General features: G+C 45.9%; 49 protein-coding genes. 36 read left to right on the top strand and 13 right to left on the bottom strand.

The window, feature by feature from the left end:
- Positions 1-211: 211 nt before the first annotated feature.
- The 3 genes from M3212_RS15575 to M3212_RS15565 form a co-directional block, all read right to left on the bottom strand.
- A complete protein-coding gene (locus M3212_RS15575; RefSeq protein ID WP_251194898.1) occupies positions 212-1,729 on the bottom strand; it encodes an ATP-binding protein in 1,518 nt (505 codons plus the stop codon).
- Positions 1,726-3,126, bottom strand: a complete 1,401-nt coding sequence (locus M3212_RS15570; RefSeq protein WP_251194897.1) for a histidine kinase dimerization/phospho-acceptor domain-containing protein — start codon at positions 3,124-3,126, stop codon at positions 1,726-1,728. The genes M3212_RS15575 and M3212_RS15570 overlap by 4 nt, the downstream gene beginning before the upstream one ends.
- Before the next feature lie 369 nt (positions 3,127-3,495).
- Positions 3,496-4,974, bottom strand: coding sequence for a protein adenylyltransferase SelO (locus tag M3212_RS15565; protein WP_251194896.1), 1,479 nt, complete (start codon positions 4,972-4,974; stop codon positions 3,496-3,498).
- Between the two features lie 509 nt (positions 4,975-5,483).
- Here M3212_RS15565 and M3212_RS15560 point away from each other — a divergent pair.
- The 8 genes from M3212_RS15560 (at position 5,484) to M3212_RS15525 (ending at position 15,707) form a co-directional block, all read left to right on the top strand.
- Positions 5,484-6,521, top strand: a complete 1,038-nt coding sequence (locus tag M3212_RS15560; protein WP_251194895.1) for a LacI family DNA-binding transcriptional regulator — start codon at positions 5,484-5,486, stop codon at positions 6,519-6,521.
- A 111-nt stretch (positions 6,522-6,632) separates the two neighbouring features.
- Positions 6,633-8,138 (top strand): MFS transporter, encoded by a 1,506-nt coding sequence (locus M3212_RS15555; RefSeq protein WP_251194894.1) that lies wholly within the window; start codon positions 6,633-6,635, stop codon positions 8,136-8,138.
- 120 nt (positions 8,139-8,258) lie between these two features.
- Entirely contained in the window at positions 8,259-9,020 is a 762-nt protein-coding gene (locus M3212_RS15550) for an SDR family NAD(P)-dependent oxidoreductase (protein ID WP_251194893.1), read from the top strand.
- Between the two features lie 105 nt (positions 9,021-9,125).
- Entirely contained in the window at positions 9,126-11,357 is a 2,232-nt protein-coding gene (locus M3212_RS15545; RefSeq protein ID WP_251194892.1) for a YcdB/YcdC domain-containing protein, read from the top strand.
- A 482-nt stretch (positions 11,358-11,839) separates the two neighbouring features.
- A complete protein-coding gene (locus tag M3212_RS15540; protein ID WP_251194891.1) occupies positions 11,840-12,793 on the top strand; it encodes an ABC transporter permease in 954 nt (317 codons plus the stop codon).
- On the top strand, positions 12,783-13,733 hold the full coding sequence (locus M3212_RS15535; RefSeq protein ID WP_251194890.1) for an iron chelate uptake ABC transporter family permease subunit: 951 nt from the start codon (positions 12,783-12,785) through the stop codon (positions 13,731-13,733). The genes M3212_RS15540 and M3212_RS15535 overlap by 11 nt, the downstream gene beginning before the upstream one ends.
- Positions 13,727-14,485, top strand: a complete 759-nt coding sequence (locus M3212_RS15530; RefSeq protein ID WP_251194889.1) for an iron ABC transporter ATP-binding protein — start codon at positions 13,727-13,729, stop codon at positions 14,483-14,485. Before M3212_RS15535 ends, M3212_RS15530 begins: the two co-directional genes overlap by 7 nt.
- 217 nt (positions 14,486-14,702) lie before the next feature.
- Positions 14,703-15,707 (top strand): DUF3231 family protein, encoded by a 1,005-nt coding sequence (locus tag M3212_RS15525; RefSeq protein ID WP_251194888.1) that lies wholly within the window; start codon positions 14,703-14,705, stop codon positions 15,705-15,707.
- 12 nt (positions 15,708-15,719) lie between these two features.
- On the opposite strand, the gene M3212_RS15520 is transcribed toward M3212_RS15525, so the two are convergent.
- Together M3212_RS15520 and M3212_RS15515 are read right to left on the bottom strand one after the other, a co-directional pair.
- Positions 15,720-15,896: a hypothetical protein gene (locus M3212_RS15520; protein ID WP_251194887.1), complete on the bottom strand. Its 177-nt coding sequence runs from the start codon at positions 15,894-15,896 to the stop codon at positions 15,720-15,722.
- A 75-nt stretch (positions 15,897-15,971) separates the two neighbouring features.
- Positions 15,972-17,150 carry a DUF418 domain-containing protein gene (locus M3212_RS15515; RefSeq protein ID WP_251194886.1) on the bottom strand — a complete coding sequence of 393 codons (1,179 nt, stop codon included), beginning with the start codon at positions 17,148-17,150 and terminating at the stop codon, positions 15,972-15,974.
- 204 nt (positions 17,151-17,354) lie between these two features.
- On the opposite strand from M3212_RS15515, the gene nfsA reads away from it, so the two are divergent.
- A complete protein-coding gene (gene nfsA / locus M3212_RS15510) occupies positions 17,355-18,095 on the top strand; it encodes an oxygen-insensitive NADPH nitroreductase (protein WP_251194885.1) in 741 nt (246 codons plus the stop codon).
- Positions 18,096-18,513: 418 nt separating this feature from the next.
- Complete coding sequence (locus M3212_RS15505) at positions 18,514-19,701, top strand: pyridoxal phosphate-dependent aminotransferase (protein WP_251194884.1); 1,188 nt, start codon at positions 18,514-18,516, stop codon at positions 19,699-19,701.
- A gap of 178 nt (positions 19,702-19,879) precedes the next feature.
- Here M3212_RS15505 and M3212_RS15500 read toward each other — a convergent pair whose 3' ends face one another.
- Positions 19,880-20,974 (bottom strand): polysaccharide deacetylase family protein, encoded by a 1,095-nt coding sequence (locus M3212_RS15500; protein ID WP_251194883.1) that lies wholly within the window; start codon positions 20,972-20,974, stop codon positions 19,880-19,882.
- Positions 20,975-21,244: 270 nt separating this feature from the next.
- On the opposite strand from M3212_RS15500, the gene M3212_RS15495 reads away from it, so the two are divergent.
- The 15 genes from M3212_RS15495 (at position 21,245) to M3212_RS15425 (ending at position 35,396) form a co-directional block, all read left to right on the top strand.
- Entirely contained in the window at positions 21,245-22,456 is a 1,212-nt protein-coding gene (locus M3212_RS15495; RefSeq protein ID WP_251194882.1) for a CaiB/BaiF CoA transferase family protein, read from the top strand.
- Positions 22,457-23,242 carry an enoyl-CoA hydratase-related protein gene (locus tag M3212_RS15490; protein WP_251194881.1) on the top strand — a complete coding sequence of 262 codons (786 nt, stop codon included), beginning with the start codon at positions 22,457-22,459 and terminating at the stop codon, positions 23,240-23,242.
- A gap of 11 nt (positions 23,243-23,253) precedes the next feature.
- A complete protein-coding gene (locus M3212_RS15485; protein WP_251194880.1) occupies positions 23,254-23,673 on the top strand; it encodes a PaaI family thioesterase in 420 nt (139 codons plus the stop codon).
- A gap of 163 nt (positions 23,674-23,836) precedes the next feature.
- A complete protein-coding gene (locus tag M3212_RS15480; protein WP_251194879.1) occupies positions 23,837-24,865 on the top strand; it encodes a tripartite tricarboxylate transporter substrate binding protein in 1,029 nt (342 codons plus the stop codon).
- Between the two features lie 80 nt (positions 24,866-24,945).
- Positions 24,946-25,392, top strand: coding sequence for a tripartite tricarboxylate transporter TctB family protein (locus tag M3212_RS15475; RefSeq protein ID WP_251194878.1), 447 nt, complete (start codon positions 24,946-24,948; stop codon positions 25,390-25,392).
- A 21-nt stretch (positions 25,393-25,413) separates the two neighbouring features.
- The gene (locus M3212_RS15470) at positions 25,414-26,928 is read left to right on the top strand and encodes a tripartite tricarboxylate transporter permease (RefSeq protein ID WP_251194877.1); all 1,515 of its coding nucleotides are present in this window, start codon (positions 25,414-25,416) and stop codon (positions 26,926-26,928) included.
- A gap of 111 nt (positions 26,929-27,039) precedes the next feature.
- Positions 27,040-27,723: a GntR family transcriptional regulator gene (locus M3212_RS15465; protein WP_251194876.1), complete on the top strand. Its 684-nt coding sequence runs from the start codon at positions 27,040-27,042 to the stop codon at positions 27,721-27,723.
- A gap of 242 nt (positions 27,724-27,965) precedes the next feature.
- Positions 27,966-28,427: an IS200/IS605 family transposase gene (gene tnpA, locus M3212_RS15460; RefSeq protein ID WP_134229596.1), complete on the top strand. Its 462-nt coding sequence runs from the start codon at positions 27,966-27,968 to the stop codon at positions 28,425-28,427.
- Between the two features lie 149 nt (positions 28,428-28,576).
- Positions 28,577-29,983, top strand: a complete 1,407-nt coding sequence (locus M3212_RS15455; protein ID WP_251194875.1) for an SLC13 family permease — start codon at positions 28,577-28,579, stop codon at positions 29,981-29,983.
- A 122-nt stretch (positions 29,984-30,105) separates the two neighbouring features.
- Positions 30,106-31,164: an Ldh family oxidoreductase gene (locus M3212_RS15450; protein WP_251194874.1), complete on the top strand. Its 1,059-nt coding sequence runs from the start codon at positions 30,106-30,108 to the stop codon at positions 31,162-31,164.
- A 5-nt stretch (positions 31,165-31,169) separates the two neighbouring features.
- Positions 31,170-32,126, top strand: coding sequence for an NAD(P)-dependent oxidoreductase (locus tag M3212_RS15445; protein WP_251194873.1), 957 nt, complete (start codon positions 31,170-31,172; stop codon positions 32,124-32,126).
- Positions 32,127-32,152: 26 nt separating this feature from the next.
- Positions 32,153-33,016 carry a fumarylacetoacetate hydrolase family protein gene (locus tag M3212_RS15440; RefSeq protein WP_251194872.1) on the top strand — a complete coding sequence of 288 codons (864 nt, stop codon included), beginning with the start codon at positions 32,153-32,155 and terminating at the stop codon, positions 33,014-33,016.
- Between the two features lie 15 nt (positions 33,017-33,031).
- Positions 33,032-33,823 carry an SDR family oxidoreductase gene (locus tag M3212_RS15435; protein WP_251194871.1) on the top strand — a complete coding sequence of 264 codons (792 nt, stop codon included), beginning with the start codon at positions 33,032-33,034 and terminating at the stop codon, positions 33,821-33,823.
- A 201-nt stretch (positions 33,824-34,024) separates the two neighbouring features.
- A complete protein-coding gene (locus M3212_RS15430; protein WP_251194870.1) occupies positions 34,025-34,642 on the top strand; it encodes a fumarylacetoacetate hydrolase family protein in 618 nt (205 codons plus the stop codon).
- A gap of 28 nt (positions 34,643-34,670) precedes the next feature.
- Positions 34,671-35,396: a glycerophosphodiester phosphodiesterase family protein gene (locus tag M3212_RS15425; RefSeq protein ID WP_251194869.1), complete on the top strand. Its 726-nt coding sequence runs from the start codon at positions 34,671-34,673 to the stop codon at positions 35,394-35,396.
- Positions 35,397-35,401: 5 nt separating this feature from the next.
- Here M3212_RS15425 and M3212_RS15420 read toward each other — a convergent pair whose 3' ends face one another.
- The 4 genes from M3212_RS15420 to M3212_RS15405 are packed head-to-tail and all read right to left on the bottom strand — an operon-like array spanning position 35,402 to position 41,577.
- Positions 35,402-37,831 carry a glycogen/starch/alpha-glucan phosphorylase gene (locus tag M3212_RS15420; protein ID WP_251194868.1) on the bottom strand — a complete coding sequence of 810 codons (2,430 nt, stop codon included), beginning with the start codon at positions 37,829-37,831 and terminating at the stop codon, positions 35,402-35,404.
- A 2-nt stretch (positions 37,832-37,833) separates the two neighbouring features.
- Entirely contained in the window at positions 37,834-39,261 is a 1,428-nt protein-coding gene (locus tag M3212_RS15415) for a glycogen synthase (protein WP_251194867.1), read from the bottom strand.
- A gap of 23 nt (positions 39,262-39,284) precedes the next feature.
- Complete coding sequence (gene glgD, locus M3212_RS15410; protein WP_251194866.1) at positions 39,285-40,394, bottom strand: glucose-1-phosphate adenylyltransferase subunit GlgD; 1,110 nt, start codon at positions 40,392-40,394, stop codon at positions 39,285-39,287.
- Between the two features lie 13 nt (positions 40,395-40,407).
- Complete coding sequence (locus M3212_RS15405; protein ID WP_285874508.1) at positions 40,408-41,577, bottom strand: glucose-1-phosphate adenylyltransferase; 1,170 nt, start codon at positions 41,575-41,577, stop codon at positions 40,408-40,410.
- A gap of 243 nt (positions 41,578-41,820) precedes the next feature.
- Between M3212_RS15405 and M3212_RS15400 the strand changes: the two genes are divergently transcribed.
- From M3212_RS15400 to M3212_RS15375, 6 genes are all read left to right on the top strand, one after another.
- Positions 41,821-42,519: a DUF2225 domain-containing protein gene (locus tag M3212_RS15400; protein ID WP_251194864.1), complete on the top strand. Its 699-nt coding sequence runs from the start codon at positions 41,821-41,823 to the stop codon at positions 42,517-42,519.
- 23 nt (positions 42,520-42,542) lie between these two features.
- Complete coding sequence (locus tag M3212_RS15395; RefSeq protein ID WP_251194863.1) at positions 42,543-43,001, top strand: chemotaxis protein CheX; 459 nt, start codon at positions 42,543-42,545, stop codon at positions 42,999-43,001.
- 288 nt (positions 43,002-43,289) lie between these two features.
- Entirely contained in the window at positions 43,290-44,834 is a 1,545-nt protein-coding gene (locus M3212_RS15390; RefSeq protein WP_251194862.1) for a bifunctional GNAT family N-acetyltransferase/carbon-nitrogen hydrolase family protein, read from the top strand.
- Between the two features lie 198 nt (positions 44,835-45,032).
- Positions 45,033-45,545 (top strand): FixH family protein, encoded by a 513-nt coding sequence (locus tag M3212_RS15385; protein WP_251194861.1) that lies wholly within the window; start codon positions 45,033-45,035, stop codon positions 45,543-45,545.
- A gap of 128 nt (positions 45,546-45,673) precedes the next feature.
- Complete coding sequence (locus M3212_RS15380; RefSeq protein ID WP_251194860.1) at positions 45,674-47,323, top strand: glycerol-3-phosphate dehydrogenase/oxidase; 1,650 nt, start codon at positions 45,674-45,676, stop codon at positions 47,321-47,323.
- Between the two features lie 232 nt (positions 47,324-47,555).
- Positions 47,556-49,307 (top strand): phospho-sugar mutase, encoded by a 1,752-nt coding sequence (locus M3212_RS15375; RefSeq protein WP_251194859.1) that lies wholly within the window; start codon positions 47,556-47,558, stop codon positions 49,305-49,307.
- Positions 49,308-49,798: 491 nt separating this feature from the next.
- Here M3212_RS15375 and M3212_RS15370 read toward each other — a convergent pair whose 3' ends face one another.
- From M3212_RS15370 to M3212_RS15360, 3 genes are read right to left on the bottom strand one after another with little or no spacing between them, the layout of a single operon-like run.
- On the bottom strand, positions 49,799-50,854 hold the full coding sequence (locus tag M3212_RS15370) for a TRAP transporter substrate-binding protein (protein ID WP_251194858.1): 1,056 nt from the start codon (positions 50,852-50,854) through the stop codon (positions 49,799-49,801).
- Between the two features lie 55 nt (positions 50,855-50,909).
- Complete coding sequence (locus tag M3212_RS15365) at positions 50,910-52,196, bottom strand: TRAP transporter large permease (protein WP_251194857.1); 1,287 nt, start codon at positions 52,194-52,196, stop codon at positions 50,910-50,912.
- Entirely contained in the window at positions 52,197-52,694 is a 498-nt protein-coding gene (locus M3212_RS15360; protein ID WP_251194856.1) for a TRAP transporter small permease, read from the bottom strand.
- Between the two features lie 213 nt (positions 52,695-52,907).
- On the opposite strand from M3212_RS15360, the gene M3212_RS15355 reads away from it, so the two are divergent.
- The 5 genes from M3212_RS15355 to M3212_RS15335 all read left to right on the top strand — a co-directional run bounded on the left by M3212_RS15355 (position 52,908) and on the right by M3212_RS15335 (position 57,547).
- Positions 52,908-53,915 carry a LacI family DNA-binding transcriptional regulator gene (locus tag M3212_RS15355; protein WP_251194855.1) on the top strand — a complete coding sequence of 336 codons (1,008 nt, stop codon included), beginning with the start codon at positions 52,908-52,910 and terminating at the stop codon, positions 53,913-53,915.
- A 183-nt stretch (positions 53,916-54,098) separates the two neighbouring features.
- Positions 54,099-54,998, top strand: coding sequence for a CoA transferase subunit A (locus M3212_RS15350; RefSeq protein WP_251194854.1), 900 nt, complete (start codon positions 54,099-54,101; stop codon positions 54,996-54,998).
- Positions 54,995-55,807 carry a CoA-transferase subunit beta gene (locus M3212_RS15345; RefSeq protein ID WP_251194853.1) on the top strand — a complete coding sequence of 271 codons (813 nt, stop codon included), beginning with the start codon at positions 54,995-54,997 and terminating at the stop codon, positions 55,805-55,807. Before M3212_RS15350 ends, M3212_RS15345 begins: the two co-directional genes overlap by 4 nt.
- A 37-nt stretch (positions 55,808-55,844) precedes the next feature.
- Positions 55,845-56,771, top strand: a complete 927-nt coding sequence (locus M3212_RS15340; protein ID WP_251194852.1) for a CoA transferase subunit A — start codon at positions 55,845-55,847, stop codon at positions 56,769-56,771.
- Positions 56,768-57,547, top strand: a complete 780-nt coding sequence (locus M3212_RS15335) for a CoA-transferase subunit beta (RefSeq protein WP_251194851.1) — start codon at positions 56,768-56,770, stop codon at positions 57,545-57,547. Before M3212_RS15340 ends, M3212_RS15335 begins: the two co-directional genes overlap by 4 nt.
- Positions 57,548-57,671 lie beyond the last annotated feature (124 nt).

The raw sequence follows: 57,671 nt of genomic DNA, 5'->3' as shown, positions 1-57,671 counted from the left end.
AGGAGCGAGGAAAGTAGCTTTTGCAATTAAACAAGCAGCTGTTGATTGCTCCCGAAGAACGAAAAGAAATGATTGGAGTATTGAAGGTGCTGTCCAAAGACTTGCAAACTGAGAAATGTCTCCGTTCTACAATGCTTTCGGGGGTGAACCAAAAGGCGGATTTACCTTTTGTCCAACCCCCTTAGCTTTGTCTCATTCTCATTCTAGCTTTTCAACGATCAAGCTGCTTTTTTTTCAAGGGAATGCGGAAGGAGACCGTTGTCCCTTCGTTTGGGGTGCTTTGGATCGACAATCCGTGACCGTATAGTTGCTTCAGGCGCCGGTCGGTATTGTACAGCCCAACGCCCTTTGTCGGTTTTGCTTGCATAAACGCACCCTGACTTATGTCAGCAGGCATGCCCACGCCATCATCGGCAATCGATATTGTCACTTCCTGCCCGTCGCTGGTGATTGCAAGGCGGACGGTTCCCCCTTCAACCCGCTTTAAAATTCCGTGATTTAACGCATTTTCGACCAATGTCTGGATCGAGAGAGGAGGGACGTCCACGTCGATATCGTCTTCTCCTTCCCAAATTACTGTTAAGCGTTGCCCGAACCTTTCCTGTTCAATAAATAAATAGGATCGAACAACCGCCAATTCCTGCTGGAGCGGGATCGCCTGCTTTGAATTTTCGAAATCAAAGCCTGATTGTAAATAGTCGATAAAGGCTTCAAAAACTTTTCTCATTTTTTCCTGATCATATTCCATTAAAGCAAGTATCGTGTTCAATGTATTAAACAGAAAGTGCGGCTGGATTTGCGCCTGTAGCCATGCGGCTTCCATTCGCAGGTGCTCGGACGTCGTTTGCTTAATGCGAACCAATGTGAGGACGCGTGCCCTAAGCTCTAAAGAATTAACAGGCTTTGTAATATAGTCGTTCGCACCGGATTGGAAGCCGGTGTAAATGTCTTCCGGACGATTGCGCGCTGTCAGCAATAAAACCGGAAGTTCAGAAATGGTGAAGCGTTTCCGGATGATTTCGGTCAGCTCGTAGCCGGACATTTGTGGCATCATCACATCACTGATGACCAAGTCCCAGTTCCGGTCTGTCAGTTTTTCTAATGCTTCCTGCCCGCTTAACGCAGTCGTAATCGCATAATTTTCTGCTGAAATTGTTTTTCCCATAATGTGCAGATTGACAGGATCATCGTCGACCATCAATATATTTGCCACAGATGAAGCTTCCTCTTCAGTTAGTAGCTCTGAAGCTTGAAGAGCGGCTCCAGATTGTTCATGTTCAATAAACTGCTCATTATGCTCAAGACCTTCAGCAATTTCTTCCGTTACAGGCAGGAAAAAAGTAAAGGTAGTGCCGCTTCCTTTCGTTGAACTGACAGTCAACTCACCGCCATGAAGCTCGACAAGCTCCCGGCATATTGCCAGCCCGAGCCCGATGCCTCCAGCTGAAGCTGCCTTTCCTGGGTCGCCCTGTTCATAAGGCTCAAACATCCTTTTTTGCACATCTTCGTCAATTCCCGGACCGGTATCGATCACACTAATATAAGCGTTCGAGCCAACTACCGAAGCGCGAATCGTAATCGAACCTTTTTCCGTATATTTCATTGCATTATGAACAAGGTTAAACAGAATTTGAAGTAAACGATTCTCATCGGCCTTCACGGCAGGGAAATCGTCGCTTACTTCCGATATCAGGCGAACGGGCTTTCCTGCGCTTAAAAAGCAAATCATATCGAGAGCCCCATTGACCGTTGCTGATAAATCGACTGGCTTTGGGTGAGCCGGATCTGATTTTCCTTTAATTGTGTCATGTCGAGAAGGTCGTTAATAAGGAGCTCCATTCTGCGACTGACTGTGAGCAGCAGCTCCAGGTCATGCCTGCTTTTGGCGCTTATCACTGCTTGTTCGGTTTTTAAGACATGTTCGGCGATACTGACAATTCCATGAAGCGGATTGCGCAATTCATGGGATGTATTCGCAAGGAACTCATCTTTTTTCTTATTGGCCCGTTTCAGCCGTTCAGATAACAGCTTTGTCCGCTCGCCATTACGGAAGTAGCGTTTGAACCAAAAGATACAGAAAATTATGATCGCAAACAGGAAGTCAAACGGGTAAAACACATACACAGGAGTAATTCTCGGACTTAACACAAGCCAAACTACATTGCTCGTTACGGCTGTTACACCTAACATAATATAAACGCTGTCCGCCATTCCGTGGAACGTAATACGGATCAGCTGAATCGTAATAATCAGCGAAGGAATCAGCATGACAAACAGCAACAGTGATTTGACGCTCAATATCGTCGAAACGGGTGCCAGGATAATAAAAGTGAGGTAGACCAGACAGCCCAGACGCACGAGCCGGAAAAGCCGGTTGTTCATATAGTCTGGCATTAAATGCTTAAAATAGACCAGCAAAAACAGCATAACCGCTGAATATATGTAATAAGTAACCTTCACTTGCCAGTCGTATGGGACGTTCAAAAATAGCGTATAGAGAAGCTTGCTGTCAGATGCCATAATCATTAATGTGGCATGAAGCGTAAGCAGCATAAAATAGATTAATTCTTTTTGCCTGATCCCTAACAGATAAATGATTCCAGCATAAAGAGAATGGATCAGGAAAACGATTGCCACCGTAATCTCGCTGATAAGCGCGATCAGCTCTTCTCGTTTAAGAACGTCCATATGTCCAAGTGTGACGTGCTGGTCCACACTGCCGGGACCGGTATCAGGCAAATTAGCGACTTGAATGAACAAGTCGATTTCCTCTGTATCCGCATAGAAATATACATAATACGGAACATTGCGAGAAATAAAATCCGACTGATCAGCAGCTGGAACCCCGGCCTGTCCAAGTGATTTCCCATTCAGGTAAACTTGGGAGGCGGAACGGATGGACGGAATTCTGATCCCGTATGGCTTTGCCATATCTGCTTCATTTATGAGCAGCCGCAAATGATAGGTGCCGTATTGAAGGGAAGCTTGTTCATTTCCCTTATCCCATTCGCCTTGAACAGGTTGATAACGCTTTTCGGACGATTCAAGATCCTCTGTTTGATGAAGCAGCTGGTTCGGGTAAAAAGACCAGTCACCGCTTAATGTAATAACGTCATCAATTGGCATGTTCTCGTTGCTCAGATCAAGGACGCCATCGATAGCATATCGCTCATAAGGAATAACATGGAAGTTTAGCCACAATAGCCGAATACAGGCTAATAGAATGAAAAAATTGTAAGATAGAGAAACAGCTTTGTTTTTTTCATGAAATCCCCATTTCATAGTCTGGTAGGATGGTAGCGAAAGACTATAAGGTTTTTTACTCGTATTATGATACATATAGGGCCGAGAGCGCAAGAAGATCTCGCCAGTCAAGCAGGGGAGTTCAACTTATAATGACTGAGACCGCAGGTGAAATGGAGCTTGAGACAATGATCGGCTTTTTCTTTATCCTTTGTCTCAAGCTTGTCTTACTCAAAAAAGAACCCCTCACTTTTATGTGCCGCAATATGTCTGATAAGGCTGAGAGGAAGGGACAGGCGATGCGGCGTAGGCCGTCTGCTCCGCTGAATAGGCGTATGGATCGGCCAGGACAGCGAGAAGGCGCTGCAGGACGGTATCGTCACCGTGCTCGACTGCGGCGGTTAATGCTTCTTCTACCAAATGATTGCGTGGAATAATTGCCGGATTATGGCGCTTCATCAGCTGCTTAATCTCCGTTTTCGGGTAATTCTGGCGGCTGAGCCTCGCCTGCCATCGTTCTTCCCATTCTTTAAACAGAGTACTGGCAAACAGACTGCTATCAGCGGGATATTCTCCAAGCGTAAGAGCGCGGAATGTATTGGTGTAGTCCGCTTTATCCTGCTGCATCATCCCGAGGAGGTCTTCAACCAGAGAAATATCCTGTTTTTCTTCGTTGGTAATGCCGAGCTTGGCGCGCATCCCGTCGAGCCAGTCCTGCCGGAATTGTGCGGCGAAATTGGAAATGACGTCCTGAGCCTGATCGACTGCTTCTTTTTCATCGTCAGCAAGCAGCGGCAAAAGAGCCTCCGCAAAGCGGGCAAGATTCCATTCACCAATTCGCGGCTGATTGCCGTAAGCATAACGGCCCTGTGTATCAATGGAGCTGAATACGGTTTTGGGATCAAAGATATCCATGAAGGCGCATGGACCGTAATCGATCGTCTCCCCGCTGATTGTCATGTTGTCCGTATTCATCACGCCATGAATAAAGCCGACCAGCTGCCATTTGGCGATTAGTTTGGCCTGGCGCTCAGCAACATGCCGCAGCAAAGACAAATAACGGTTCTGACCGGCAGGGAGATCAGAAAAATGGCGCTCCCAGGCGTAGTCAGCGAGCATTTGCAGGTCCTTTTTCGAACCCCATCTGGCGGCATATTGAAATGTCCCGACGCGCAAATGGCTGGCAGCGACACGAGTCAGGACTGCACCCGGCAGCTCGGTTTCCCGGTATACGGGGTCCCCGGTTGTGACGACCGCGAGGCTGCGCGTCGTCGGAATGCCAAGCGCGTGCATCGCTTCACTGATCAAATACTCGCGCAGCATCGGACCGAGAGCGGCGCGCCCGTCGCCACCGCGTGAAAATGGCGTCCGTCCGGAGCCTTTGAGCTGAATATCAACTCGCTCACCAGATGGGGCGAGCTGTTCCCCGATCAGCAGAGCCCGTCCATCCCCGAGCATCGTAAAATGACCAAATTGATGACCGGCATAAGCTTGGGCAAGCGGCGAAGCCCCCTCGGGCACTCGGTTACCTGCAAAAATTTCAGTGCCTTCTTTGCTTCGCAGCTCTTCACTTTGAAATCCTAAAGCAGAAGCTAAGGAATCGTTGAAAATCACAAGCTCCGGTGAGGAGACAGGAGATGGAGTCAAATGAGTAAAAAAGATCTCCGGCAGGCGCTCATAGCTATTGTCAAGCTTCCATCCTTGATGTGGACGTTCATTGCTTTTCTTCATCATTATTATCACCTTTCCGGCTTCGTTTTCAAAAGGACCTTTAGCATATTATACCATGGTGGCAAAGCAGGCTAGAAAGATAAAAGGAAACGCAGATCGACGCTGAACAAGGCAGACAGGGAAAAACGAAGACGGGGCAGTTTGGATTGCCTCCTTCCAATCGTTTTTCTTCTTCATTATCCCTCTTTCCTGTTGGTGTTATGAGTAGTTTACCTGGTAAATATCCAGAGCTGAGTCAGGAGGCATTCGATGTGCATGAAGAAGCGGAGAGATAAACGGATTGTTAAAAGGCGCAAGGTGGCTTGGAAATCGGCTATAAAGGAACCAATCCAGCTAATAAGGAGGCAGTCAGGATCAATTATTCGTATTTTCAGAATTTTATTGACCATGCGGATTGGGGATGATAAACTATTCTCAAGTGTTTTTGACTATTTTGCATTCCTTGATATTGTAAACGTGTACAATGGGAAAAATAAACATGTAAAGATCAGTTGAGGCAGGCGATTTAAGTGCAGGTGACGATTAAAGATATAGCAGTAAAAGCAGGAGTTTCGACGGCGACAGTATCAAGAGTGGTAAACAACAATCCTTTTGTGAAAGAAAGTACGAAGAAAAAAGTATTGCAGGCGATTGAGGAGCTTGATTATCAGCCCGATTTGATCGCCCGAAGCATGGTGATGAAAAGAACGTTCACCGTCGGGTTAATTGTCGGCAATCTGGGCAACCCCTTTTTTGCGGAGACGGCTGAAGTCATTATTAAAATTGTCGAACGCTACAATTGTCATGTCAATGTGTATGTGACGGATGAAAAAAAAGAAAAAGTGACAGAGTATATTGACCTCCTCGTCAATCGAAGAGTGGATGGCGTCATTATTGGTGCTGCTTTTAAAGACACGTCATTTGAGAACCTTGAAAAAAACAACATCCCTTATATTCTGTATAATCGCAAAACGGATCAGGATGATACCGATTATGTGATTCATGACAGCTTTAAAGCGGCTTATACGGCCGTGAAGCATCTGATTCAATTAGGTCATAAGCGAATCGGGATCATTCATGGACCGAATAAATTCAATACGGTGCAGGACCGGATTTCCGGGTATTATGCTGCCTTACACGAATACGGCTTGAAAGCATATGATCATTTTATCCGTTCTGTTGATTTTACGAATACGAGGACTGAAGTGCCAAAGGTACTCGAGGAAATGCGCAGCAAAAAGGTGAAGCCGACGGCTGTTTTTACAACGGCTGACCATATTGCGCTTGATGCCCTTAATTATTTGACAAAGCAGCAGATCGCCGTACCGGATGAGATCGCTCTGATTGGGGTTGATAATATCAGCTTATCGGCGCATAGCTTAATCGAGTTAACGACCGTCGGGATACGCGCTGAAGAGATGGCTCAATTAGCGGCTGAAAAGCTGATGCAAAAAATCGAAGATAAAAATAGAGCTTCTTCACGTTCAGATTCACTACCGTTTCGCATTACATTAGAGCCGGAATTAGTGATCAGAAATTCATGCGGTTCGAAAAAAGCAAGAGGCTAGTCAAAATTAGTAAAAGGAAGGAGGCGATAAGGGGCTGAGCAAGGCACGCTACTTTTTGTAACCGTTTACAAACAAATCGCAATGAAGGGATAGAAAAGGAGGGGAGATGTCATGACAACAGGAAAGATGAGCCCGGAGCAAAAAAAGGGGTTAAATACCGTTATAGTAGGCTATTTTATGGTACAGTTTGCCCTCGTTCCGGTGGCGGCGATGCTGCCAAGCGTCAGCCGAGACCTTGGATTAACGATGACCGAAAGCGGCTGGATTATGGCGATCTATCTATTGTCATTAACTGGATTGTTGTTAATTTCGGGAAGAATTGGAGACCAGTTCGGCGATAAAAAAGTATTTACGACCGGGACGGTTATTTTTTTAGTGGCGTCAATTGCCTGCGGTTTCGCCGCCTCTTATATGCAGCTTTTTTTGTTTCGCGCTATGCAGGGGATTGGAACTGCGCTCATGTCAGGCAACGCGTTATCAATCATTTCAAAGCTGTTTCCGGAGGGTGGGCTGAGGGCGCGTGCTTTTGGCAAAGTGACGTCAGCCGCGGCATTCGGTTCACTGATCGGCATCTGCATTAGTACAATCTTTCTTCAATTTTTCAGCTGGCGCCTTATTTTCTGGATTACAATTCCGATGGCGATTCTGGTTCTATATCTCGTTTCCACCGTTAAGGAAAAGAAAGTGGCGTCAGCATCGACGAAAATTGATTTGCGTGGTGCTCTGCTGATTTATGTCATTATTGTTTCTACGGTGTTTTATGTGAGTGCGATTCCTGATTTCGGCAGCTGCAGTCCGGCTGCGGGAGGAATGCAGGCTCTCACCTGTCAGCCGCTCTTCCCGTTTGTCGTTCCTATATTAATAATCGGCTTAATGCTTCTGCTCGTCATGGTCGAAAGGAAGGCGGAGCAGCCGATCCTTATTCTTCATGAATTCAAAAATCAGTTATTTGTCTCTTCTTTAGGAGCGAATTTTATTCTTCATCTGGCGATGATCAATGTCACGTTCTTTGTCCCGTTCTTAGTAGAGGATGGGTTGGGGATGGCCCCGATTTATGCCGGGATTGTGTTAATTTCGGTCGAATTTATGAATGCGATCTTTCCACGGATCGGCGGGGCGATTTACGATCGTACAGGCTCAAACGCGATCCGGCCGGTCGGGATGGGAATCATTCTTTCTGGTTTTATCATTTATTGGTTTGTCCTCGGTTCGACCTCGCTTATTCCATATATTCTGGTCGGTGCCTGGATTGGCGCGGGGATGGGGATTTTCTGGTCGGTTAATAACAACGTCATCATGAATTCGATCAAGGGAAATTATCAAGGGTTCGCCTCCGGAATGCTGGAAACGACCCGGCAAATGGGCCATACATTTGCCTCGGCCATTTCTGCTGTCGCGATGACGCTGGGCGCCATCGGGAGTGATGTTTCCTTACAGATTCACGGACATGGAAGTGCCGGAGGGGGCAACCTTGATGCAGGTACTATTTTCGATGGCAGCAAAAATATTATCATGGTCAGCATTCTGTTGGCGTTAATCGGTTTCCGGCTCGCTTTTTATCAGGAGCGGAAAGCAAGCGTTCTTTCTGAAGAAGTGACAGCCAGGCAGCAGCAGTAAGCTGCTGCTCGTCTTCATGATGAGAGTGAAAACAAGGATCAGTTTTCAGAATATTCAATTGACTAATTTGGATATTGGTGGTAAAGTTCTTTTGATTTTACGAGAAAGCGAGGAGATAGAATGAGAGTAGCAGAACAGGTAGCGATCGTGACGGGAGCAACTTCCGGTCTTGGAGAGGCGATAGCGAAAAAAATGGCTGAGGAAGGGGCAAAGGTTGCTGTCATTGGGAGGAATCAGGAGCGCGGTGAAGGAGTAGTGGCCCACATTAAGCAGAAGGGAGGAGTGGCAGAGTTCTACCAGGCCGATGTCACGGTTGAAGCGGATGTAAAAGCGATGATTGAGGCAGTCAACCGGCAATTCGGCAAGCTCGATATCGTCGTCAATAACGCCGGTGTCGTCATTCCAGGCAGCGTGGCGACGGTGAAAAAGGAAGAGTGGGACGAGGTTTTTGCCGTCAATGTCACCTCTACTTATTTGGTCAGCCATTACAGCCTGCCGCATTTGATCAAGCAAAAGTCCGGCTCCATTATTAATATTGCATCAGAAGCAGGATTAAAAGGGCTGGCCAACCGAGCGGCCTATTGCGCAGCGAAGGCCGCTGTCGTCGGATTGACAAAAGCGATGACAGTCGATCATTCGTCAGAAGGGGTGCGGATTAATTGCATTTGTCCCGGGACGATTGAAACCCCGATGATAAAAGAAATGCTCGCCAATCACCCGCAGCCGGAAGATTTGATGGAGCAGTTTTTAAGTCGCCGTGTCACGCCGCAATTAGGCACAGCTGAGGAAATTGCTGAAGCATGCGTTTATTTTGCCATGCCTGACAACAAGTATCTCACCGGAGCGGTATTATCGATTGATGGTGGAGCCCTCGCAAAATAAATAAACTAAATTATGAAGAATCTTGAAAACTATATACAAAATATTAGAAATTGTAATATATTTATACAGAAAGCTAAATATTGGATGATTTCTAGGAGGGATATTTTGAAAAGTAGCAAAAGATTAGGTATTTTATCATTGGCGGCTGCAGTGGGATTGGGGACTTTTGCCCCGATGGCCGGTGCGAGTGCGCTTCCGGTCCAAGAGGGAGCACAGCCAGTTGAGATTAAAATATCTTCAGTGGAAAATGTTGTGGAAAAACAACAACTGATCGATAAGCTGAAAGAGTTATTCCCAGGCACGTTTGATTTCCTAAGTGCCAGTGATTTTGAAATGGGAAGCGGCTTTCGCTATGGTGGCGAGGATGAAGATGTCGTTCGTTATATGTTGGATTTTTATAAAGAGATGGGCAACGGCAAGTTTGTTTATGGAAATGCGCTGTTTGTCGGTGAAGATTTACATATTGAACAATTTAATTACCAGCCGGCAGATGTGACTGATGCTCTGTTTCCCGGTCAGGTAACAAAAGAAGATGCCGAAGAAATTGCGTTGGATCTTATGAAGCGTATTCCAGATGGTAGCTCCTATCAACTGTCTGATGAGTGGTTCCCTTATTATGGGAATCAGACATTAACGGAACCGATTCGTTATCATTTCACATTTAACCGGCTGCATAACGGGATACCGGTGTCTGATCAATCTTTTCAGGTCACTGTGCTGGCCAACGGCGTCGTAACTGATTTTTATAAGATGGAGAATGACAGCGAGGGCTACAGCTATGATGCTACGGATGCTGTCATTGATGAAGCAAGTGTAGTGGAGAAAATTAAAGAAAACATCAACCTGCAGTTACACTATCAAATTAATTTCAATGAGCCGAATAGTAAAAAAGTCGAGCTCGTTTATTCTCCTCTGCCACTCGTAACAGGTGTTCATGCTTTATCCGGTGACTGGAAGACAGCAGTCGACTTTAGCGAAGAAGTGCCTACTCTTGGTGAATTCATGATGCTTGCTGATGAGCCGCTGAAAGCGGGCGGGAACGAAATAACGCTGGAGGAAGCGCGCCGTTTTGCTGAAGAACTGTTGGCGATTGATTTAGATGAAGTGAAACTCCGGATCGAATCAGTCGAGAAGACGGACCAAAGCTATAGTGGCCGTGAAGTCATTAGTGTCAACTATATGTATGAGTACCGCAATGGCGGTTATGGAACGAATCTTGAGCTTGATGCGCAAACAGGTGAAATTGTGAATTATTACAATATTAAGCCGGATGTCCTGAACGAAATCGGGCAGGAGCCAAAGCCTGGTCGTACTTTATCTGAGGAAGAAGCATTGACGAAGGCAGTCGATTATTTAGAGGAATATGCACCATCTTATTTACATCACTATGCTTACCCGGTGAGAGAGAATGTTAATTCCTATAATGGTGAATTTAACTTCGCTTTTCCACGGGTTGAAAACGGACTTGAAGTCTTAGGGAATCAGCTGTTTGTAACCGTCTCGCCGGACGGAGAATTGATTAATCTTAATGCTGAGTTCCAGGAAATTGACCAATGGCCTGCGGTCGAGGAAGCAATCACTGAAGAGGAAGCGATTGAACGATTTAATGAAGCGCTTCAAGTTTCGCTTAGTTATGTAAGAGATTACAATGCCGACCAGGCTCAGCATTATCATTTGCTCTATGTTCCGGGATTCTCTGACAAAGGCTATGCGTATCTGGATGCCTTAACCGGCCAATGGGCCGTCGGTGAAGATCGTGTGCTTCCAGAAGTCTCTCACCCTTGGGCGGAGAAGGAACTGAATCATTTGCTTGAAGCAGGGATTTTAGTTGTTGATGATCCAGAAAACTTCAATGCTGATGAGAAGATTACGAAAGGGAAGGCGTTAGAAGTCACAATGAAGTCGCTAACGTATATTTATCCACCATTCCCGGGAGAGAACGAACGCGCTCAGTCCTTTGACAATATCGGTCCGGATCATCCACTCTTTCACGTCGTAGAAATGGCTGTGAATTACGGGGTGCTTGATACCGATAAAAGCGAGTTTGCTCTTGATGAGCCGCTTACACGTGAAGAGTTAGCGGTCTGGTACATTAGAGCACTTGGACTGGAAGCAGCCGGCAAGCATGATGCAATCTATCAATTAGGCTTTACCGATGCCAATCTCGTGACGGAGAAGTATCGCGGTTATGTGGCCCTGGCAAATGCGTTGGACCTGCTGACGGCCAGCCAGAACCAGTTCCGTCCAAAGGAAGAAACGACGTATGCTCAGTTAGCTGTTTCAAGCTTCCGTCTGGCGAGAGAAGCTGCCGAACAAAATCATAGATTCTATTATTAACGGGTACAAACATAGGTAGGGGCTGGGAGAAAGGTAGTTTTTTACCTTTCTCCCGGCCCTTAAGCATTGAGTGAAGGTGTATCCATCCGTTTTTGAAAGTGGCGTCTCAGCTGCTGACACGAGCATGCTTGTCCGCACGACTTGACTAATGTGTTTGCTAAACTCTTGAACAAAACTCCAAAATAGCGAAGTCTATTTCAGGTGCGGTGATGTCCACTCATGTAGGTGAAAATGCGTGATCTCCCTATGGTTGCCACTCTTTCGCAGCACTGAATAAGAGACAGGCGTCGGCGATTAAACATTGACAATCGGCGGTCAAGAAAGGTAAAATGGGGCTGGAACGATAATCATTATCAATATAGTAACTCTCGCTATCAGGCTTTCTTTTATCGGATGTTGATAATCATTATCATCGTCGATTTGACGACTGGCGACTGTACGTATTGAAAAACCCTTAGCTATAGAAAGAGCGGGAATTTTTGATGAAGAAAAGATATTTAGTGATTCTGTTAATTGTGTTATCCATTGTTTCTTTATTCATTGGCGTCCGTGATATTTCGCCACTCGACATATTCTCAATGAGTGAGGAACAGGCTCAGACGATGTGGCTCGTGCGGTTCCCGCGTCTGGTGAGTATTTTGATTGCCGGAGTCAGCATGAGTATATGCGGGATGATTATGCAGCAGCTTACGAGGAATAAATTCGTTTCCCCGACAACGGCCGGAACGATGGATTCTGCCAGGCTGGGGATTCTTGTCTCGTTAATTCTGTTCAGCTCGGCTACACCGTTGCAACAAATGCTCGTTGCCTTCGCTTTTGCGCTGGCGGGTACATTTATTTTTATGCAAATCTTAGAGCGGATCAAGTTTAAAAATACGATCTTTATTCCGCTGGTTGGATTAATGTTTGGAAATATTGTCAGCTCGATCACGACATTCTTTGCTTACCGTCATGATCTGATCCAAAATATGTCTGCCTGGTTACAAGGTAACTTCGCCACAATTATTAAAGGTAATTATGAGTTGCTTTACATAAGCATCCCTGGACTTATTCTTGCTTATTTATTCGCTAACCGCTTTACGGTGGCGGGAATGGGAGAGGAATTCTCCGTCAATCTCGGGTTGAATTACAGACGGGTTGTCAACTTAGGACTTATTATTGTTGCCCTGATTACATCCGTTGTTGTGTTAACGGTTGGAATGATCCCTTTTCTTGGCCTGATTATCCCTAATATTGTGACGATTTACCGCGGTGACAACCTGCGGGATAATCTTCCGTACACCGCTTTGTTGGGGGCTATCTTTGTCCTCGCTTGTGATATTTTGGGACGACTGATTATTTATCCTTATGAGATTGCCATCGGTTTGATGGTTGGTGTGATCGGAAGCGCGATTTTCCTCTACTTGTTACTAAGGAGGAAATCATATGGGTTATAAATCGAAAATTACTGCTCTCGCTGTCCTGTCGGTCATTTTGATCGCGGTGTTTATGACGATCAGCGCCAACGGAAATTGGGAATACATTTTGCCGAGAAGAGGATTCCGCGTTTTGGCGATTGTCATCACCGGAGCGGCGATTGCCTTTTCAACGGTCATTTTCCAGACGATTACGAACAACCGGATTTTGACGCCAAGTATCATCGGCCTGGATTCTCTTTATTTGCTGTTACAGACATTTATGATTTTTGCATTTGGTTCGATCGGTTTTACGCTGATTCATCCATATGTGAATTTTCTCTTATCTGTCACGTTGATGGTCGTGTTCGCTGCGATTCTTTATAAGCTTCTCTTTAAAAGAGAAGGGCAGAATATTTATTTGCTGCTCTTGATCGGGCTTGTTTTCGGGACTTTGTTTTCAAGCTTGTCGACCTTTATGCAGGTTCTGATCGATCCCAACGAATTCATGACCGTGCAGGACCGGATGTTTGCCAGCTTCAATAATGTTAATACCGATTTACTTGGTATTTCAATTATTCTCATTCTGTTATTGAGTCTCTATTTTTATCGTTTTATTAAATATTTGGATGTGATTTCACTCGGCCGGGAGCAAGCGATTAATTTAGGAGTCGATTATGATTATGTCGTCAAACGGCTGCTGTTCATCGTCGCGATTCTCGTTTCGATTGCAACGGCACTTGTCGGTCCGATTACATTCCTCGGGTTGCTCGTTGCCAATGTGGCGCACGAATTCATGAAAACATATCAGCATAAATATTTAATTACTGCAGCGATCTTTATCAGTATCATCGCCCTTGTCGGTGGCCAGTTAATCGTGGAACGGGTCTTTACGTTTTCGACGACACTTAGCGTCATTGTCAACTTCATCGGCGGAGTCTATTTCCTATACTTATTGTTAAAGGAGAGTAAAAAATGGTAGAAGTCATTGATGTAACGAAGCAATATGCAACGAAAAATGTCGTCGACCATGTCACAGTCAGTATTAAAAAACAGCAGATCACTTCGTTCATTGGTCCGAACGGCGCTGGAAAAAGTACGCTGCTTTCAATTGTAAGCCGTTTGATAGCCAAGGATTCAGGAGATGTGCGAATTGATGATGTTGATATAACGAAAACAAAAAGCCGCGACCTGGCGAAGAAAATCTCGATCTTGAAGCAGTCCAATAATATTTCTTTGCGGTTAACGATAAGAGAGCTTGTTTCGTTCGGGCGCTTTCCTTATTCACAGGGGAACTTGACAAAAGAGGATAAGAAGCATATTGATGAAGCGATTGCCTATATGGAGCTGGAGGATATTCAGGATAAGTTTCTTGACCAGCTAAGTGGTGGGCAGCGCCAGCGGGCTTATATCGCGATGGTCATTGCCCAGGATACCGAATATATTCTCCTCGATGAGCCGCTCAACAATTTAGATATGAAGCACTCTGTGCAAATTATGAAGGTGCTTAGACGGATGGTCGATGAGCTGGGCAAAACGATCGTAATCGTGCTCCATGATATTAACTTTGCATCCTGTTATTCCGATCATATTGTCGCCTTGAAGGACGGGAAGGTCGTCAAGCAGGGGACGACACCGGAGATTATTAACAGAGAAGTACTAAAAGAAATTTACGATATGGATATTCCGATTAACGATATAAATAACTGCAAGATTTGTGTCTATTTCACATAGCTGAATATGGAGTAAAAGAGGTCGTCGACAAAGGGGTTCACTGTCCCTTTGAGGCGGCCTTGTTAGTTATTTGGCAATTGAATTGAAGTATTTTGCAAATGAGTGAGCATGACACGTCAGCCTGTAAAGCTATGAGCCTATTCCACACTTTATCTCTCCTAATAATTTTGCGCTTTCCAGGTAATATTACATATATATAAAACTTGGAGGGATTGGCATGGCACTAGCCCACAATACACGATTAACATCTGCTGAAATGACAGCACTTTGGACCCAATACACCAATGATACAGCTTCTAAGCAGGTAGTGACTTATTTTTTACATAATGTTGAAGATAGTGAGATCATTCCCGTTTTGAAAAAGGCTTTAAAAGCGGCGGAGAAACATCTGGATTTTATCGCGAAAGTTTTTAAGGAAGCAGAATTTCCACCGCCTACAGGGTTTACAGAGAAAGATGTAAATTCGGGGGCACCGAGGTTATTTACGGATACATTTTACCTGCTTTATCTTAATCATATGGCGACATTAGGAATGGAATCAAGCTCACTTGCCATAGGAACAAATAGTCGAATGGATATTGTTGATTTTTTTCAGACGGTGGTGCAGGATGCAATGAGCTTGCATTGCCTAATTAAAAAAATAACTTTAGAAAAAGGAATTCATAATCGTTCCCCGTATATTCCCGTACCAAAAGAAGTGTCATTTGTCAGGGATCAGGATTATTTGGGGAATATGTTTGGAAAACAAAGATCGCTCAATTCAATAGAAATAACTCATCTTTTTATTAATGTCCAAACAAACACGATCGGGAAGAGTTTAATGACAGCCTTTGCGCAAACATGTGATGCGGAAGAGGTGCGCCACTATATTTTAAAGGGAAAAACAATAGCAGAGAAGCATATTTCTGTTTTTGGTAACATTCTCCAATTAAGTGATATTCCTGTACCCAGTCCTTGGGATACAGCAGTTACAGCTTCAACCGTAGCTCCTTTTTCGGATAAATTGATGCTGTTTCATGTCACGGCAATGACGGCAGCGGGGATCGGTAACTACGGGGTGGCGATGGCTGCGAGTTTAAGAAAAGATATAGTGATAAAATATGCCGGGATATTGAGGGAAATTGTCCTGTATGCTGAAGATGGAGCGAAATTAATGATAAAAAACGGCTGGTTTGAAGAACCGCCACAAGCTCCTGACCGTAATCAATTAACAAAAAAATAGAAAAAATAGGGGCTAGACTTTATAGGTTTCATCGGTAAGTACGTCGGTTTGAATCTCCATTGCATCCTCGTGCAGCTCGATCTCAATTCCGAAAGGTGAAATATTTACAAGTGGTGGAAGCGAGAGTAAGGCCATTGCTGACAGCGTAAAGACAAATAGAGAAGGCGTGTATGCTTTAAGTATGATCACCCTCCAATCCAATCCGGTTTTTCAGAAATAAAGCAGCAGGAGACCCAGTATGACTGGAGACTCCCGCTGCTTTATTCAGCGTTTCAGACGTGGGACGGTCAGGTAGGTTCCCATCCGCCAGAGCCATTCAAACGGCCCGATATAGAAGCGGCGAAGCCACCATTTGCTAACCAGAATTTGAAGCGCAAAGAAAGCGAAGGCGGCGACCATGCCGAAAAAGAAACCGATTTCTGCAAAAAGCCCTGCCCCATAGCCGTAAAAAAGTGTTGTAAACACGATTGACTGGGCGAGATAGTTCGTAAGTGATAACCGTCCGACATAGGCGAGCGGCATCAGCGCTTGACGCCCTTTTTCACCGGAAGCGATCAGAGCAATGCTTGATGCGTAAAACATCGCGACAAGTGGCCCTCCGACCGTCGTATGAAGCATTTCATACTGATACGAGTCATGAAGTACGAAAGCGAGCTTGCACGGAAAACCGACGAGCAATGTCGTCCACCAGACCCGCTTAATGAGCGGGCGGTATGGTGCGGGGTCTTCGAGCCACTTTTTACGGGCGACAAAGGAACCGAGCAAAAACATGCCGAGAACGCTGACCATCGCAGAAAGGTCCATGAGGATATCGCCAACGATACCCATTCCGAGTGGATCAGCATTGAGCCGGAAAGAGACGACCTCCGGGTAGCTTCCGGCGGAAAGAACCTCTTTTTCTTCCTCAGAATAGAGAGAGAGCTGCTGATTGAGAAGCAAGGTAGAGTCATCCTCCGGTGTGGCGATAGAACTTGCCATTAGCAGCAGCAAAATAATCGACCAAATAAAAAGCGTCTTCTCCTTCCATTTCAGGAAAAAGAATAGAACAAAGGACGTGAGCGCATAAACAAAAAGAATGTCTCCATCCCAAATGAAAACACCGTGTACATAGCCAACGCCAAGTAAAATCAACATTCTGCGCCAATAGACGACGCCGAAGCGCAGCTCCTGTTGTTCAAGCCTTTCTTTGAGCATCGCCATCCCATAACCAAATAAAAAGGAAAAGAGCGTATAAAAGCTTGCCTGGGCAAATAAGATGATAAACATTTCCGCAGCGCGGTCGAGTGTACCGAACGGGTAATAATTGTGAAGATCAGGTATTAAAAATAAGCCAAATTGAAAATGCATGCTATTTGCCAGTAAAATACCGAGTAAGGCCAGCCCTCTCATCATATCGAGCGAGAGAATGCGGTTTTTTTCCGGCAACGGTTGTCGCACTGTCATAAGGTTGTAAGAACCTCCTATTCTTTTTTTGCGTAATTGGATATGATTCATCATTCACATTATGAAGAATTTATCAGCTGCCGTCCAGTTCAGCGGAGGGAATTTTGTCCAATCGGCTAAATAGATAAGGAGACATTTCGCTTTTGAAGACAGGTGATCTTGTGTACACTTAAGAATACAAATGTTAATGTAGGGGGAACTACTATGGAGCATTCTGAAACGATTGACCTAATTCAAAGTCATCGCTCGATTCGGGCGTACACGGAGCAGGAAGTGAGCGAATCGGCGATTGAGACAATTGTCGCCTCGGGAAGATGGGCACCATCCTCGCATCATGTCCAGGCATACAGCATTATTGTTATTCGCGATCAAGAGATGAAAAAGCAGCTTGCAGCCTATGCCGGAAACCAGAAATACATCGAGACTTGTCCGGTCTTTTTCGTTATTTGTGCCGATTACTACCGACTGAAGTATACAAGCGAAAAGCTTGGCAGTCCGTTTGCAGCATCGGAGCTGGAGCAGGTGATTGTCGGGGTGGTCGATGCGGCTCTCGTGGCGGAGAATATGCTTTTGGCTGCCCGCTCACTTGGAATGGGCGGGGTGATGATTGGCGGAATTCGCAACGATCAGGAGGCGGTCGCCAAGCTGCTTGGCCTGCCTGACTATACGTTTCCGGTGATGGGACTTTGCGTCGGGTACCCAGCGCAGCAGCCGGAGCAGAAGCCGCGTCTGCCGAAGCAGGCCGTTGTTCATTATGAAAAGTATAATACGTCCGTGATTGAGGAGGCGCTGGCCGACTATGACGAGATAACAGAGCGCTATTACGAGTCACGATCGGAAGGGAAGCGTCAGGATAAGTGGTCGCGGCAAATGGCCAACTATTTCGCCAAACCGAATCGGCCGGAAGTGGAAGAATTCATTCGCAAACAAGGCTTCCTGAAATAGTCCGAAGCCTTGTATTGACAACATTCCCGCTTTCCACTAAGCTGGGCATAGTACTAATTTTATATGTAATCAAGAGTGACTGAGGGATCAGGTCGATTGACGTCCGGCAATGTCTTAGCGAGAGGACTGCGGCAAAATCATAAATGGTAAGCAACGGGATGGGATCAAGCGCATGTCGGTGCTTCATTCAGATCAAAGCTGTCAACGGCAATTTGCGTCGTGCTTGAGGTCGTCGCCAAAAGGGTTCATTTCCCTTTTGGGGCGGCCTCTTTTTGAAAGATTTGCAGATTGAACAGGGGAAGGGCGCCGGATGTGCGCGGTCATGCGCAAGGAGTGTAGCAGCTTGGCACGACGCTTCTGCGCAAGCGGTGATTCGGTTTTATAGGTGAAGTTATTTAGAGGATAGAGGGTGGAGAGAATGAAACAATTTTCAAAAGCGGAAGCATTGAACCGTTTACCAGAACAGTTTTTTTCTAAGCTGGTGCAAAAGGTAACAAAGCTAAAGGCTGAGTACGATGATGTGATCAACCTTGGTCAGGGGAACCCGGACCAGCCTACGCCGGCGCATATCGTTGAGAAGCTGAAAGAGGCGGCGGAAAATCCGCTCTATCATAAATATTCCCCGTTTGAAGGGTATTTCTTTTTGAAGGAAGCGGTTGCGGCCTATTATAAGCGGGAATATGGCGTTGAGATTGATCCGCACACCGAGGTTGCCGTATTGGCTGGAACGAAAACTGGACTCGTCGAAATCAGCCAGTGTCTGCTCAATCAAGGAGATGTCGCGTTGCTTCCGGACCCCGGCTACCCTGATTATTTGTCAGGAATCGCTTTAGCTGGCGCCGAGATTCATCCGATGCCGCTCGTTGCGGAGCATGACTTTCTGCCGGATTTTTCGGCGATTCCACTAGAGGTGATCGACAAAGCCTCGCTTATGTTTTTGAATTACCCGAATAATCCAACTGGAGCGGTCGCGACACCGGGCTTATTTGAGGAAGCGATTGAGCTGGCAAACAAGCATAATGTTTGCATCGTCCATGATTTTGCTTATGGGGCGATCGGCTTTGACGGAAAGGCGCCGTTAAGCTTCCTGCAAATGGAGGGCGCAAAGGAAGTAGGGATCGAAATGCTGACCCTGTCAAAAACGTATAATATGGCAGGATGGCGGGTCGGTTTCGCTGTCGGAAATCCAAGTATCATCGAAGCGATTGAGCTTCTGCAGGATCATTATTATTGCAGCATCTTCGGCGGAATCCAGGAAGCGGCCGCACATGCCTTGCGAAGTGATCAATCAAGCGTCGGCGAGCTTGTCGCAATGTATGAGCGGCGTCGGGATGTGTTGGTTAAGGCGGCGCATGACATGGGCTGGGAGGTCACAGCTCCGAAAGGCTCTTTCTTTGCCTGGTTCCCGGTGCCACACGGCTATACGTCGGAGGAGTTTGCCGATAAGGTTTTGGAAGAGGCACGGGTTGTAATCGCTCCGGGAAGAGGGTTCGGTGAGCATGGAGAAGGATATGTTAGAATCGGCCTCCTGTGCGAAGAAGACGTCCTTCAGGAAGCGATGGACCGTCTGAAAAAGCTGCAGCTGTTTCCTCAGCCTACTTCGTGATAGAGGAAAGCGACAGAGGAACAGGAAGCCCCAATGGCCGGATGGATGTCCGGTTATTGGGGCTTTTAATGCTCGATGAAACTCGGAAGTTGTTCAGCGCGGAGGGAAATAAACAGTACGTTCAGCTCCACTGCTAGTCTTTGCTCTACCGTTAGCTCTCTGCTGTCATCTTACTCCCTTACTGCCGGTTGTCCGCCTGAAGTAAAGTTTGGACCGTCACAAATGTATATCCTTCCTCTCTTAATTCGTCAATGATTTTAGGCAGCGCTTCGATCGTTCCATCGAGTACATGCTCGGTACTTCCGAAATTATGCTGCAGGATGATGCCGCCTTTCGAAATATTTTCGTGAACGGTCAGGAGAATCTCATCTGCAGATCGTCCGCTCCAATCAAGCGTATCGACAGACCACAATATATTTCGCAGGCCGATTTCATTTAATAAAGCCAGATCCGCTTTTGTTAACGAACCATAGGGCGGGCGGAATAAATCGGGCTGTCTCCCAACCACCTCCAGCATCGCTTGCTGGGTTTTTTTTATTTCTTCCCTTACTTTTTCAGTCCAGATCGTTGCCAGATTCGGATGCTGCCATGTATGGTTTCCAAGCCCGTGTCCCTCCTGAACAATCCGCCGGACCATATCCGGATAAGCCTGTATTTCCTCGCCTACGAGGAAGAAGGTGGCGACTGCATTTTTTTCCTTTAAAATATCGAGTATTTGCGGCGTGTAAATGTCGTCAGGACCATCATCAAATGTTAAAGCTACCAGTTTATCCTCCGTGTTCACCTGACCAATGGAAGGGGAGGGAACGTGAATATGGGTTGTGATAAATGTTTTTGCTTTGATCGGATCATAACGGACAGACATCTCCAGCCTATGGGCAATTTCCACCAAGGGAACAAAGATTTCTTCGTTGAAAAAGAAAGCTTGTTTCTGCTGATTGTTGGTGCTCCAAAACCCGAAAGCGCGCTCAAACACATTTGAATGGCGTTTGCTGACCGGGACTGTAATCATTTTTTCTTTCGCGTGAAAGAGAATCGCCTGTTCCTGTTCAAGCCAATCTACATAAGCACCCGTATGTTTGAAAAATAAGGCGGGGACATACATATCCCCATCGTGCATCATATAATTCGTCGTCACGGCATTATTGTCAACATACACAATTGTTTCTTGAATTGTGGAGGAGAAGTCGGATTGCTCCGCATGGACAGGAGCTGTAGGAACCAGCACGATAGCCAGGACAAAAACGAATCGAAAGAGCTTTTTGGACATCATTATCAAATCCTCCATTTCTGTACATGGTCATATCTTTTCCAACTCCCTGATTTTTACACTAGCGCCAGCCAGAGCCCGCTTCGATGGTGGACATCTCTTCGTCAGGTGTGGACAACCGCCAGGATGATCGAGGTTGCGACAAAGAAATGAAAATGAGTGCATTTTTTGACACAATTCTTTTATTTATGATTTTTCGGAATATTTGTTGACAATGCCTATTTTTATGAGTATATTGTATATTGTACACAATATACGAAAGGGAGGGGTATCATGCTACCTTTAGATGGTGTGAAAATCCTGGATTTAACTCAATTTCTCGCCGGGCCTTATTGTACGATGGTTCTTTCCGATATGGGAGCGGAAGTGACAAAAATTGAACGCTTTCCGGGAGGGGATGATTCGCGGAGATTGGGCCCGTTTATAAATGACGAAGGCTATTGCTTTGCAATGGCGAACCGCAATAAGAAAAGCCTCGCTCTTGATTTGAAGTCAGAAAAAGGAGTGGATATTTTTCATAAGCTTGCGGCTGAGGCTGATATTATTATCGAAAATTTCCGCCCGGGTGTCACAAAGAAGCTGAACATTGACTATGAAACGATTAAAGAAGTCAAGCCGGACATTATTTATTGCTCCATTTCAGGCTTCGGGCAAACTGGACCGTACAGTCAAAAGGGCGGCTTTGATATCATTGCCCAGGGTGTGACCGGCTTTATGAGAATGACTGGTGAACCTGGCGGGCGACCGGCAAAAGTCGGGATTGCTATTAATGACATCGCCGCGGGAGCGTCGGCCATTTACGGCATCCTTGGAGCATATATCCATTGGCAAAACACGGGAGAAGGACAGTATCTTGAGACTTCATTGGTCGATGCAGGCTTAGCATGGACGATTTGGGAGTCAGCCGCTTATTTCGATAAAGGGGAAGTACCGGAAGCGACAGGAACAAGACATAGACGGTCCACGCCGTACCAATCGTATCGCACTCAGGATGGCTATGTAACGGTCGGAGCCGGCAGCCAGCGTTTATGGGAAAAGTTTTGTCACCATGTCGTCGAAAGACCGGAGTGGATCACGACGGAAAAATACATTGATTTGCAGAAGCGGATGGATAACATTGATGATCTGGAACGGGACATTGAAGCTATCTTTCAGGAACAGCCAACGGCCTATTGGGTTGAAAAATTAGATGAGGCCGGGGTGCCGGCAGGTCCTGTGTACACGTATGATCAAACGCTCAATGATCCTCATATTAAGGCGAGAGAGATGATTGTCGAGATGGAGCATCCGAAGCTTGGTCAAATTAAAACAATCGGCGTTCCGGTTAAATATTCGAAAACGCCGCTGCAAATTCGTTCCGCTGCGCCATGGTTGGGTCAGAACACAGCAGAGAAGCTGCGGGAAATCGGACTGGGTGAAGACGAAATTGCCAAATTGTATGAAGAAGAAGTTATTTACAATAAGTATAGAGAGGAAGAGGGGTAAATGGAGAAAAAGGATCTTGTTTTAGAAAAGCATGGGGAAATCGCCACAATTATTTTCAATCGTCCCGAAAAAAGGAATGCGCTTACACATGAAATGTGGAAGGAAATCCCTTCTCTCGTCGAGGATGTTGAAAATGATAAGAACATTAAAGTCCTCATTTTGCGGGGGGCCGATGAAACGAGCTTTGCCGCCGGAGCTGACATAAGCGAATTTAAGACGTTGCGGGCTGACGCGGAAGGGGCGAAGATTTACAACGCCGCTACCCATAAAGCCGAGCGTGCCCTGGCAACGATGACGAAGCCGAGCATTGCGATGGTCCAATCATTCTGCATCGGAGGAGGACTGGAAATTGCCTTGGCCTGTGATTTCCGGTTCACGGACACAAATGGCAAGTTTGGCATTACTCCAGCAAAGCTTGGGCTGGTGTACGGTTTAACGGCGACAAAGCAACTCGTTGATCTCGTTGGCCCGTCCACGGCAAAATATATTTTATTCTCTGGTCAAATTCTTGATGTTGAGCATGCACTGCGCGTCGGGCTTGTCGATGTCGTCTATCAGCCGGAGGAAATCGTCGAGAAAACGTATGAATTTGCCCAAGGGCTTTGTGAAAAGGCGCAATTCACGGTTCGCAGCATGAAAGAGATTATTTCATTGATTACTTCCGGTCAAACCGAGGAAAGTGAAAGAACAGAATATTTACGGACAATCTCGTTTGATACGGAGGATTATAAAGAGGGGGTGCAGGCGTTCCTTGAGAAGAGAAAACCAAAATTCACTTACTCTTAAGGACTAAAAAGATGAATGAAGAAGCGGCAAGAGAAAGTTTTGAACAGGCGCTTAAGGAGCATAAGCCGGAATTTGAACAATTTTTCTTAGCAAAGCTGTTTGGATTATCGTTTTCATATGGGGAGGATACATGCACGGTCGAGCTGGAAAGCAAAGACTTTATGTTTAATCCCCAAGGTACGTTGCATGGTGGTGTCATTTCATTTATTCTGGATGTTTCGATGGGACATTTATGCAAGCGGTTTCTTGGGACGGCTATCACCCTGGAATTAAAGACACAATTTCTCCGTCCTGTTCGCACAGGAAAGATTTCGTGTACGTCTTCATTTTCGAAGAAGGGTAACAATGTTATTTTCTTAGAATCGAAGTTATACAATGAAGAAGGAAAGCCAGCTGCTGTTGCGACATCGACCTGGTATAACATCGACTAGATCCCGAAAGGCGAGGGCCTTTTGGGATCAACTGAAAAAGTAGTCAATCTCTGTCTAATTCTGAAACAAAGTAAGAACCTTGCCAATCTGTTAAGAAAAGCCGTTACACGGTTTTTCAAATAATAAAAGTAAATGAAAGCGTTTACTTAAGGGGGATTTAGTAATGAAGAGATTTTTATTACTTGTCATGATGTTAATCGTAATGGGAATGATCGCGGCGTGTGGTTCGGATGAAACGAGTCAAGAAGGAGAGGGCACTGCCGAAGGTGCCGGAGCGGAAGGAGAAGGTGAAACAGCTGAATTCGTGCCGTCCGGGCCTCTTGATTGGACGATTGCCTTTGGGCCGGGGGGCGGTAATGATGTCATGGCAAGAAGCATGATTAACATCATTGAGCAATATGAGCTTTATCCGGAATCGATTGTCCCTGAAAATCGAGAAGGGGGAAGCGGTGCAGTAGGCTGGGGCTATTTAATGGGGAAAGCAGGATCGGACAGCGATATTTCCACAACGAGCGGAAGCTTTATTACTACACCATTGCAATCGGATCCAGGCTGGACATATGAAGACTTCACCCATATTGCTTTAATGGCAACGGATGATATGTTCCTCGTCGTACCGGGAAATTCAGAGTTTGAGACATTGGAAGACTTTGTTGAACATGCAAAAGCCAACCGGTTGAACTTCGGCGGAATCGGCGTTGCCAACGTTGACAGAATGGTTGTTGCTACCCTTGCGAAGGAAGCGGGCATCGAGAATTATGAATATATTCCGTATGATGACACCGGTTTGCAGCTGGCTGATATGTTAGCAGGCACGTTGGACGCGGTTGTGTCGAATCCAGGAGACGTGCTCGGTCAGCTTGAAGCGGGAGAATTAAAAGCGCTTGCTTTTTCTGGGCAGGAAAGATTGCCAGGCCAGTTTGAAGACATTCCAACATTTATTGAATCAGGCTTAGATGTCAACATTTCGATGCCGCGCGGTGTCATTTTGCCGCCGGATGTCCCGGAAGAAGTCCGCCAGTACTGGATCGATACGATGAAACAGATTGCGGAAACGCCGGAATGGCAAGAGTATATCGAGAAAAACCACTTATCTGAATACATTTTGTATGGCGATGACTTTTCGAATTATCTGGAGGAAACAGTAAGCACATTTGAAGAGATTTTGATTGAACTGGGCGTCATTGGCTAGCTGGAATTTAACAGATAGGTAGACAAGAAAGGGTGACTCATGCACCTGAGAGTCCCCCTTTCACTTTAAGGAGGAGCGAAATGAGAGTTATATTCTCAGGAATATTGCTTGCCACATCTATTTTCTTCACCGTGTACGGCACAAGATATGAATACGTCACCAGCTCGGGACAGGTGGGGGCGGGGTTTTTCCCATTATGGCTTGGTGGTCTGTTAATTGTCTTTACAGCTATTACCTTTGCGAAAGATCTTAAGCTTCATCTGCAGAATAAGCCATCCTTTGCCATCACGGAAAATGTAAGAACGATGATCATTATGATTGTGTTAACGATTCTCTTTATTGGAACTTTGCAAATTATAGGGGCCGTAATCGGAATGATTCTTTATACGTTTGCCGTCTTGTTTGTCCTTAACCGTCAAAGAATGGTCGTAAATACGTTGATTTCCATCTTAGTGCCTTTAGGAACCTACTATTTGCTGGATGTCTGGCTGAATGCCGGCTTTCCAGAAGGAATATTCGGCTTCTAACGGAGAAGGGAGGAGAAAATAGTGGAAATACTTTCAGATCTTTGGTTAGGACTTTCGGTGGCAATCACCCCTATTAATATATTATTTTTAATGATCGGCGCTTTTGTTGGTATGGTCGTCGGCTTAATTCCCGGATTTGGCCCGACAGCGGGAATCGCAATTTTACTGTCGCTGACCTTCTCGCTTGAGCCGGTTACAGCCGTTATCATGCTCGCCGGAATTTATTACGGATCGATGTACGGGGGAACAATCACTTCGATCATGATTAACACTCCCGGTGAGTCGGCGACGGTTGCCAGTACATTTGACGGCTATCCGCTGGCGAGAAACGGCCGCGTCGGTCCGGCTCTGGTGATGCAGGCGGTCGCTTCCTTTGTAGGGGGAACGATCGGCGTTCTGCTTATCACTTTATTTGCTCCTTATTTTGCCATGGCCGCGGGAGCGTTCGGCTCACCTGAGTATTTTCTCGTGATGGTCGCCGGGCTGCTGACATTGGTCATGATTATGGGAGATAACAAAATTAACGGCGTGATCTCGGCACTGATTGGTCTGGCGATCTCTGTCGTCGGTGTCGACGTCATCTCAGGAGCACAGCGCTTCACCTTTGGAGAGGCCGAATTAATTAACGGCATTTACTTTCTACCTGTAGCGATCGGGTTGTTCGGGATCGGGGAACTTTTTTATTCGCTTTATTCCGGTCAGCATAAGAAAGAAAAAGAAGAAATCATCCGTCTGGACGACAAAAAAAGCTTTTGGCCGAATGCACACGACTTTGTCGAAAGCAAGTTCACCCTGCTGCGGGGCTCGTTTCTCGGGTTTGTCGTCGGAATCCTGCCAGGAGCTGGAGCGACGATTGCATCTTTAATGTCCTATTCACTTGAAAAGCAAGTATCAAAAACGCCTGAAAAGTTCGGGAAAGGTCATATGCCTGGTCTTGTCGCTCCTGAATCGGCGAATAACGCGGCTTCTTCCGGAGCGATGATTCCGCTGCTGACGCTCGGGATCCCGGGTTCGGGAGCGACGGCCGTTTTACTCGGAGCCTTTCTGATGTGGGGGCTGCAGCCGGGGCCGCTTTTAATGGAGCAGGAGCCTGAGTTTGCCTGGGGGCTAATTGCAAGTATGTATTTAGGAAATATCATCTTAATCGCGATTAATATTTTCGCGATTCCGGTCTTTGTGAAAATTATGGAGGTTCCTTATAAATTACTCGTGCCGGTGATTATGATTCTTTGTACGATTGGAACGTTCAGTTTACATGGCAGTATGATCGAAACATGGATTATGCTTGTCTTCGGATTGATTGGCTTCTTCATGAGACTGTATGGGTTTTCCCCTGCTGCCCTCGTTTTGGCGCTGGTACTGGGGCCGATGGCTGAGCGGTCGCTCAGACAATCATTACTTGTTTCTGAAGGCTCATTCAACATCTTTGCTTCACGGCCAATTTCCCTTGCCCTGGTCATTTTTATTGCTGTACTGATTGCTTATCCGGTTGCGAAATGGATTTACAGACGGATCAGGCGAAAAGGACTCAATTAGTTGCTAAGTAGGCTCTCTATATTTAAGGAAGTCGCTTAAACATGATATAATGAGACAATTAAAAAAGCTGTAGCGACAGGAATACAGAGAGGGACTGTGAGGTTGAAAGCGATGACGATAAAAGCGAAAACAATAACAGGTGCCGTGTATGAAAGAGTGAAGTCAGATATTTTATCAGGAAAGTATAAGCCGGGTCACCATCTATTGGAGAAAGAATTAAGCGAAGAGCTTGAAGTCAGCCGCACTCCGATTCGTGATGCCCTGATTCGCTTGCAGGAAGAAGGCTTGGTTGTTCTGAAACCTCATAAAGGGGTGTTTGTCCGGAAATTAACGCAGCGAAACATTCAGGATTATTACCAGACGAGAGCTGTTTTGGAAGGACTGGGGGCAGAGCTGGCCGCGGAGCATGTCACGGCGGATGCGGAAGAGCAGTTCCGGCAGTTGCTGAAAGAGATGAAGAAAACGCTTGCTGAGGAAGTCGGTCCGCAAAGCGATGAGAATATTATTAAACTCAATGATCAATTTCATAATTTTATTTTTCAATTAGCTGGAAATGAAGTGCTCGATAAGATGAGGAGAACGCTGGCTCATCCGATCGCCTTAATCCGCGCGACTTCTTGGATCAATCATGATCGAAAGCAGGAGGTGTTTCGCGAGCACGAACAAATCATTGAAGCGATTATTGCCAAGGATAAGAAACTGGCGAGAGAACGGGCGGAAATGCATATCCATAAAGCCTGGAAATCAGCAGAATATAATCTTCATCAGCTTCCAGGCGATGAGGAGGGGAATTAATGTTCAATCGGTTGAAGGAAAGCACACCGTTTGTGCATAACATGGCTTGGATCGTCCGAATGAAAACAGGCAAGCTGAGAAGCAGCTTGTGTGATTTTAGTGGTTTAGAAAACCCCTGGCTATGCCGGGGGTTCAAAAGAGCTTCTAGCGTGGTATTAAAAAAACCTCACTTCATGATAGGATAAAGTTGGTTTCCCGACCACTTCATCTCATCATCGAAGGAGGTATGCCCTGTGAAGGACATGAATAGTTTAGCACACACAACATGGAATTGTAAGTATCACATAGTATTTGCGCCAAAGTACAGAAGACAAATCATTTATGGAAAATACAAAAAAAGCATTGGACAAATTATAAGAGATTTATGTGAACGGAAAGGAGTCGTTATCCATGAAGCCAATGCTTGTCCGGATCACATTCATATGTTAGTCAGTATTCCACCAAAGTTAAGTGTATCTCAATTCATGGGTTACTTAAAAGGGAAAAGTAGTCTCATGATATTTGATCGACATGCCAATTTGAAGTATCGATATGGGAACCGGAAGTTCTGGTGCCGGGGATTCTATGTCGATACAGTAGGCAGAAATAAGAAACAAATACAAGAATATATTAAGAATCAGCTGAGAGAAGACTACATGGGTGATCAGTTAACATTATTCGAAGAACATGACCCTTTTACTGGTGAGAAAAATAAGAAGAAATAAGGAAATTCTTTAGAATTAGTGAGTGAATGTGGTGCAGACGGGAAACCCTTTCAGTGGGCCTTTAAGGCCAAGGCCGGTAAGAGAGGCTTTCAGCCGCAGAACAAACCACCAGTTCACACTGGTGGTTTTGATTTGAAACGAAGCAGCAAATGAAACATGCGTTGAAGTCGTTTCGTCCTGATCTCGTCTTTTATCTTAGTAACAGTGTAAGCTGGTTATTGCTCTTTTTTCTTCCGATCGAGCACGCGCTGATGTTTGTTGTGCTCGTCTTCGCCTTAAGTGGCTGGGCGCTCGGGACATGGCCGCAGCCCATTATTTCTCTCGGCATATTATTGTATTTGGAGCTTGTCGGCATTTCTGATTTTGCGCAAGGGCTGGAAGGGTACGCCCAGCCGTTTGTCTGGCTGCTCGTCTCGACCTTCATCATCGCATCGGCCTTTGAGTCGACAGGCTTGGGAAGACGGATTGCGCTTTCGATTTTTTCGATAGTCAAGGGAAACGCGACAGCGAGTATCGGACTTGTGATTTTGGCGTTGACGATTTTAAGCTTCCTCATCCCGACCGGGGCCGGGAGAATCGCGATGATTTTGCCGGTGTGTGTCGGACTGATTGAAGTCGTGCGGAAAAATGGTGACAATCCCGCTTATGCCAAAAGTGTGCTGCTCGGGGTGACATTCACCTCCTCTTTCATGTCGTTCGCTTTAATCACAGGCTCAAGTTCTTCTGTCTACGCCGCTTCCACGATTCAGCTGATGACGGGATTCGATTGGAACTATCTTTACTGGTTTATCGTCAATGTTCCACTGGCGCTGGCGATGCTGCTTGCTCTCTGGCTCGTCTTAATGTGGCGCTATCCCATCAAGCTCGATCATTGGAGTAAGGGCAGGGCGTATATTAAGGAAAAGCTGGCTGAAATGGGAGGCATTAATCGTAACGAGAAAAAGCTGCTGGCAATTAGCCTCTTTATGCTGGCCGGCTGGATGACCGAGCCGTTCCACGGCTATTCCGTCGCGATGGTGGCGATGTTTTGCGCGGTGCTGAGCTGTCTACCGGTTTGCGGGGTGCAGCAGTGGAAACAGGCAAGTTCGGCGATTAATTGGAATATTATTATTTTGTTCGGTGCGGCGTATGCCCTGGCTGACGCGATGCAGACGAATGGAACGGCAGATTGGATTGCCAACGGCTTAGTCGCGTATATCCCGCCGCAAAATCCTCTGTTCGCCGCGATTGTGATGCTGATCCTTGTAACCGTTTTCCGGCTTGGCTTTGCGAATATGCTCGGCGTAACGGCGGTTTTTCTTCCGCTGACGATCAGCCTCGCCGAGGCTTTAGCGATCAATCCGGTCTGGCTGGCGCAAATTGTTATTATTACTTGCTCGTTCGGTTATTTTCTTCCAACACAGAGTCCGGCCAATTTAATGACCTTCGCCTTGAACCGTTATACAAAGGCTGATCTATTTCAAGTCGGCATCGTCTTATTCATCGTGACGGTTCCGATCATGTTTCTGTTTGCGTTTTTCTATTGGCCGCTGATCGGCTTGAGTCCGTACCAGTAAAAAAGGGGAAAAGTGGCAGGGCTTTAGCGAAAAAGAGAGAAGAAGTAAAAAGAGTAGTCGGAATTTTTATAATTAAATATTGTATATAATGTTTTATGCACAAAAGGAGGGAGGACAGCTCAATGACCCGGATCAATGAAGCTGTACTGACAGAGTGGGTTCGTCAAATTTTAGCAGGTAGCGGTCTCGACGAGGAACAGGCGCAAATGATTTCCGAGCATCTTGTGCTGGCGAATTTACGCGGGGTCGACTCACATGGAATCAGTAAGATTGACGTCTATTGCAAACGGCTGGAAAAAGGAGTTGTCAACAAAAAGCTGAATTTCCGTATCACAAAGGAAACTCCCGTCAGCGCGTTGATCGATGGCGAAAACAGCATGGGGATTTCACTGGCAACGAAAGGAATTAGGCTCGCCGTTCGGAAGGCAAAAGAGGTCGGTGTTGGCATTGTCGGCATTTCGCATTCCAACCATGCTGGAATGCTGGCCGCTTATACGGATTATGCGGCGCAGCATGACTGCATTTCGATCGCGGTCACAAATGCGCCGTCGGTGATGGCGCCGTGGGGAGGAAGAACGCCCTTTTTCGGCACAAATCCGATTTCCTACAGCATTCCGACCGGCGGGGAGATGAACATCGTATTTGATATGGCAACGACCACTGTCGCAAAAGGGAAAATCGTGCTTGCTGAAAAGGAAAACAAGTCGATACCAGTCGGCTGGGCGATTTCCAAGGAGGGCAGGGAAACAACAGACCCGAAAGAAGCGCTTGACGGGCTGCTCCTTCCGGTCGGAGGTCCGAAAGGGTACGGCCTCTCCTTTTTAGTGGAAACGCTCTCCTCTTTATTTACAGGAGCAGCATATGGTCCATATATCGGAAGCCTTTTCGATGACTTTGAGATTGAGCAGAATGTCGGCCAGTTTTTCTTCGTCATGAGAGCGGATCTTTTTCAGGAGCTGGATGTTTTTAAAGCGAGAGTCGACCAAATGGCGAAGGAAATCAAAGGGATTGAGCTGATGCAGGGGGTTGACCGAATTTACTTGCCTGGGGAAATTGAATTTGAGCGGGCGCGCGAGCTGAGAAGAAACGGCATCCCGGTATCCGCGCAAATGCTGGCGACATTGCAGGAGATTAGTGAGCAGCTCGGAATTGAAACCGGGCAATTTAGTCCAGTGGGGTGAACGGAATGAATATCGTTTATGTCGATCCGGTATCGCCGGAGTTAAAGGAGCTTTTGCTTGAAATGAAACCGCCGGAGGCCGAGCTGTCGTTTAGCGCTGAGCTTGACCCTGCCCAGCAGGAAAATGCCCTTGCACAAGCCGAATACCTCGTTGTGGCGACAGCGGAGATAGCGGCGTCACTACTTGAGCGGACTCCCCGACTGATTCATATTCAAAAAACGGGTGTCGGAGTTGACAATATTGACCTGCGGGCGGCCAAGGAGCGCAATATAACGGTTGCCAATACTCCCGGGGCGAATGCCAACGGAGTGGCAGAGCTGTCAATGCTGATGATTCTGGCGTTGTATCGCAAGCTGCTTCTTTTGGACCGGGAAACGAAGCAAGGAGAGTGGCCGATGTGGAAGCATCGCCTTTCTTCTTATGAAGTAAGCGGGAAGGTCCATGGCTTGTTCGGCTTTGGCCGGATCGGTCAGGAGACAGCGCGGCGCTCAAAGGCCTTCGGAACGACGATTATCTATTATGACGTTCAGCGGGCGAGCCGTGAGCAGGAGGAAGCACTTGGCGCCATCTATGTCTCAAAAGAGGAGCTGCTCAGGCAGGCTGATATAGTCAGCCTCCATCTTCCGCTGTTGCCTGAAACGAGACATTTTATTGACAAGGCCGAATTTGAGCAGATGAAGCGCTCGGCTGTTCTCATCAATGTCTCGCGCGGCGGCACGGTGAATGAAGAAGCCTTGGCGGCTGCGCTGCGAGCCGGGCAAATAAGCGGAGCCGGGATTGATGTTTGGAGCAGTGAGCCGCCGCCTGGTGATCATCCTCTGTTTGCGTTGGAGCAGGTGATTGCCACGCCTCATATTGGAGCGGGCACGAAGGATACGCTAAAGCGGGTTTTGGAAATTGCCTTCTCTACTATTGAAAAAATTGAAGCAGGAAATCAAGCTAGTAACCTTGTATCTATATAAAGAGTCGAAAAAAGGAGATTGATATCATGCGTTTAGCGACAATTAAGCAGCACGGTGAAGAAAGAGCAGCAGTTGTACACGGGGGAAGAGTGTACGAACTAAAGGAGATTAACAGCGCTTTTCAACAAAATTGGGCGGAGGATCTGTTCGGTCTGATCACAACAGCTGATATTAGCCGGCTCCAAGAGTGGTATGACTCAGAGGGAGCGGAAGCGCTGGCCAAGCTGGATGGTACCTCCCGTGCGGAAGTGGAGTGTGGTCCGCTCTACCGCCACCCGCGTAAAATTTGGGGAATCGGACTGAACTATGTCGAGCATGCCGCTGATTTAAGTGAAAAGGCTCCTAATACCGAGCCGGCCAGTTTTATGAAGCCGGATACAACGATTATCGGGGAAAAGGATACAATCTTGCTGCCGCCGCAATCAAAGCGGACGACGGCCGAGGCGGAGCTTGGCGTGATTATCGGGAAAGAATGCAAGAATGTCGAGGAGGAGGACGCGATCAATTATGTCGCCGGCTACACGACAATTATTGATATGACAGCAGAAGACATTCTCGAGAAAAACCCACGCTACTTAACGCGCTCGAAAAGCTTCGACACCTTTTTCAGCTTCGGCCCGGAATTAGTGACGCCGGATGAGGTTGACGATGTGATGAAGCTTGAAGTCTCGACGATGATCAACGGCTCGCTTCACCGGAAAAATATCGTCTCGAATATGACGTTTACGCCGTGGAACCTGGTCTCCTTCCATTCGAAAGTGATGACGCTGTTGCCAGGCGACATCATTTCAACTGGTACGCCCGGTGCTGTCGTAATCCGTGACGGCGATATTGTCAGCTGCGAGATCAATGGCTTTACCCCGCTTGTCAATCAAGTAAAAAACGCATAAAGGAGTCCTGATAAGATGGATTTACAGCTAAACAATAAAACAGTTATTGTTACCGCTTCCAGTAAAGGGTTAGGGAAAGCGAGCGCGCTCGCTTTTGCGAACGAAGGGGCGAGTGTCCTTATCTCAAGCCGTAACGCGGAAGAGTTAGAGCAGACGGTTCAGGAAATAAAAGCAGCAACAGGAAATGAGTCGGTCCGTTATGCCGTGTGTGATATCACTGATGAATCATCGATTAAGAGTCTTGTCCAGGAAGCGGTCGATTGGACTGGACGGGTAGATGTGCTAATCAATAATGCCGGAGGTCCTCCGGCCGGCGGCTTTGAAAAATTTTCCGACGAGGACTGGTACAAGGCGTTTGAGCTGAATTTGCTCAGTTTTATTCGTTTGACGCGCGAGGTGCTGCCGCATATGAGAAAGGCCGGCGGCGGACGGATCATTAATTTCGCCTCCTCTTCGATCAAGCAAACGCTTGATAACCTGATTCTGTCAAATACATTCCGGGCCGGAATCGTCGGCTGGGCGAAAAGCCTCTCGCAGGAGCTGGCTGCCGACAACATTTTAATCAATACGGTCGGACCTGGAAGAATTGCGACAGACCGCGTAGCCGAGCTTGATCAGATCCGCGCCGACAAATTAGGAAAAAGCTATGAGGATTTGCGAAAGCAAACCGAGCAATCGATTCCAATCGGCCGTTATGGCAATCCCGATGAATTTGCCGGTATCGTTGTCTTTCTCGGCTCCGGTGTCAATACGTATATCACCGGACAATCCTTCCTTGTCGACGGCGGCTTAGTAAAAGCGTTGTAGGAGAGAAGGTGTCCCCGTCATGCGGGGCGCCTTCTCTTAAAGCATGGATGGAGCCTAAAGCGGAGTTCTTTCTCCCTAACAAATTGCTTTAATCGTTACATACAGGCGGGGTTCTTTAGCTTTCGTCGTTTACCGGCATTTAAGTATTGTGCTTTTTTAACATGATCATTTGACAAAGCTGACAACAAAGGAGAGGTTACGATGAACGTAGGAAATATTTATTGTATCGGACGAAATTATGTAAAGCATGCGGAGGAGCTCGGCAATGCCGTTCCGGAGGAGCCGCTGTTGTTTTCAAAGCCGACCCATGCCCTCGTGCAGGCGGACGGTCGTGAGATCATTCTTCCGCAGGATAAAGGGGAGATCCATCATGAGCTGGAAATTGTATTACAGATGAAGCGTGAAGTGAAAGCCGGCGATCGCGTTGCCGACGTCGTCGGGGCGATGGCTCTGGGCGTTGACTTGACGCTGCGTGATGTCCAATCAGCACTAAAGAAAAAAGGCCACCCGTGGCTGCGGGCGAAAGGGTTTAAGCAATCGGCCATCGTCGGACCCTTTTGGGAATTTACGAGCGTGGAAGACTGCAAGCAAGTGGATTTCTCGCTTGTCAAAAATGGAGAAGTCGTACAAAAAGGCAATATCAGTCATATGATTTTTGATTTTCAAACGATTATCGATGAATGTGCGGACTGCTTCGGACTAGGGGAGGGAGACTTGATTTATACAGGGACGCCTGAAGGAGTCGGTCCGCTGACCTCGGGAGATGCGTACCAGCTCTTCTGGGGAGAAGACGAAAAAGGCTCCTTCCGTGTACGGTAATCCGTTCACAAGGAAAGTGGTGAAAAAAATGGGAACAGCAGTATTTGCTCACCGGGGATTGTCCAGTCAGTATCCTGAAAATACGCTGGTCGCTTTTCAAGCCGCCGCCGCGGCCGGGGCGGATGGGATTGAGCTTGATGTACAGCTAAGCAAAGACCTCCAGGCTGTCGTCATTCATGATTACAGCCTGGAGCGGACGACGACGGGGACGGGCTTTGTGAAAGAGTATGAGTTGAATGAGCTGAAGGAATTCGATGCCGGCAGCTGGTTTGCTCCGCGCTTTGCCAATGAAACGATACCGGCTCTTGCTGACGTGCTCGCCTGGGCGAAGGGCAATCAGCTGCTGCTTAACATTGAGCTGAAAGGCCAGGTGTGGGAGCGGCGTCAGCTGAAGGAAGCCGTTCTTCCACTCATTTTCGAGCATGAGCTTCAGGAGCGGATCATCTTTTCTTCATTTGACCATCCGCTCATTTATGAGATGCAGAAGCAGGAGCCGCGGCTGGAAACGGCGATTCTCGTCGCCGCGGCGCTCCATGAACCAGAGCGCTATTTGCGGGACATCGGTGTGCGCGGATACCATTTTCGTGTGCCTTTTCTGCTGCAGGAGGAGGCGATCCGCTTACAGCAGCATGGCGTGCAACTGCGTCCTTACACGGTCAATGATCCTTATTGGCTCGAAATGGTTATGAAATGGGGCTGCGCCGGGCTGTTTACCGATGATCCGGTGATGGTCCTGCAGCTCAGAAAAAAATAGGAAGGCTAGCGGGAAGCAGGCGGGCGGATGTTCCAAATATCTGCGGCATATTCCCGGATCGTCCGGTCGCTTGCAAAGGTGCCGGAGCGGCCGATATTGATAATGCTTTTCCCGAGCCATTTCTCCTGATTACGGTATGTGGCTTCAGCGCGGCTCTGAGCTTGAACGTAGCTGTCGAAATCCTTCAGGACGAAAAATTCATCATTGTTGTAAAGCAATGAGTAAAAGATATCCTTAAATTCGACATCATCGCTCGTAAAATGCTCGTTCACAAACAGGTCGAGAATCTGTTGCAGACGCCGATCCTGATTATAATAATCACGCGCCCGGTAGCTTCCGTGCTGCTGCAGCGCAAAAACCTCATCGGAGGTCAGGCCAAAGGTGAAAATGTTCTCCTCGCCGACAAGCTGCTGAATCTCAACATTGGCGCCGTCCTCGGTGCCGATCGTCAACGCGCCGTTCATCATCAGCTTCATATTGCCGGTTCCCGACGCTTCCTTGCTCGCGGTGGAAATTTGTTCGCTGATGTCAGCGGCGGGAATAATCCGTTCTGCCAGGCTGACCTGATAATTTTCTAAAAAGATGACCTTGAGCTTTTCTTTGACGAGTGGATGATGATTCACTTTATCAGCAACCGCGTTAATCAATTTGATGACGTGCTTGGCGAACGTATAGCCAGGAGCGGCTTTTGCCCCGAAAATAAAGGTCCGCGGCGTAATGTCCACTGCCGGGTTCTCAAGGCAGCGTTGATAGAGGTGGATAATATGAAAGACGTTTAACAGCTGGCGCTTATAGCCGTGCAGCCGCTTGATCTGGACATCGAATATCGATTGTTCATTCACTGGAATGCGGGATTGCTGATAAATATAGGCGGCCAGCTTTTTCTTATTGGCATGCTTTACTTCGGCGATTGCATCACGGAAGCCTGGATCGGTCGAAAACGGAACGATGTCTGAGAGGCGATCAGGGTCCTTGATCCAGCCGTCACCAATCGCTTCCGTCAACAGCCGGGCGAGGCCGGGATTGCAATTCATCAGCCAGCGGCGATGGGTGATACCGTTTGTTTTGTTCGTAAAGCGTTCCGGGAAGATTGTATAGAACGACTTCATCACCCGTTCCTTTAAAATGCGCGTATGCAGTTCAGCGACCCCATTTACACTGAAGCTGCCGACAATCGCCAAGTGGGCCATATGAATGTGACCGTAGGAGATGATCGCCAATTCCGCTATTTTGTCCCGCAATTCAGGATAGTCATGCCAGAGCGATTGGCAGAAGCGCTCATTGATTTCCTCGATTATTAAATAAATGCGTGGAAACAGCATGTTAATCATCTCGATCGGCCATGTTTCAAGCGCTTCGTTCAATGTCGTATGATTCGTAAAGGCGACTGTTTTTGTCGTAATGGCCCAGGCCTCCTCCCAGCCTAACCCCTCCTCATCAAGCAAGTGCCGCATCAGTTCCGGGACGACGAGGCTTGGGTGGGTATCATTAATCTGGATCACGACATGCCGGGAAAGCTGGTCGATTGGCAGTGCTTTCTGTTTAAATTGCTGTAAGATGCTTTGCAGACCCGCTGACACGAGAAAATATTGCTGCTTTAGCCGCAAAACCTTTCCGGCATAAGTGGAATCGTCGGGATAAAGGAATTCGGATATTTTTTCGACGGAGCGTTTATAGTCAAGATAATGATAGTAGTCATGGCCCCTGCTTGAGTGGAAGTGGAAGTGATTGGCGGTCGATTCTGCGCTCCATAAGCGCAGCGTATTGACGGTTTCATTTTGAAAGCCGACAATCGGCACATCATATGGAATCGCTAGCACGCGCTCGTAATCATGATGATGAAACTGCAGTTTATTATGCTCAAAGGACGTTTCCACCGTCCCACCAAAGCGGACTTCCACTGTTCGGTCACTTCGTTTCGATTCCCACATATACTCATCCTTAAGCCAGTAGTCCGGCAATTCAACCTGATAGCCATCGACAACCTTTTGCTGAAACAGCCCATATTTGTAGCGGATCCCCATGCCATTTCCGGGAAGCTGAAGGGAGGCGAGGGAATCGAGAAAGCAGGCCGCGAGTCTGCCAAGCCCGCCATTTCCAAGCCCGGCATCATGCTCCTCCAAAAAGACGCGCTCAGGATCAAAGCCGAGAGAGCGGAGAGCATTTTGATAGTTGGCGAGCTGCCCCATATTTAATAAATTGCTTTCGACTAATCGGTCTAAGAGAAACTCCATTGAAAAATAATAAACCTGCTTGCTGTTTGTTTCGCGGTAAAGCTGCTTCGTCTTTTGCCAATTGGCGTGAATCGATTCTTTCATAACGAGGCAGACGACTTGAAATAGATCCTTCGTCGTTGCTTCTTTCAACTGCTTTCCAAAGGTGAGTGTCAGTTTTTCTGTTAGCTGCTGTTTAAGCTGTTCAACTGAATAAGTCATCGTTATATGTCCGCCTCCCCCGAAAGTAGTTGATGGTACAGTTGCTCATAGATGCGGGCCGACTGATCCCAGCCTAAATGACTGTTATACATTGTAAGCTGGAGCTGCCGCCATTTTTCCGGACGGGCGTACTGCTGAATGGCATAGCGAATCGTGTGAAGAAAATCATCGGCCCGGTAATGAGTAAAGGAGAAGCCATTTCCTTCCCCGCTACATTCATTAAAAGGACGAATCGTATCTTTAAGTCCGCCAGTTTCTCTGACAATCGGCACCGTTTCGTAGCGAAGGGCAATTAACTGACTCAATCCGCACGGCTCAAACCGGGATGGCATTAACAAGAAGTCGGAGGCGGCATACAGCTTGCGCGCCAATTGCTCGTTAAATTCACCGATAAAGCGGAAGGAATCAGGATAGCGTGCGGCAACATTTTGGAGGGCATCGGCCAATCGCCGATCTCCGTCTCCGAGGATGATGATCTGCATCGTTTCGCTGGAAAATAATTGATCGACGACCTCTAGCAAGAGTGGGATGCCTTTTTCCTCGACAAGCCGGCTGATCATCACGAAGAGAGGAGATTCGGTTAGAACCGGCAGCCCCAGCTCCTGCTGAAGCCGGACTTTGTTCAGTTGTTTGCGGGCGGGCTGATGGGTATACGTCTGGTACAGCGCCTGATCCCGGCCAGGGTGGTAGCTCTCATCGTCAATTCCATTAAGGATGCCGCTTAGCACATGCTGTCTCTGCCACAAAATTGGCTCCAAGCCTTCGCCGAACGGTTGTTGCATAATTTCCCGGGCATAGCTTGGACTGACGGTCGTAATCCAGTCAGCGTGGAGCAAAGCGGTTTTCATGAAATTAATCGCCCCATTCATTTCGAGCTGCGGGCGATCGTTCTCTTCAAAATGAAGCAGCTCGTCAAAAACAGTAAGCGGGAACACGCCTTGGTATTTCAGGTTATGAATCGTAAAGACGGTTTTCGGCAACTGTTCCGTCCGGCGCTGGTGAAGATAGGCAGGAAGCAGACCGGTTTGCCAATCGTGGCAGTGAAGGATGTCAATCTCAAGCTGGAGGCGCTCAAAGGCTTCCAGACAGGCGTGAGTAAAGAATGCATAGCGCTCGGCGTCATCGTTTTCTCCGTAAAGGGCCGGGCGTTTGAAGTAGTATTCATTATCAATGAAATAATAGCTGATCTCTTCCGTTTGATAGAGATAGAGCCCGCAATACTGCTTTCGCCACTTTACCCGGACATCAAAGGATTGCAGGAAGGTGGCTTGCTCGGCAATCTCAAGGGGAAGGGAGGTGTGCTTTGGCAAAAAGACGGAGAGTGTATGCCCACGCCCAGCCAAAGCGGACGGAAGAGAGCCGATGACATCGGCAAGTCCCCCTGTTTTAAAAAAGGGGGCACATTCTGACGCAACCATGACAATATTCATATGACGGACTCCTTCGTCGCAGTTTACATGACTTTGCGTTTGGCGATCAGGTAGGGACGCTGACTGGTGCCGCGGATGATGCGCTTCGGCGTAATATGTGCATCCTTGTCGGCGATAATCCGGCTGACATGGCTTCCTTCATGAATCGTGCTGCGCTGCATAATAATTGAATCGCGGACGCTAGCATGCGGCTTGATATGGACGCCGCAAAAGAGAATGCTGTTTTCCACCGTTCCTTCGATAATACAGCCGTTTGCAATCAGAGAGCCGCTTGCCTTTGCCCGCGTGCCAAAGCGCGTCGGCGGCTCATCCTTCACCTTCGTATAGACCGTTTGAAGCGCATGAAAGAGCTTTTTGTATGTCGCCGGTTCAAGCAGGGCCATACTGTGCTTATAATAGCTTTCTACCGAATTAATGACAGATAAATAGTCCGTGTAACGGTACGTCCCGACTGTAAGCCGGTTGAGGTGAGCGATAATACCGTCACGAAAGAAGTGGTGCTTATCGCGGGATAGGCAATCATCAACGAGCTCCAATAGAAGGGATTTCTTTAAAATTAGCATCCCCATATATAAATTACGATTTGCCGGATCGATAGCGGCGCCACTGACAAGCCCGTCGTCTGTCAGCAGAAGCTTCATTTCGTTATCGTGCTCGCTGCCTGGCGTAGTCAATGGCTGATAGACAACTGTCACATCATGCCCGGAATGGAGATGCTCGTAAAACAGGTCCTGATAATCAATCATACAAATATGCTGAGTACCTGTCAGCAGGACGTATTCCGCTCCGTCCCGTTCCAGAACATGGCGGTTGTGGCGGAAGTGCTGCAAATTGCTATCCGAATGTTCAGTATGGTCATGCCAATCCGGCGGCAGGATACATAAGCCGCCCTTTTTACGTTCCAAATCCCACGCCTTTCCTGTAGCTAAATGGTCCAAAAGGGAACGATATTTCTGTCGGGGGAAGACGACGATGTTTTCAATTTGGGCGTTGACCATATTGGACAAAACAAAATCAATAACGCGGTAGCGTGCGCCAAACGGGACGGCGGCCCCGCAGCGGTAAGAGGTTAATTCGTTTAAAACATTTGTTTCTTTATCATCCAAATGAATGATTCCGGTCAATTTTCTCATTTGCTCGCCCCAATCATAAAATTTTTTGTTGCAGCATCAGCGGAAATTGATTTTGTTTCGTGAGATCATCTTCTGAGTTGATGACGAGAATATCGTCGTTCGTCGATTCCAGTATTGTATGATCGGGAATGGTGACGCCTTCTGTGACGATCACCCGGTTGAGCGTGACATGCTTGCCGAGCGTCACGCCCGGCATCAGAATTGAATCAGTGACGCTGCTTCCTTCGTGAATTTCAACTTGATGAAACAGGATCGACCGTTTAACCCGTCCCTTTACAATGCAGCCTTCATTAATGAAGCTGTCTGTCACCTTCGCCGAAGGAGCAAGATAGTGCGGCGGCTGATTCGGGTTTACGGAGTAAATCGGCCAGTCCTTCTGATGAAGGGAAAACGGCGCATGATTGTCGAGCAAATCCATGCTTGCCTGCCAATAGCTTTCAATTGTCCCGACATCCTTCCAATAGCCTGAAAAGGGATAGGCAAACAATTTGCGCTGATCAGCCAGCAAGGCCGGAATCACATCCTTGCCGAAATCATGACTGGAGGTTGGGGTTGCGGCATCGCGGGCTAAATACGTGCGCAGCAGTGACCAGTTGAACAGATAAATTCCCATTGAGGCCAGATTGCTGCTCGAATGAAGCGGCTTCTCCTCAAATTGTGTTATCTCTCCCGTCGCTGATGTCCTCATAATGCCGAAGCGGTTCGTTTCCTCCCAGGGGACTTTAATGACAGATATCGTTACCTCGGCTTCATGTTCCTGATGAAAGGCGAGCATCCGGCGATAATCCATTTTATAAATATGATCGCCGGAAAGGATCAGAACATATTCAGGATTGAACTGCTCAAGGAAGTGCAAGTTTTGATAAATCGCATCCGCCGTCCCCTGATACCACGAAGCGCCACGTTTTTCAGTGAAGGGAGGGAGGCAGGTCAGGCCTCCTTGAGGGCGGTCCAGCTCCCATGGTGTGCCGATTCCTAAGTGGGAATTAAGCGTCAATGGTGCATATTGGGTTAACACACCGACTGTATCAATACCGGAATTCGCGCAATTGCTTAAAGGAAAGTCAATAATACGATATTTGCCACCAAAATATACCGCCGGTTTGGCTTGCTGATCGGTCAGCTTTCCTAAGCGCTTCCCCTCTCCGCCAGCCAATAACATTGCGACACACTCTTTTTCCATTGTCATCGTCCTCTCCTTCGCTTCCAGTCGTTACCGTATCGTGCTGTTCATGGTGCTAGTAGTCTATGAAATTGAAAGCGTTTACCATTCCTGGAATTGTCTTCTGGAGGTAAAATTTCCTGTTTTTATGAAAAAGTTATATGAAATTATTCCTTGTTTTTTCGTAATATATCAAAAAAACTCTAGTGTTACAGGTTCTTTTAGACTAAAATAAAACTAAACCAAAAGACTAGGGTGGTGCTCGTGACTGAAACGTTGACTCCATTTTATGAGAAAGAAGTCCGTTGTTTGAATTGTGAAAAGTCGTTTCACACGAGAAGAGTGCGTTCACGGTTTCTCAGAGTTCAAAAAGTACATCCGGATTTTTATGTGGAATATAAAGATCCGTCTTTAAATCCTTATTTTTATGAAATAGACGTTTGCCCTGCTTGCGGGTTTGCCTCGGCAGATACGTTTGAGCCCGGATTTCCACCCGGAACAAAGATGTTGATCGAGCAGCAGTTTCAACAATGGAATGCACAGGATTTTAATAAGGAACGGACAAGCGATGAGGCGATTCGTGCTTTAAAGTTAGGGATTCTCTCGGCCTCATTAAAAAAAGAAAAGCATGTTGTCATCGCCGGCCTGTGTCTCCGCCTCGCTTGGATTTATCGGCTTGAAGATCAGGCAGAAGAGGAAATCAGATTTCTTCGTCAGGCTCTGAATCACTATCAGCTTTCCTTTGAACAGGCAGATTTCGTCAGCACACAAATGTCAGAAATGAGAATGTTATATCTGATTGGTGAGTTGGCGAGGAGAGTGGGTCATATCGATGAAGCGATACGTTATTTTTCCCGGGTCATTCAACATAAGAACAAAGCATTTGAACAAAAGCTGGTCGAGATGGCAAGAGAACAGTGGTATATCATTCGGGGGCAAGAAGAAGCGGTTGCCAGCCAATAATGGAAAAGCTTGGAGGAATTAGATTGAACGTCAAACATGTAAATGCAATTTGTCGAGCTACAAAGGAAATATTAACAAACCACTTTGGATTGGCCGTTACTCCCATGGCCCCTACGGCAGGGTCCGGGACGGTGCCTTCCAATGAAATTGCCGTCGTATTGGGCGTTAAGGGGGAATTGACCGGCCAGATTGTCTGTTCCTTCTCATCCGGCACGGCAAAAAAAATTGTCAGTGTGATGATGGGCGGCATGGAAATTGAAAAGCTCGATGAAATGGGCTTAAGTGCTGTTCAGGAGTTTGGAAACTGGGTTGCCGGCACGACTGCGACCGAGCTATCCAAGGAATCATGTGTCATTGATGTCACACCGCCAATTATTAATGAAGGGGAGTCACGCTTCCATTCAGCGAATCCGTTCGTTACGGTTCCGCTTGAGAGCAATATCGGCTTAATTGATGTCCATATTGCCGTCAAGGAAGAATAGGACAGCCTGCTTTCTCCAATATCAAAGCATTCCGGCATTTTGCTAACATACAAATCTCCATTGAAACCATCTCAGGATGGTCTCGATGGAGATTTTGCTTATGTCGGCTTTCTCCGTTGGGTGGTGCGCATGTAAATTGACTCTTTCAGTATTGCTGCTCTCATAATGACTTCTTGCGATAACCGGAGAAAAATCGAAACAGAATTTTCATGATAAGCCAAGGAAAAATAGTGTTCATTTTTGCTGAAAAAGGTTACACTTCAAGGTGGTAGGAAAGGAGTTGGCATCATGTCGAAAAAGATTGATATGTCTAAATTTGAAAAGAAAATGATTATCCGCAACATCGAAGCGAAAGACTTCGATGCGATTATAAATATGCAAAAGCTGTGCTTCCCCAATATGGAGCCGTGGAAAAGGGAGCACTTGGAAAGCCATATTGAAATATTCCCTGAAGGTCAATTTTGCGTGGAATATGACGGGAAGGTGATCGGTTCCTGCTCGAGCTTAATCATTAACTTTGATGAGTACGATGATCAGCATACATGGGATGAGATCACTGATAATGGGTACATTACGAACCATGATTATGAAGGCTATAATCTTTATGGCATTGAGGTGATGGTTCACCCCGAATACCGTCGGATGAAAGTCGGGCGTCGCCTTTACGAAGCCCGGAAAGAATTGGCCCGCAACCTCAATTTGAAAAGCATCATCATCGGTGGCAGAATTCCGAACTATTACAAATATGCCAAGGAAATGACGCCGCGAAAGTATGTCGAAGAAGTGACGATGCACAATATTTACGACCCGGTTTTGACATTTCAGGTCATGAACGGTTTTTCATTGAAGCGGATCAACCATAATTATTTGGAAGATGATCGCGCCTCGATGCGCTACGCGACATTAATGGAGTGGAATAATATTGATTATCGTCCGACCTCGCCGAAGCGGCAATTTAAAACAGCTTTTCCGGTTCGGATCACGACGGTTCAATATGCGATGAAGAAAATTTCCTCATTCGAAGAGTTCGCCGTGCAATGTGAGTATTACACGGACGTGGCGGCAAGCTTTAATTCGGACTTTGCCGTTTTCCCGGAAATTTTCACGCTGCAGCTGCTGTCCTTCCTGCCAGAAAAAAGTCCGAGTCTGGCGATACGCCGCCTGACCGAATTTACTGAAGACTACATTGAGCTGTTTACGAATTTGGCGGTGAAGTACAATGTAAATATTATCGGCGGCTCGCACTTTGTCGAAGAGGAAGGAAAGATTTATAATATCGCCTACCTTTTCCGCCGGGACGGGACGATCGAGAAGCAATATAAGCTGCATATTACGCCGAATGAGCGCAAATTCTGGGGAATCAGTGGCGGGGATAATGTCAATGTTTTCGATACAGATTGTGGAAAAATCGCGATTCAGATCTGCTATGACATTGAATTTCCCGAGCTGGCGCGAATTGCAGTCAATAAAGGCGCCAATATTATTTTTACGCCATTTTGTACAGATGACCGCCAAGGCTATTTACGCGTGCGTTACTGCTCGCAGGCGCGGGCGATTGAGAACCAGGTCTATACCGTGCTGTCAGGGACGGTTGGAAATTTGACCGATGTTGAAAACATGGATATTCAATATGCGCAATCGGGGATTTTCAGCCCGTCTGATTTCACCTTTGCCCGTGATGGAATTGTCGGCGAATGCAACCCGAATATTGAAACCGTCGTGGTCGGTGATGTCGATCTGGAGATTCTCCGCCGCCACCGCCGCGCTGGCAGCGTCAACCAGCTGCGTGACCGCCGGCATGACATTTATGAGATCAACTATAAGCAGAAATAGGTTTCGAGGTGATTCGAAGAAGAGCGCCGGCTTCACTCGTTACGCGGATGGCTGAAAACGGACTTTTTTTCAGCCATCCTTAAAAGATTGTAACGGCTTCGCACGCTTCTGAGAAAAGCCGCGAACGGTTTTTCTCATGTTTATCTTCCCTTCTCGTTGGCAAAGCTTGAATAGACAACGAGAAGGAGGCTACATAGGGTGAAACTTGAACAACATGCATATCCGTCATACATGACGAATGCACTGCTGCTTGTGCTCTTTGTCGGAGCGATCGGCACAGTCGCCTACGTAAGCTCCGCCGTGCTGCAACCAAACTGGGGCGTGACCCTTGCCGTGAACGAGACATTCCAAACGGGCGAGGCGGTTGACTTCCAGCTGTTTGCCGAGGACGAGCAGCAGCAGCTGATCGAGGGAGCAAGTGTGAAGGCCGTCTTTGACCGGACTGAAACGGTTCATCAAATCGAGAAAACATTCCATCATCTCGGTGATGGCTTGTATGAAACAGAGGTTGTCTTTTCTGTGCCGGGGACATGGGTCGTGATGGTGGAAGTCAAAAAAGGGCGCGACTATTACCGCAATCAATATTTCGTTGAAGTGGAGGGACCGATCATCGGTGAACAAAACCGTGATCCCGACGATCATTTTTCGCTGGAGCAGCGTTTGCCGGAAGAGCTTGAGCAGCTGCTTGAGCTGCCTGTATTTAAATATTAAGGAAGGGAGTCGGCTTCTTAGGTTAAAAAAAGAAACCCTAAGAAAGCTGGCTCTTTCTTGTAGAAGGAAGAAAATTTTCGTAAGATGGAGAAAGTAGACAGAATCGGAGAGGCAAGGAGGAACCGGAGTTGGGACATACGTTTTCAAGTGAAAAAAGATGGAACTATATCGCACAGTTAAAACGGGAAGAGCTTGATGTCCTTATTATCGGCGGAGGTATTACAGGTGCAGGAATTGCGCTGGATGCCCAGGTTCGGGGGCTGAGAACAGGGCTCGTTGAGATGCAGGACTTTGCCGCGGGGACATCAAGCCGTTCGACAAAGCTGATTCATGGCGGGTTACGGTATTTAAAGCAGCTTGAAATGAAGCTCGTCGCCGAGGTCGGCCGGGAACGGGCGATTGTCTTTGAAAATGCTCCACATGTGACAACGCCGATTAAAATGCTGCTGCCAATCTACAAGGATGGCACATTCGGCAAGCTTTCCACTTCCGTCGGTTTAAAGCTGTATGACAAGTTAGCAGATGTCGCGAAGCATGAACGTCGCGATATGCTAACGAGACGGCAAACGCTGAAGCACGAACCGCTTTTGCGGACTGAAAAGTTAAAGGGTAGCGGGATGTATGTCGAATACCGGACAGACGACGCCAGATTAACGATTGAAGTGCTGAAGGAGGCAGTCAGACGGGGAGCCTGTGCCTTGAATTATCTGAAAGTTGAGTCATTGCTGTACGAAGGGGAAAAAGCGGTCGGTGCCCTCGTCGTTGATCAGCTTACCGGAGAGGCTCATAAGGTGCTGGCGAAGAAGATCGTCAACGCCTCCGGTCCGTGGGTTGATACGATCAGAGAGCAGGATCGTTCTAAACAAGGAAAAAACATTAAGCTCACCAAAGGTGTCCATCTTGTGATCGACGGGAAGCGTTTTCCTTTGCAGCAGGCGATTTATTTTGATACGGAAAAAGACGGGCGAATGATGTTTGCGATTCCCCGTGACGGCAAGACATACATCGGAACGACGGATACATTTTACGAAGGTGATTTGGCATCTCCGCGAATGACCAAAGAAGATCTCAATTATATTTTACGCGCCGCCAACTATATGTTTCCTTCGCTTAAGCTCTCACCGGAGGATGTGGAATCAAGCTGGAGCGGTTTGCGACCGCTTATTTATGAGGAAGGAAAGACCGCTTCTGAGCTGTCGCGTAAGGATGAAGTGTTAGTTTCGGATTCCGGTCTGATTTCGATCGCCGGCGGAAAGCTGACTGGGTACCGGAAAATGGCGGAGCGTGTAGTGGATGTCGTCTGTAAGGAGCTGGGGGTGCGTCATGACTGCGAAACAGAGGATATTACGCTCTCCGGCGGACATGTCGGCGGGTCGAGTGGCTTTGAAAGCTTTTTGAAAAAGAAAGTTGCGGACGGAGTCGCGTTAGGGCTGGCGGAAGACGAAGCGCGTCAGCTCGTGATGCGCTACGGGTCAAATGTTGAAAATATTTTTTCGCGGATGAGCTCGTTCCGTAAACAAGCCCAGGCTTTTCATTTGCCTGCCTCCCTTTACGCGGAATTGCGCTATGGAATTGAAGAAGAAATGGTGGAAACGCCACTTGATTTCTTCCAGCGGCGCACGGGAGCGCTTTTCTTTAACATTAAATGGGTAGAAACATGGATGGAGCCGGTCACCCGCTATATGCGCGATACATTTGAATGGTCCGAGGAAGAAACAGCGAAGCGAATTCAGGAGCTGGCAACGGAATTGTATTTCGCAAAAAATCCGGTTAATTAGAAAGAGACCGGGACAGAAGTTGAGAGGGAAATACACGGCAGTGGCTCCGATCTGCGCCAGCTTCAGCTTTACACAGATTGTGGCGGCTTTCGCTCATTGCTTGAGGCTGGGCAAAAGGTTGTTTTTTTAACCTTTTGCCCAGCCTCTCTTTTCAATTAGAAAGAGGAGGCATCAATTTTTTGGAGAAAGAATACATAATGAGAAAGAGGTGAAATGGCAGGAGGGAAAGCCTTTGGAGTGGAAGGAACAATACAAAAGATGGAGCTCTTATTCCGGCCTTGAGGCAGAGATGAGCGAGGCGCTGCTACAGCTGGCGGACAAGGAAGAAGAGCTGGAGGATTGCTTTTACAAGCATTTGGAATTCGGTACCGGAGGAATGCGAGGGGAGCTTGGACCCGGACCTAACCGGCTGAACCGTTACACGGTGAGGCGGGCGGCTGAAGGTCTTGCCCGCTTTTTAACAGCGAAAGGGGCAGTGGCGAAAGAGCGGGGCGTCGTGATTGCCTATGATTCCCGTTATCAATCAAAAGAGTTCGCGATGGAGGCCGCCTTAACGTTAGGGAGGCATCGGATCCGGACCTGGTTATTTGCGGAATTGCGCCCGACGCCCGAGCTTTCGTTTGCCGTTCGCTACTTGGAGGCCGAAGCCGGTATTATGATTACTGCTAGCCACAATCCGCCTCAATACAACGGCTTTAAAATTTACGGTCCTGATGGCGGGCAGCTTCCACCCGGTCCAGCGGAGGCGCTCGTTCGTTATGTAGATGCTGTTGAAAATGAGCTGGAGATTGCAGTCGCCGACGAGCTTGACTTGAAGAAAGAACGCCTGTTGCACATGATTGGCGCGGATGTTGACACCGCCTATCTCGGGCAAGTAAAGAGTCTGCTTGTTCAACCCGGGCTGGTAAAGGAGTGGGGCGGACAGCTCAGGATGGTGTTTACGCCATTGCATGGTGCTGCCAATCTTCCCGTTCAAAGAACGTTTGCGGAATCGGGCTTTTCCGCGCTGACCGTCGTCGCCGAACAGGAGCTTCCTGACCCTGAATTTCCGACCGTTGTCTCGCCAAACCCGGAGGAGGAGGAAGCCTTTGCACTGGCGATGGAATATGGAAAGAAAGAGCAGGCCGAGCTTCTGCTGGCGACCGATCCGGACGGGGACCGAATGGGGGTTGCCGTTCGGGATGTAAACGGGGATTATATTTGCCTGTCGGGCAATCAGATTGGAGCTTTGCTGCTTGATTATCTCCTTTCCGAAAAAAAACGGCAGCAGTGTCTGCCGACAAACGGGACTGTTATTAAAACGATTGTCACCTCGGAATTCGGCCGAGCGATTGCTGAATCCTATCATATGACGACACTCGACACCTTAACGGGCTTTAAATTTATCGCCGAAAAGATAAAAGAATTCGAGCAGACAGGTGAGCATACTTTCTTATTCGGCTACGAGGAAAGCTACGGCTATTTGATCGGCGATTTTGCCCGTGATAAAGATGCTGTCCAGGCGTGTCTTTTAACAGCCGAGCTCGCCGCTTATTATAAAGCGAAACAGATGAGCCTTTACGAAGGGCTGTACGCTTTGTATGAAAAGCATGGCTACTTTGAGGAAGGCTTAACCTCGGTCACATTGAAGGGCAAAGCAGGACTAAAAAAAATGGCCGAGCTTCTGAACGCCTTCCGCCACTCTCCTCCGGATATTCTTGCCGGGAAGCGTGTAACGACGATTGAAGACTATCAGGCGGCGTCCGCGCTGAATACGGTGACTGGAGAGACGGTGATTCTCGACTATCCCCGCTCAAATGTACTGAAATACAAGCTTGAGGATGACTCCTGGTTCTGTGTCAGGCCATCTGGAACCGAGCCGAAGATCAAGTTTTACTTCGGCGTCAAAGGAACATCGGAAGACGACAGCAGGCAGAGGCTCAAGACGCTTCAGGACGAGGTGCTGGAGCGGGTGGAGGGATTCGATGGCCGAGTTGACGAATGACTTCAAAGAGAGATACCATTAAATGTTCCTAGTCTTTATTGGCTCCTTTATTTAAAGGAAAGAAAGGTAGTTCGGTTATTTAGCAAAGGAGAGAAACTGAGAAAGTTTATCCCTACCCTAAATGAATGTGAGCTCTATTTGTTTTGTGCAAAATAAAAATACACAATGTTGCAGAGAATTTGGCGTAGCCCAACTTTACATGGAGAGGCGGGTATGATAGCCTTGTTTGGCTAAGCCAGCCCTTGATACAGCTGGCTTCTTGGCTTAGTAGTCATGCCCGCAGAGGCTCCATGTCAAGTTGCAATTCTCTGCATTCCCCGCTGCACAACTATGTATTTTTCAATTGCACAAAACACTCTATTACGAGATAAAGAAAAAGATGAGATATGTATAAGGGATATGTGTATAAAAAAAGCCTGTCGATTCCTTCACAATTTTCGACAGGCTTTTAAAAGTAGTTGCTCAAATGAGTATTTAAATCTTTTTACGTTTTACTGTGAACTTAGAACTTCTTGCATAACGCTGTAGATCATTTCACCTTTTTCACCCTGTTCCTCCGCGAACGTTTGATTTGCTTCAGCCACTGCTTCACGCCACTTCTCACTATCTGTTACTTCTACTAGCTCTATACCATTTTCTTCAAGTTCACTTAAGGCTTGCTCGTTCGCATCTTTAACAAGAGTCAGGTGATAGTCTGAGGCGTTAATAACAGCAGTTTCAATGATTTCTTGTTGCTCAGTTGAAAGGTTATTCCAAGCATCTAAATTGTAAATAATTGATAATGGTTGGTAAACATGCTCATCTAAAATATAGTAACTAGCCTGTTCATAGAAGTTTTCTTGTAATACGGAGTCTGGGGTTCCTTCCATAGCATCAATTGCCCCAGTTTGCAAACTGGTGTATACATCTCCGTACGGCATTGTAATCGCATTGGTACCAAGAGCTCCAGCCATCGAGACATAAAGAGTTGAATCCGGAACACGGAACCCTAATCCTTGTAGTTGGTCAATGGTTTCAACTTTTTTGTTCGACAAAATATTTCTAGGTCCATCAAAATACGCGCCAAGAAGTTTAAAGCCTTCTGCTTCACACATTTCACCAAGTTCTGGCTTAAGTTGTTCAAAAGCAGTTTGCAATTGATCAAGGGATTGGAAATTATACCATAACTCAAAGACGGCTGTTTCAGGAACATAGAGTCCAATCCCTGCAGTTCCAGAATGCATCATTTCTAATGATCCTTCATGAACTGCTTGAATATGATCTTGTTCGCTACCTAAACTCCCACCATGAAAAATATCTACAGTAATAGTACCATTTGACTTTTCTTCGATTTCTTCCTTTAGACTATCAAATGCTACGCCGTAGGTTGTATCTTGTGCATAAAAATTTCCAATTCTAATTGTTACCTCTTCGGCTTGCCCCATTGACCCATCCTCGTTGTTTGAGCTTCCGGATTCTTGCTCGTTGGCAGCGCTGTCATTTCCTCCACAAGCACTTAAAGATAATAAAAGTAACAAAATCCCCCATAACATCCATGCTTTTTTCATAAAACCTCTCTCCTTTTAATTTAATATGATTCACTTCGTTAAAACGAAGAAATCTCTAGTCCATAAATAAATTTGGAATTAATGTTACAGTTCCTGGAATAAGAATAACGATCAACAATATAAAAATAAGTGTTAAAACAAAAGGAATTAGAATTCGAAATGTACTAGCAATTGGGATTTGGCCAATACTTGCACTAATAAGCAACAAACCTCCAACTGGGGGAGTCACAGATCCAATCATTGAAGCAATAACTATTACAACTCCAAAAAAGACAGGATCAAACCCTAATTGCTCACCTACTATCGCAAGGGGAGTGGCGAACATAATAAGAATAGGTGTAACATCGACAAACATTCCCATAATAAAAATAAATAATATAATTAAAAGTAAACTTAATGTAGGGGAACTAGTAATTGTTTGTAAAGTATCAATAACGACTGTTTGGAACTGAGCTCTAACAAGTATGTTAGAAAAAATAGCTGAAGTAGCTAAGATTAAAAAAATGATCGCAGTAGTATGGGTAGAGCTGATTACAGCATTTTTGACTGTTTCGAAGTTATTTAATGTTCTGAATAAAATTCCGATAATAAAAGCCAATACTACTGCAATTACTCCAGACTCAGTTGCCGTAGCGAACCCAGTTGAGATTGAGCCAATAATCACAATAGGAACCAATAATGCGACAAACCCTTCCTTCGTCCTTTTAAGCAAACGTTTAGATTCAAACTTTTCATGTGATTTTTCGTATCCTTCTTTTCGACAAATAATATAGGATGTAACCATTAGGCCTAAACCCATTAGTATACCTGGAATAATCCCTCCTAGGAAAAGTTTTCCAACAGAGACATTAGTGAGAAATCCATAAAGAATAAAAAGCACACTTGGTGGAATAATAGGTCCCACTGTAGCTGATGCAGCTGTTACCACCACAGCAAAATTAGCTTTAAATCCCTTTTCTTTCATTGTGGAGATCATAGCTGTTCCGATTGCTGCGGTATCAGCAGCACCGGAGCCGGAAACCCCAGCCATTAGCATGCTTGCTAAAATATTTACATGGGCTAGTCCACCACGAATATGGCCTACTATTGCTTCAGCGAGGTTCAAAATCCTTATAGTCAATCCAGCGCGATTCATCATTTCGCCAGCTAATATGAAAAAGGGAATAGCCATGAGTGTAAATGAATTCATACCTGAAAACATTTGAGAGGGCAATAAAGTAAATGGAATCCCGATATCAACTAATAAAATTGTTGTTAGTGCTGCTAATCCGATACATATAGCAACTGGGATTCCCATAAAAACAAATGTTATAAGTAAGCCGAACAGTAACAAAACGACCATTTACTCTTTCACCTCCTGCTTTCTATAATCTGAAGTTTGAATTATGGTTAGAAAGATTACTTCAAGAATTAATAATAAAGATCCCAAAGGAATAAAAAGATATGGATAGACCATAGGTAGTTGTAAAATAGCAGAAAATTGACTTGAATTTGAGACAGCCATTTCATAACCATAAAAACCAATAAATGAAAAGAAAATGATCATTAGTGTATTATTAACCATTTGTAGTCCTAAACGAAATCTGGGAGATAACTTTTCTAATAGTAATGTGAAAGAAACATGCATACCTTTTCGAACTCCAATGCCAATGACTAGAAAGACAGAAGCAATAATTGAAAAGCGAGTTAATTCAGCAGACCAAGGAATGGCAGGTAAAAATGTAAAAGTTCTTGCGAAGGTTCCAAAAACAGTGGAAATAATTCCAATACAGAAAAATAGAACAGAAAAGACTTCGATTGTTTTCTCTAAATGATCACGTATATTCGAAATCACTTGCATTATGTAACCCCTTTCTTTTTTTGGACTCAAATTATCAGATGAGATAAATAAATGAGAAGATACTAATGAAAACGTTTTTAAGATGATTTTGGAATTCATATTAATCAATAATTGCTTAGTTGTCAACATAGAATTAATATTGACTATAAAAAAACACAAGTATAAAATAAGAATATAGCAATGAAAATGTTTTCAGAAAAGGACAGAAGAATAATGAAAGTTAAAACAATTAAAGATGTAGCGAAGCAAGCTGGGGTTTCGATCTCAACTGTTTCGAGGGTTTTAAATGGTTATAAAAACGTAAATCCTGAAACTCATGAATTGGTAATGGACGCTGTGAAACGTATTGGCTATTCTCCTAATGCTCTCGCGAGAAGTTTACGTAGCCAATCAACCCGGACTCTCGGGCTTATTGTAAATAACATACTTAATCCTATTTATTCGATTATGGGTCAGGCTATTGAAGATACAGCCCGTAATTATGGTTACCAAGTTTTTCTGTGTAACAGTGGAGCTAACCCGGAGTATGAGTTGCAATACCTTGAAGGGTTATATGAAAAAAAAGTAGATGGAATTATTATTGCTCCTACAGGGCAAAACAAAGAGAAACTAGAGTTGTATGTTAATTCTGGTATACCGGTTGTGCAGGTGGATAGATACGTTGCGGGGTTGGGAACCGATGCGGTTTTAACTGATAATGCAGAAGGGGCTTATAAACTGGTTTCACATATGATAAAGCGAGGATATGACAATATTGGCATCATTGTAGGAGTGCAAACAGTAACGACTGGAATGGAGCGTATGACCGGATACTTTAATGCTCTTGCTGAACACGGTTTTCACCCGAAATCTGAGTATATAAAAGTTGGTCACTTTGATGAGGGAACTGGTTATAAGGCAATGTTGGAGCTTTTAAGCTTACCTGTACCGCCAAGGGCAGTTTTTGTAGGGAACAATTTAATGGCTAAAGGGGCTATTAAGGCGATCTACGAAAAAGGGATTAGGATACCTGAAGATTTGGCGTTTGGTATGTATGATGACCCGGATTGGGCGGAAATGCACAACCCTCCTATTACTGTTATCAGACAACCTACAAAAGAGATCGGGGTAAAGGCAACCGATATTTTAATTAATCGAATTTTGAATCAGTCAAAAGAAAATCAAGAAGGTCTTAAGAGCGAAACGGTTCCTAGTGAATTGATTATCCGTAAATCAACATGATCTTCTTTTTTTACCCATCTATAAAAACGTTTTTATAAATAGAATTAAATTAAAATTGATAGAATAAAGGATTTTTATTCTTGTTTTTTAAAAAAACCTATGATATCGTTTTCATATAAATTTATAGTAATATTTCTAAAGAAGTTCCTTGTTACTCAACAAAACTAGAGAGGAGTTGTACAAATGAAGAAAAAAGTAATAAGTATGCGAGAAGCAATCTCGAATATTCGGAATAATTCCACATTGGGTATTGGAGGATCTTTAATTAGAAGACACCCAATAGCCGCTATACATGAAATTATAAGACAAAGAAAGAAGAACTTAACTATTTATGGTTGGAACAATGCTAACGATTTTGATTTATTAATTGCGGCCGGCTGTGTAAGGGAAGCTCATTCATCATATGTAGGGATGGCAAATGTAGGGCAGGCTTATTCATTTCGCCGAGCACTGGAAAAAGGAATTATCCGATTTATAGATCATTCTGAAACTACGGCAATTGATCGTTTTCGAGCTGGCGCATCTGGCGTTAATTTTCTCCCGTCAAAGTCACTGTTAAATTCATCGCTTTATGTTGAAAATGAATATACTAAGCCGATGAAATGTCCATTTACCGGAGAAGAGTATGTAGCCTTGAAAGCGTTTCAACCAGATGTAGCTATAATCCATGCACATAAAGCTGATGTATATGGGAATGTTCAATTGGATCGGAAACGAATGATGGATAATGAGACTGATATTTTAATAGCCAAATCGGCAAAGTTTACAATTGTTACTGTTGAGCAAATAGTGAGTGAAGATGCTATATGTTCAAGCCCAACTGATACAGTCCTGCCAAAACTGTTTATTGATGCAGTTGTCGAAGCTCCGTATGGTGCCTACCCAACTTCTTGTGACACACGATATGATTACGACCTTGATCATCTATTGTTGTATAACGAGAGAAGCAAAACTGAGGAAGGAATATCTTCTTATCTAGAGGAGTACATTTATCAAGTTCGAGATTGGGAACATTTTCTTGAAAAGGTTGGTATTGATAGTTTGATATCTTTGACACGGACTCAAGGGGTGCATCAATCATGAGAAAGGACTATACAATTTCAGAACTGTTAGCTACTGAGGTAAGTCGACATCTCCCAAACGGAGAGATGGGATTTATTGGCGTGGGTACAGGGGGAGAGGCGTTTATTATGGCAGTTGGCATCCCCGCAGTAGCATCTCGGTTAGCTCAATTAAGGAGGGCTCCAGATTATACAGTAATGTTTGGACCTATTATTGACCCATTTCTAGATGCTGAACACCTTCCTTCTTCTACAAATGAATTTGATTTAATTCGTTGGAAATGCAGATCGCAGATTCCTGTTGAAGATGCGTTAAATATATTCAAACGAGGTTTAATGGGAGTGGGGTTCGTGTCAGCCGCTCAGATAGATCAATATGGTAATTTGAATATTTCACAAATTAATAACCCAAATATTAGACTACCAGGCGCCTTAGCTCAAACTGATCATCAAGCATATGCAAAACAAACAATAGTATTAATGAAGCATAGCGTAAGGACATTTGTTCAAAAAGTAGATTATATTACGGGACAAGGTCATGAAAAGAGGGAAGGCCTCACGGGCGGTGGACCCTCACTCGTAGTAACTGATCTGGGAGTGATGGATTTTGATCCGTTAACCAAGAAATTGAGGCTGAAATCCATTCATCCAGGTAAATCAGTAGAGGAAATAATAAGTAAGACTGGATTTGAACTTAGTATTCCGAAGGACGTCACAGTCACCCAACCGCCGTCAATAGAGGATCTGAATTTAATCCGTCTACGAATTGACCCTGATAGAAAATTCCTAGAAGCTCGTATGTCTCTAGTACCAGCTTCTTTAGATTCTTAATATGTGAAATAAAACGTGTTTAAAGGAGGGGCAAGGTTTGGTAAGTAAAGAAATCACTCTGTTAGAAGCTGTATCAAAAATAAAAAATGGCACCCATATTTGTTTTAGTGGGTTTGCTCATTCAATGGCTCCTATGGCCTTTGTAAGAGAAATGATAAAGCATGGAATTAAGGATTTAGAAATTAGTGCTTTAGGGGAAGCGTGGGCAGTTGATATGTTGGCTGCAGCAGGAGCAATAAAAAAGATTCGAATGTCGAACTTTATGTTCGAAGGGTGGGGGCGCTGCCAAAATTTTTCAAGAGCCGTAGAGAATGGAGATATTGAAATTGAGGATTACAGTCATTTTGGAATGAGTAACCGTTTTTTTGCAGGGGCTATCGGAATTCCTTTTATTCCCATAAAATCGATGAATGGAACAGATATTGTCAATATCGAGACTTTTGATCAAGGGAATAAATTTAGACAGGCAGAATGTCCTTTTACAAGTGAAAGGGTAACACTTGTTCCATCAGTGCAACCAGAGTATGCGGTTTTACATGCCTCTCGGGCTGATCGTAATGGGAACGTCCAGTTGTTTGGAATTTCTTCCTCTAGTGAAGCAATTGCTAAAGCAGCAAAAAAAGTTATCGTTACCGTTGAAGAGATCGTTGAAGAAGAGGTCATTCGCCAGGACCCCCTTTATACGCTTTTGCCAGGTTTTCTTGTTGACGCTATTATCCATGTACCCTATGGAGCTCATCCGGCAGGGATGTATAAATATTATGATTATGATAAAGAACACATTGATGAATATATTCGGGCTAGCCGTAATGAAGAACAAATAAAAGATTATTTAAATAAATATGTTAGAGAATCTGAGAACCACAATGAATATCTGAAAAAGATTGGTCTCCGAAGAGTACTTCATTTACGTGCTGACCCATATTATGGGTACTCATTAAAGGCAAGGGGGGAATTGGAATGAAGGGTGGCCAAGCTAACCAAATAACAGCAGATGAAATGATGGTCTATGCTGCTTCAAAATTGTTTGAAGATGGAGAAATAGCATTAGTAGGGACTGGGTTACCGATGATAGCAGCTTACCTTGCTAAGCAAACACATGCTCCGAATACGACTCTTATATTTGAATCTGGAATTATGGATGCTGAAGCAAAACATATGGCATCTGGAGTTGGTGATTTTCCATTAGTCAATCGAGCTGTAAAAACGAGCAGTTTATTTGATTCGCTTAGCTTATTACAAAGAGGGAAGATCTCACTTGGGTTTCTTGGAGCAGCGGAGATTGACCCCTTTGGAAATATAAATTCCACAATAATTGGTAACTACAATGATCCAAAGGTTCGCCTTCCAGGAAGCGGTGGGGCCAATGATATTGCCTCTATGGCACAGCGAACAGTCATAATGGTTAAACATCAAAGAAGAAAATTTGTTGAAAAACTACAATATATGACTACTCCGGGGTTTATTGAAGGTCCCGAAAGTAGAGAAAAATATGGCTTACCTGGTAAGGGACCACAAAAGGTTATAACTGACTTAGGTGTGTTTTGTTTTGACAAAAATTCAAAACGAATGGTAATTGAGTCTCTTCACGAGGGTGTCACACTGGAAAAGGTGAAATCTGAAACTGGGTTTAATTTTGACCATATACCGATTTTTATTCCTACGACTGAAAAACCTGATACTAACATCCTTTCAATTATTCGAAGTCTTGACCCTGAGCGAATTTATATTAATAAGTAACTCAAACTTCGCACCTAAATAATTAGATGAGGTTGTTGATTTTGTTTGGGTTCTCCCTATTTCAATAGGAGCCTTGACATTATGCTTCATAAATACAAAAAACACCTCATTCTTTGGTATAGTG

Source organism: Halalkalibacter oceani, from assembly GCF_023715705.1.
Taxonomy (GTDB): Bacteria; Bacillota; Bacilli; order Bacillales; family Bacillaceae_D; genus Halalkalibacter; species Halalkalibacter oceani_A.
The sequence above is the reverse complement of the archived record's forward strand: the minus strand, read 5'-3'. Positions and strand labels throughout refer to the sequence as shown.

Bases quoted from the DNA above. Each gene is read 5' to 3' on its own strand.
- M3212_RS15490 (WP_251194881.1), top strand. From the start codon at position 22,457: ATGGAGAAAAAGGATCTTGTTTTAGAAAAGCATGGGGAAATCGCCACA.
- M3212_RS15480 (WP_251194879.1), top strand. From the start codon at position 23,837: ATGAAGAGATTTTTATTACTTGTCATGATGTTAATCGTAATGGGAATG.
- M3212_RS15335 (WP_251194851.1), top strand. From the start codon at position 56,768: ATGAAGGGTGGCCAAGCTAACCAAATAACAGCAGATGAAATGATGGTC.
- M3212_RS15415 (WP_251194867.1), bottom strand. From the start codon at position 39,261: ATGAATATTGTCATGGTTGCGTCAGAATGTGCCCCCTTTTTTAAAACA.
- M3212_RS15530 (WP_251194889.1), top strand. From the start codon at position 13,727: ATGGTAGAAGTCATTGATGTAACGAAGCAATATGCAACGAAAAATGTC.
- M3212_RS15370 (WP_251194858.1), bottom strand. From the start codon at position 50,854: ATGAAAAAAGCATGGATGTTATGGGGGATTTTGTTACTTTTATTATCT.
- M3212_RS15390 (WP_251194862.1), top strand. From the start codon at position 43,290: ATGTCGAAAAAGATTGATATGTCTAAATTTGAAAAGAAAATGATTATC.
- M3212_RS15475 (WP_251194878.1), top strand. From the start codon at position 24,946: ATGAGAGTTATATTCTCAGGAATATTGCTTGCCACATCTATTTTCTTC.
- M3212_RS15360 (WP_251194856.1), bottom strand. From the start codon at position 52,694: ATGCAAGTGATTTCGAATATACGTGATCATTTAGAGAAAACAATCGAA.
- M3212_RS15515 (WP_251194886.1), bottom strand. From the start codon at position 17,150: ATGACAGTGCGACAACCGTTGCCGGAAAAAAACCGCATTCTCTCGCTC.
- M3212_RS15450 (WP_251194874.1), top strand. From the start codon at position 30,106: ATGACCCGGATCAATGAAGCTGTACTGACAGAGTGGGTTCGTCAAATT.
- M3212_RS15350 (WP_251194854.1), top strand. From the start codon at position 54,099: ATGAAGAAAAAAGTAATAAGTATGCGAGAAGCAATCTCGAATATTCGG.
- M3212_RS15575 (WP_251194898.1), bottom strand. From the start codon at position 1,729: ATGATTTGCTTTTTAAGCGCAGGAAAGCCCGTTCGCCTGATATCGGAA.
- M3212_RS15525 (WP_251194888.1), top strand. From the start codon at position 14,703: ATGGCACTAGCCCACAATACACGATTAACATCTGCTGAAATGACAGCA.
- M3212_RS15485 (WP_251194880.1), top strand. From the start codon at position 23,254: ATGAATGAAGAAGCGGCAAGAGAAAGTTTTGAACAGGCGCTTAAGGAG.
- M3212_RS15550 (WP_251194893.1), top strand. From the start codon at position 8,259: ATGAGAGTAGCAGAACAGGTAGCGATCGTGACGGGAGCAACTTCCGGT.
- M3212_RS15355 (WP_251194855.1), top strand. From the start codon at position 52,908: ATGAAAGTTAAAACAATTAAAGATGTAGCGAAGCAAGCTGGGGTTTCG.
- tnpA (WP_134229596.1), top strand. From the start codon at position 27,966: ATGAATAGTTTAGCACACACAACATGGAATTGTAAGTATCACATAGTA.
- M3212_RS15445 (WP_251194873.1), top strand. From the start codon at position 31,170: ATGAATATCGTTTATGTCGATCCGGTATCGCCGGAGTTAAAGGAGCTT.
- M3212_RS15505 (WP_251194884.1), top strand. From the start codon at position 18,514: ATGAAACAATTTTCAAAAGCGGAAGCATTGAACCGTTTACCAGAACAG.
- M3212_RS15345 (WP_251194853.1), top strand. From the start codon at position 54,995: ATGAGAAAGGACTATACAATTTCAGAACTGTTAGCTACTGAGGTAAGT.
- M3212_RS15495 (WP_251194882.1), top strand. From the start codon at position 21,245: ATGCTACCTTTAGATGGTGTGAAAATCCTGGATTTAACTCAATTTCTC.
- M3212_RS15565 (WP_251194896.1), bottom strand. From the start codon at position 4,974: ATGAAGAAAAGCAATGAACGTCCACATCAAGGATGGAAGCTTGACAAT.
- M3212_RS15500 (WP_251194883.1), bottom strand. From the start codon at position 20,974: ATGATGTCCAAAAAGCTCTTTCGATTCGTTTTTGTCCTGGCTATCGTG.
- glgD (WP_251194866.1), bottom strand. From the start codon at position 40,394: ATGAGAAAATTGACCGGAATCATTCATTTGGATGATAAAGAAACAAAT.
- M3212_RS15430 (WP_251194870.1), top strand. From the start codon at position 34,025: ATGAACGTAGGAAATATTTATTGTATCGGACGAAATTATGTAAAGCAT.
- M3212_RS15455 (WP_251194875.1), top strand. From the start codon at position 28,577: ATGAAACATGCGTTGAAGTCGTTTCGTCCTGATCTCGTCTTTTATCTT.
- M3212_RS15435 (WP_251194871.1), top strand. From the start codon at position 33,032: ATGGATTTACAGCTAAACAATAAAACAGTTATTGTTACCGCTTCCAGT.
- M3212_RS15465 (WP_251194876.1), top strand. From the start codon at position 27,040: ATGACGATAAAAGCGAAAACAATAACAGGTGCCGTGTATGAAAGAGTG.
- nfsA (WP_251194885.1), top strand. From the start codon at position 17,355: ATGGAGCATTCTGAAACGATTGACCTAATTCAAAGTCATCGCTCGATT.
- M3212_RS15555 (WP_251194894.1), top strand. From the start codon at position 6,633: ATGACAACAGGAAAGATGAGCCCGGAGCAAAAAAAGGGGTTAAATACC.
- M3212_RS15535 (WP_251194890.1), top strand. From the start codon at position 12,783: ATGGGTTATAAATCGAAAATTACTGCTCTCGCTGTCCTGTCGGTCATT.
- M3212_RS15365 (WP_251194857.1), bottom strand. From the start codon at position 52,196: ATGGTCGTTTTGTTACTGTTCGGCTTACTTATAACATTTGTTTTTATG.
- M3212_RS15440 (WP_251194872.1), top strand. From the start codon at position 32,153: ATGCGTTTAGCGACAATTAAGCAGCACGGTGAAGAAAGAGCAGCAGTT.
- M3212_RS15570 (WP_251194897.1), bottom strand. From the start codon at position 3,126: ATGCCAATTGATGACGTTATTACATTAAGCGGTGACTGGTCTTTTTAC.
- M3212_RS15420 (WP_251194868.1), bottom strand. From the start codon at position 37,831: ATGACTTATTCAGTTGAACAGCTTAAACAGCAGCTAACAGAAAAACTG.
- M3212_RS15425 (WP_251194869.1), top strand. From the start codon at position 34,671: ATGGGAACAGCAGTATTTGCTCACCGGGGATTGTCCAGTCAGTATCCT.
- M3212_RS15405 (WP_285874508.1), bottom strand. From the start codon at position 41,577: ATGGAAAAAGAGTGTGTCGCAATGTTATTGGCTGGCGGAGAGGGGAAG.
- M3212_RS15540 (WP_251194891.1), top strand. From the start codon at position 11,840: ATGAAGAAAAGATATTTAGTGATTCTGTTAATTGTGTTATCCATTGTT.